Consider the following 57051-nt stretch of genomic DNA (forward strand, 5'->3'; position numbering starts at 1 on the left):
CCCACCACGGTCGTCGTGGACGCGGTCAGGACCGGGGACCTGGTCGTGCCCTTCCTGACCCTGGCCGGCTGGACCGTGGCAGGGCTGGTCGCACTGCGCTGGTTCCGCTGGGAACCCCGCAGGTCATAATCGTGACCGTGGTCTCCTCCTCCTCCGCCCGCAGGCTGGCCAGCGTGCTCATCACGGCCGTCTCGTGCGCGTACACGGCGATCACGCTCGTCTACTTCCTGCAAGGCGCCTTCTACGGCGTGACGGCCGCCCTGTCCATGACGGCCGTGGTCGCCACCCACTACGTCAACATGCGGGCCGGCCTGCGCGGCACGCGCCCGCCCCTCTTCCCCGCGACGCTGGCGCTCCAGGCCGTGGCCACCTACCTGCCCGACTTCCTGCTGCCCGGCGGCATGTCGGCGCTGACGGCGCCGATGCTCGCCGGGTCGCTGCTGGTGCTCCTGCCGCTGCGCTGGGGTGGCCCGCTGGTCGGCCTCATGATGCTGAGCGAGGGCACCCGCCTGTGGTGGGGCCTGGCGGGGGCGCACGTCACGTTCTTCTACGTCGCCACGATCGCCACGACGGGCGCCATGATCTACGCGCTGGTCCGGTTCGTACGGGTGACCGCCGAGCTGGAGCAGGCCAGGGCCGAGCTGGCGGAGGCCGCGGTGCTCAAGGAACGGCTGCGCATCTCCCGCGACCTGCACGACGGCCTCGGCCGCAGCCTCACCGCGATCGCGCTCAAGGGCGACCTGGCCGGCCGGCTCATCGACCGCGACCCCGCCGCCGCCCGCCACGAGGTCGGCGAGCTGACGCAGGTCGCCAGGGAGGCGGCCCAGGACGTCCGGCAGGTCGCCCGGGGGTACCGGGAGATGTCGCTGGCGGGCGAGGTGGACCGGGCCGTGGCGCTCCTGGAGTCGTCCGGGGTGAGCGCGCAGGCGCACCTGGCCGACGTGACGCTGCCGGAACGCTCCGAGGCGGCACTGGCCTGGGCCGTGCGTGAGGGCGTCACCAACGTGCTGCGCCACAGCATGGCCACCACCTGCACGATCACCACCTCGCTGCAGGGCGGCAGGGTGCGGCTGGAGGTCGCCAACGACGGCGCACCCGCCACCCCGGGAGCGGCCAACGGGGGCCTCACGGGGCTGGCCGAACGCGCCGCCCAGGCGGGCGGCTCCTGCACCACCACCCCGACCGGCGAGGGCGGCTTCCTCCTCGCGGTGGAGGTCGCGGCGTGATCAGGGTGTTGCTGGCCGAGGACATGCACATGATCCGCGCTGCCCTCACCGCCCTGCTCCGCCTGGAGCCCGACATCGAGGTGGTGGCGGAGGTCACCCGCGGCGACGAGATCGTCCCCGAGGCGCTGCGGGTGCGGCCCGACGTCGCGGTCGTCGACATCGACCTGCCGGTCATGGACGGCATCACCGCCGCCGCCACGCTCCGGGAACGCCTGCCGTCCTGCCGGATCCTGGTGCTCACGGCGATGGGCCAGCCGGGGCAGGTGCGCAGGGCGCTGGCGGCGGGCATCGAGGCGTTCCTGGTCAAGGACGCCCCGGCGACCGGCTGGCGGACGCGATCAGGCGCACCGCCGCCGGGCTGCGCGTGCTGGACGCCGAGCTGGTCTCCTCGGCCATGGAGTACGGCGAGAGCCCCCTGACGCCCCGGGAGTCGACCGTCCTCAAGGAGGCGGCGAGGGGTTCCTCGGCCGAGGAGATCGCCGCCCGCCTCCACCTCTCCCCCGGCACCGTCCGCAACTACCTCACGGGGGCGATCACGAAGACGGGCGCCCGCAACAAGATCGACGCCATCCGGATCGCCGAGGACGCCGGCTGGCTGTGACGCCCCGCCAACCGGCCACGGCCCGCCCGCGCACACACGCCCGCGCCCGTGCCCGCAGGTCCAGCGACCGCATGCGCACCGAGTACACGTGCGGCGAGCAAACGGGAAGGCGAGCGCACGGGCGGCGGTCAGGGCATGGCGACCGCCCTCGGACGTCTCGTCAGATGTCGGTGATGCGGAGCCCCGCGTGGGCCTTGTAGCGGCGGTTCACCGAGATGATGTTGGCGGTCAGCGCCTCGATCTGGTGAGCGTTGCGCAGCCGCCCGCCATACACCCCTCGCACCCCGGGAATCACCTCGGCCAGCTTCTGCACGGTGTCGGTGGCCTCGCGGTCGTCGCCCAGCACCAGCACGTCGAGATCCACCTTGTCCACGGCGGGATCCATCAGCACCACGGCCGACACGTGGTGGAAGGCGGCCACCACGCGGCTGTCGGGCAGCACGGCGGCGGCCTGCTGGGCGGCGCTGCCCTCCTCGACCGGCAGCGCGTAGGCGCCCTGCTTGTCGAACCCGAGCGGGTTGACGCAGTCGACCACGATCTTGCCGGCCAGCTCGCCCTTCAGCGACTCCAGCAACGCCTTGTGCCCTTCGTACGGCACCGCCACGATCACGATGTCGGCCCGGGCGGCCACGGCGGCGTTGTCGTCACCGCTCGCGCCGGCCCCGATGGAGTCGGCCGCCTCCTGGGCCCGCTGGGCGCTGCGCGAGCCGATCAGCACCTGGAGCCCCGCCAGCGCGAACCGTCGCGCCAGGCCCTTCCCCTGGTCACCGGTGCCGCCGAGGATGGCGATGGAAAGTCCGTTCACGTCTGTCATAACCAGATCATGCCAGGCCCGCCCGGCGAGAGCGCCGGGCGGGCCGCCGTGTCTGTGAACGGTCGCAGCCAGTTGCTGTCCATGAAGGGATTCGCAGCCAGTTGCCGTCTGTGAACGACGCTCAGCAGTTGCTGGTCGCGGGGAGGCCGAGGATGCGCAGGGCCAGCCATTCGATGGCGAGCGGGCCGCCTTCGACGGCGCCGGTGACGTGGTCGGGTGCGGGCAGCGAGGTCCAGCGCACTCTCGCCCCCGCCCGGCAGTACTCGCCGCGCAGCGTGGAGGCGACGGCGATCGGGATGATCTGGTCGCCGCGCGCGTGGTAAAGGAACAGGGGGACGCGCGGCGGGGTGGCGCCGAGCCGGTTCTCGGCGAGGCGGGCCAGCCACTTGGGCTGGTTGAGCAGGTCGATGGGGCTGAGGTCGGCGAAGCTGAGCCCGGCCAGCTTGCTCGTCAGCTCGTCCACGCAGTCGTCGGCGGCGTCGGTGAGCAGGGCGCGGCCGCGGTCGTTGAGGTCGGCCTGGAGGTTCAGCTCGGGGTAGGCGGCGTCGAGCCCGACCCCGGCCGCGGCGGCGAGGCCGAAGTCGGGGCCGCCGTCGAGGTGCTGGGCGACGGCGCGCAGGTCGGCGGGCACCCCGCCGGCGGCGACGCCGCGCAGCCGCAGCTCGGGCGCGTACGAGGGCTGGAGCTGGGCGGCCCACGCGGCGGAGGCGCCGCCCTGGGAGTAGCCCATGATCCCGACGGGCGCCGTGGCGGACAGCCCGGCGCCCGGCACGCGCGCGGCGGCCCTGACCGCGTCGAGCACGGCGTGCCCTTGCGAGATCCCCGCCATGTACGTGTGCGGCCCGGGCGTGCCGAGCCCTTCGTAGTCGGTCATGGCGACCGCGTACCCCTTGAGCAGGAACAGGCTGACCAGCGCCAGCTCGGCCTCCCCGCCCCGGGCGAGGCCGGCGGAGGGGGCGCACTGGTCGCCGAGCCCGTGGGTGCCGAAGGCGTAGCTGATGATCGGGCGGGTGCCGAGCGGGTAGCCGGCCTTGGGCACGAGGAGGGTGCCGGAGACGGTGTTGAGGCCGCCGGTGGCGGAGGTGGAGTTGTAGAGCACGTGCCAGGCGTTGACCGGGACTTCCAGCAGTTTGCCCGGCAGCAGGTAGACCGTGGTGGGCTGGGCGGAGACGACGTCTCCTGGTGCTGCGGCGCGGGCCGGGCCCGCGACGAGCAGCGACATGATCGATAACAGGATCATGGACATGCTGACGCGCACACGTAAGGTCATGTGCCGCCCCTCTCCGTGAGGATCACCACTGGGACGGCGGCGCCGCGAGCCGATCGTTACCCGAGGGTAACTCCATGTCAAGGCCCGAAATGACCGGGAAACACGTCTCGTGTCAACACATCACTCCCGAACCAGTTACCCCGCCCCCTCCCGTGGGGCACCATGAGAACATGGATTCCGGATCGGTGGCCTTCCTGCGCGAGATCCTGGCCGAGACCGGCTGGCTGGAGCGCGCGCGCGAGCTGGGCCTGGCCCTGCGTGCCACGCGCTCGCCCGGCGGCCTCCTGCTGGTGGGCACGCCCGACGACGAGCCCTGGCACCTGACCGCGCATCTCGCCGACGAGGCCCGGCTGTCCGGCCTGGCCCAGCTCACGCCCACGCTGGTCCGGTGGGACCCGCCGCCCGGCGCGCCCGCCCACCTGAGCGTCGGCCTCGACCGGCTGGAGCGGGCGGCCCGCGGCGAGACGCTGTTCGTGCTGTCGGAGGAGCAGGCGCCGGTGCCGCTGCTGGAGCGGGTGGACGACGCCCGGCGCACCGGGGCGACCATCCTCGCGATCGAGGGCGGCGACAGGGAGCTGGCCGGGCTGGCCCACGACGCGATCGCGGTGCCGCGCGACGGGCTCATCACGTTCGACGGGGCGCAGCACCTGGTGAGCGCGGCGGCGGGCGAGCTGGAGCAGCGCCCGCGCCTGCGCGACCGCCTGGCCCGCCTCCTCGACAAGGTCAGCGGCCCCCAGATCGCCGACTGACTCCAGACCCCCAGGTCAGAGGCCGACGCCGGCGCACTCGCTCGCCTGCCAGGTCAGGGACCGGCGCCCGGCACACTTGCTCGCCCACCAGGTCAGGGGCCGGCGCCCGCCACTCGCTCGCCCACCAGGTCAAGGGCCCACCCGGCTCAGGAGCCGGCGGGCGGGTCTCCCTCGCCGAGCCGGCCGCGCAGCGACGCCTCCAGGGCCGCCGTCGCCTCCTCGATGACGCCGATCACCACGGCCTGCACCGGGTCCGGCTCCCCCGAGCGGGCCCGGCCGGCCCGCGTGACCACGTCCATCCTGCGTGCCCCCACCTCGCGGATGTCGCTCACCAGCACCTCGCCCTCCGGCACGTCCAGCAGGGCGAGCGTCGGCACGATCGCCACCCCGTGCCCGGCCGCGACCAGCGCCAGCGCCGGCTCGAACTCGTTGACGAGATGCACCTTGCGCGGCTCGAACCCGTGCAGCCCCGCCAGCCGCTCCAGCGCCTGACCGCACGCGTGCGGCGGCATGCTGGCCACCCACGGGCACCGCATCAGGTCGTCGACCGTGACCGGCGGCTGCGCCCAGCCCGGCGGCACCACGATGCGGTACTCGTCCACGTACAGCAGGCGCGTGCTCAGTGACGGCGGCGGCAGGGCGGGCAGGGCCATGTCCTGCTCGGTGATGAGCACGTCGACCGCGCCGAGGCGTAACTCCTGCAGCGCGGGCGGCCCGTAGATCTCGTGGATCACCGGCGTGATCTTGGGGTGGCGGACGGCCAGCTCCCGCAGGGCGGGCACCAGGATGTGCTTGATCACGGTGGCGAAGGCGGCGATGCGCACCGGCCCCGCCAGCCGCTCGGTGAACCGGGTCAGCTCCCGCTTCGCCTCGACCAGCTCCTCCTCCACCCGCTCGGCGTAGCCGGCCAGCACCCGGCCCGCCGGGGTCAGCGAGACGCTGCGCTGGGAGCGGTCGATGAGGGGCAGCCCGACCTCGCGTTCGAGCTGGGCGAGCTGCTGGGAGACGGCGGAGGAGGTCAGGTGCAGCGCCTCGGCGGCCCGCATGACGCCGCCGCGCCGGGCGACCTCGTACAGGATGCGCAGCCGCCGAGGGTCGATCTCCACGCGGCTCAGCTTACTTGCGGCTCAACTTACGTCGGCGCCGCGATCAGTCTTCGTCCTGGTCCGCCTCGTCCCACGCCTTGTTGCGGTCGGCGGCGCGCTGCAGCGCCCCGGCCGCCTCCTGCTCGGACGCGTACGGACCCATCCGGTCCTTGTTGGGGCAGCCCTCGTCGGGCTCGACCCGCATGTGCTTGAGACAGAACCACCACTGGCCTTCGCTCACGAGGTCAATTCTGCCCCGTAGACTCGTGTTTCATGACGACACTGCTCCAGCCCGGGCGAGTTTCGCCCATGCGAAAGGTCCCCGCCCACATCGAGCGGCCGGAGTACGTCGGCAAGAAGCGCCCCAAGACCGGCGAGTCCGACGTGAAGACCCCCGAGATGATCGAGCGGATGCGGGTGGCGGGCAGGATCGCCGGTCAGGCTCTCGAAGAGGTCGGCAAGCACGTCCGGCCGGGCGTCACCACCGACGAGCTCGACAGGATCGGCCACGAGTTCCTCCTCGACCACAACGCCTACCCCAGCACGCTCGGCTACAAGGGCTATCCGAAGTCGCTGTGCACCTCGATCAACGAGGTCATCTGCCACGGCATCCCCGACGACACGGTGCTGCGCGACGGCGACATCGTCAACGTCGACATCACCGCCTACATCGGCGGCGTGCACGGCGACACCGACGCGACGTTCCTGGTGGGCGAGGTCGACGAGGAGTCGCGGCTGCTGGTGGAGCGCACCCGCGAGGCGATGATGCGCGCCATCAAGGCGGTCGCGCCCGGCCGGCAGCTCAATGTCGTGGGCCGCGTCATCGAGGCGTACGCCAAGCGCTTCGGCTACGGCGTGGTGCGCGACTTCACCGGCCACGGCATCGGCACCACCTTCCACTCCGGGCTCATGGTGCCGCACTACGACGATCCGTCGTTGCGGGTGGAGCTGGTGCCGGGCATGACGTTCACGATCGAGCCGATGCTGACTCTGGGCACGATCGAGTACGAGATCTGGCCCGACCAGTGGACGGCCGTGACCAAAGACCGCAAGCGCACGGCCCAGTTCGAGCACACGATCGTGGTCACCGAGACGGGCAGCGAGATCCTCACTCTCCCCTGACCGTCGCGGCCGCCGTGGCGGCGCCGCCGGCCTGCGCGCCGGGCCGGACGGCCGGCCAGCGTCGCGGCCGGCGGCCGCCGCTCAGCGCCGCCTCGGCACCACTCCCGTGACCGTGGTGCCCTCGCCGTGCACGCTGTTGACCGACAGGGTGCCGCCCATCTCGGCGAACGCGGCCCGCATCCTGGCGATCCCCCGCCCGGCCCGCGCCGTGGGAAATCCCTGGCCGTTGTCGCTGACGGTCATCCGCAGCCCGCTCCTGCCGACCGTCACCGCGATGGACACGGTGCGGGCCCTGCTGTGCAGCTCGACGTTGGCCAACGCCTCCCGCATGGTGGTCATGACGCCGTTCGACACGCGGGACGGCACGTCGGTCGCGGGCAGCGCCCACGTCTCGACCCTGATCCCGGTGCGCTCGGACCATTCGCCCAGATAGCTCTCGAGCGCCTCGGCCAGGCTCTGCCCCCCGCGCATCCGTGTCTCTTCCGACAATTGGTTCTCGCCTTCCTTGGCACCCGGGCACCACGCCGGTCCCCACTCCGGCGCTCCCTGACTCGCGGTGCGCATCCCCCCTCAAGGCGGCGCAACGCTAGCTGACGAGGTTATGCCCATCTCCCCTGGAAGAAAGGCTACCTGCCGGTCCAGAGACATGTAGTCGGAAGGTAGAAGGGCATGTCCGATCGGCTACTCGCCCTTGTCGGCACGGTTGAGACGGGCGAGATAGTCGTTGTAGGAGTCGAGCTCCGGGTCTCCCGCGCCGGTGCGGTCGGCCCTGCGGTCGGCGCGCCGGGCCTGCCTGTCGTCGTCCTTGTACCACTGCACGGCGATGGCCAGCAAGACGATGAGGGTCGGGATCTCGCCGAAGCCCCACGCGATGGCGCCGCCGTCGCGCTGTGTCTGGATGAGCGTGGCGCCCCAGGTGCGGCCGAGCTGTTCGTACCAGCCGGAGGCGATCACGGAGCCCATCATCATCAGCGCGATGCCGAAGAAGGCGTGGAACGGCATAGTGACGAAGAGCATGAGCAGCCGCCCGACGTGCGGGAGCCGGTTGGGCCCGGGGTCGACGCCGATGATCACCCAGAAGAACAGGCACCCGCTGAGCAGGAAGTGCAGGGTCATCCAGATGTGCCCGAGGTGCTCGTTCATCGCCGACTCGAACAGCGGCGTGAAGTAGAGGGCGTACGTCGAGGCGATGAAGATGGCGGTGGCGATCAGGGGATGCGTGACGACCTTGGTGAACCGGCTGTGCAGGATCGTGGTGATCCACTCGCGCGGCCCTCTGTCGCCCCGCTTGGCGGCGGGCTTGAGCGCGCGCAGCGCCAGCGTGACGGGCCCGCCGAGGACGAGGAAGATCGGCACGACCATCGACAGCGTCATGTGCTCGATCATGTGGATGTCGAACATGACCTTGGCGTAGCGGGCCAGGCCGCTCTGGGTGCAGAAGACGAGCAGCGCCACTCCGGCGTACCAGGAGGCGGTGCGGCCCCACGGCCAGCGGTCGCCGCGCCGGCGCAGGCGCAGCACGCCGGCGCCGTAGAGGCCGGCCAGCACGGCCGCCACCACGGCGAAGAACAGGTCGAGCCACCACAGCGAGAAGATGTTGCCGAGGGTGAGCGGGGGCGGCAGGGGGAAGCCGAGCAGCTCGAAGGCCCGGTCGGCGGGGATGCTGTACTCGGGCGGCGGGGTGCGCGACAGCGCCACGGCGACGCCGATGGTGGCGAACATGAGCACCATCTCGCCGCCGGCCAGCCGGGTGAACGCGCGCGGCTTGCGGGCGCGCAGCTCGGCGAGGGTGCGCTGGCGGTGCCAGTAGCCGATGTAGCCGAGCAGCACGAACGCCGCGATCTTGGCCACGGCGAGCAGGCCGTACTCGGACGTCCAGAGGTCGGAGATCGCGCCGAGCCGGGCGACCAGTGCGAAGAGGCCGGACAGGCCCACCCCGGCCCAGCACCACAGCGCCATCCGGGAGAACCGCTGCGCGGCGACGTCGAGCTGCGGCTGCTTGCGCAGCGCGTGCAGGGCCAGCACGCCGAGCCCGCCGGTCCACAGGGCCAGCGAGAGCAGGTGCAGCGACACCGACGAGGTGGCCAGGTCGTGGTTGGGCGAGGAGGAGGTGTGGCCGGTCAGCGGCGCGGGCAGCAGCGTCACCATCGCGAACACCAGCAGCCCGGCCGCGGCGCCCGCGGTGATGGCGCCGCGCGAGAACAGCGCGATGGCCACCCCGAACAGCACCACGAGCGTCAGCGCGACGCCCTGCGTGGTCTGGGTGGCGTAGCTGGTGAGGAAGGCGCGGTCGAGGATCTGCGGCACCGTGCGGCCCATGGACTCGGCGACGCCGAACACGATGGACAGGAACGCGGCCCCGGCCCACACCAGGGCCACCCAGGAGGCGGCCTTGACGTATTCGAGCGCGCTCTTGCCGAGCACGCCCTTGTCGTTGGGCAGCAGCGCGGCGGCCATCACCAGCAGGCCGACCGTGACCACGCCGCAGGCGTCCATGAGCAGCTTGGACAGCGGCAGCCCCCACCGCACGACCGCGCCGCTGTCGGGCAGCCCGGGGATGATCCTGGGGAAGGCGCTGCCTCCGGCCATCATGCCGACGACGAGGGCGGCGACGGCGGCCGCCACGGTCACGAGCGCGAGCCGCGCCGCCCGGCTCATGGCTGCTTCTTCCGCGCGCTCAGCAGGAACCCGATGCCGATGCCGACGAGCGCGCCGATGACGATGATCAGCCACACGGGGAACGTGCCGCCCTGCTCCGCCGCCGCCTGCTCGGTGGCGGACGGCGCCGGGGCGCTGGCGGCCAGAGTCGCCTCAGACGACCCAGAAGACGACCCAGAAGACGCCGCGGAAGACGATGCGGAAACGGACGGGCTGGGGGACGGCGTCTCGGCCCCCTTCACCCGGAACGGGATCTCCCCCTCGATGGGATGCCCGTCGGAGGACACGACCCGGTAGGCGATCGTGTACTTGCCGTCGGGCAGCGGCCCCTTGACGGCCTGCCGCACCACGGCGCCGTCGACCTCGGGCTTGCCGCTCTGGTGCTGGGCCTCTCCGTCGCCCCGCACGATCACGAACGGCATGCGTACCTTGGCGCTGAACTCGAGCTCGACCTCGTCGAGGGACTCGACCACGGCGTTCTTGGCCGGAGAGCTCCTCTTGAGCGCGTCGTGCGCCAGGGCGGGCACGGCGGAGCCGAGCAGCAGCCCGGACGCGAGCAGGGCGGTGGCGAGAGTCGCGGTGAGGGCCGCGAGCGGGGATCTCTTCATGACACCCCCAAGGCTACCGACGCCACCGCCCGGTCCGGACGTCGCAGGGCGAACGCGGCCCTACAATCCCGCGCAGGCCAGCGCCCGCTGGTAGGCGCCGACGGCGCCGTCGGTGTCGCCGAGTTGCTCCATGGTCTCGGCGGTGGCGTACCAGTGGGAGGCCGAGCGGCGGGCGTCGGGCAGCGGCGAGAGCCAGCTCTCGACGGCGGCGGCGTACTCGCGCCCCTCCTCCACGCGGCCGACGGCGCCGTAGATGCGGGCGAGCAGCAGGTTGGCCTCCGCCCCCGCCACGTGGCCGAACGCGGGCAGCATGCTCCGGCTGGTGCTCGCGTGCTCGGCGGCGCTGTCGAGGTCGTGGCTCATGTACTCGGCGCAGGCCAGCTCGAGGTAGAGGGTGGCCTCGTCGATCGTGCTGGTGGAGGTCTGCTCGAACTCGGTGATCGCGGCCCGGAGCGTCTCGCGGGCGCTCACCGGGTCTTGGGCGCCGGTCCTGAGCCGCGTGCGGGTGGCCTGGAGCCGCATGCGGGCGGTGTTGCGCGGCTTGCCGTGCTCCATTTGGACGGCCAGGGCGCGCTCGATGAAGGTGACGGCCTCGTCGGTGTGGCCGGTGACGCGCGCGATGATGGAGGCGTTCCAGTTGGCCGCGACGATGGAGCGCGGGGTGCCGAGCGCGTCGGCCGCGTTGAGCAGCTCGGCGGCGAACTGCCGGGCGCGCAGCATGTCGCCGCGCTCGGAGTAGGCCATGAGGAGCGTGGCGGCCAGCTCGACCAGCAGATCGTTCCAGGGCTGGCGGGCGTTGCCGCCGAGGAACTGCTCGCCCACCTCGACGGCCTCGCTGAGCTGCTCGCTCTCGCGGTAGGCGCGGCACAGCGCCACGGCCACCTCGATGGCGCGCTCGGGCGACAGCTCCTCCTCGCGCAGCTTGAGCAGGATGGAGATCGCCTGCGTGAGATCGCCGGCGGCCTCCGTGGCGAGCGCCAGGCCGAACTCGGCTTCTTGACGAAGCGATGTCAAACCTGCCAAGTTACTGTTTCCCAGGAGCTCCGCGAAGCGGGTGCGGGCCTCGGCGACCTCGCCGTTCTCGAGTGCCAGCCGCGCGTAGCCGAGAGCGAGCTCGATGTCCTCCATCTGCTCGGCGGTGACACCGTTGATCAGGTAGGACAGCGAGCAGTCGAGCTTGTTGGCGAGGAGCTCCAAGACCGCAGGGGTGGGGGTACGCTTACCGCTCTCGATCAGCGAGACGTAACTGTCCGACAGCTCGGGATGTGCCAGCTGTGCCTGCGACAGGCCGCGTTGCCGCCGAACCGTCTTGATACGGAGTCCGACTAGGTCAGATGTGGTCACAGCTGCCGCTCCCTGAGAAGATGAAATCCGAGCAACCCACATAGGCGAGGGAGAACCCCCATGCGCATGCGCATTGCCCTGTCAATCCTGGCTGCCGCGATCGGCACCGCGGTAGCCCTTGCCGGCAATGGTACGGCGGCAAGTGCCTCGACGTCTTCCCTCTCGAGCTCCCTCTCGAGCGCGACGGCGGACATCGGCTGCTGCTGAGCCGGGTGAAATGAGGTGGCTCGACGGGCACGACCGCACACCGTGCTCGTGACAGCGATGGTCTGGCAGGTAAGGGGTCTGTCAGGCCCCTCACCTGTCGTCCAGGCCGGCCTGAGCAGCTGATCAGTCGGGGCGCGCGCGACCGGCCCCGCACCTCGGCCCCACGCGGCACCCAGCCTAGTCGCCGCGTCTACATTCCCCCTATATGACGGCTTCGCTCTCTCTGCGCCGTCGCTGTCGGGACTAAGCTCCCTACGTGGATCCGACTCACGATCATGAGCGTCCTCTGGCAGCCGATCTGACCATCGGTCTTCTGGGCCCGGTCCGCGGCGTGTTCCGTGATGCGGAGATCGATCTGGGTCCGCCTCTCCAGCAGGCCATCGTGGCGATGCTCGCCACGCGTGCCGGCCGCGTGGTCACCCTGGGCCAGCTGATCCAAGGGCTGTGGGGAGAGACCCCTCCCGCCAGTGCCACGCAGAGCGTCTACACCTACATCGCGGGCTTGCGGCGGGCGTTCGAGCCCGGCCGCGGCAGGCGCGAGCCGCCGAGCATGGTGTCCCGCTCGTCGGGCGGCTACTTGTTACGGCTCGACCCCTCACAAGTCGACGCGCACGTGTTCGCCGCGCGGCTCGACGCGGCGGCGCAGGGCGGCAGGTCCGGCGATCTCGACGGCGCGTTACGCGACCTCGGCGAGGCGCTGTCCTTATGGCGCGGCCCGGCGCTGAGCGGGGTGCCGGGGCCCTTCGCCGAGAGCGAGCGGGCCCGCCTCGAACAGCTCCATCTGACGGCTCTGGAGGCCCGCGCCGACACCCTCCTGCGGCTCGGCCGCCCCGAGGAAGCGCTCTCCGAGCTCTACGACCTGGTGCACCGCCATCCCCTGCGGGAGCGCCCGTACGAGCTGCTCATGCTGGCCCTGCACGGCTGCGGGCGCCAGGCCGAGGCGCTGACGGTCTTCGAGCAGGCCCGCTCCACCCTGGCCGAGGAGCTGGGCATCGACCCCGGCGAGGGCCTGCGCCGCGCGCACGGCGTGGTCCTGGCCAGTGACGAACGGCCGGCGGCCCCGTCCCGTACGGTCCCGCGGCAGCTTCCCGGCGACCTCATGGTCTTCGTCGGCCGGACGCGGGAGACGGTCCGGCTGAAGTCCCTGCTCGACCCGTGGGGGGACGAGCCGCCGCACCCGTTCGTGGTGATCTGCGGCCCGCCCGGGGTCGGCAAGTCGGCGCTGGCGGTGCACGTCGCCCACCTGGTGCGGGAGCGCTTCCCCGACGGGCAGCTCTACGTCAACCTGCGCGGGGGCACCCCGAACGTCCCCCGGCTGTCCACCCACGAGATCTTCAGCCGGCTGCTGCGCGGCATCGGCACGCCCGACAGCTCCGTCCCCGAGGACGAGGACGAGGCCGCCGCCCTGTGGCGCAGCAGGCTGCAGGACGGGCGGCTGCTCCTCGTTCTCGACAACGCCGCCGACCTGGCCCAGGTCAAGCCGTTCATCTCGGCGCCCCGGGGCGTCGCGGTGCTGGTGACGAGCAGGGAGTCGCTGGCGGCCGGCGACGACTGCGTGCAGCTGCGCCTGCAGCCGCTCTCCGACGCGGAGGCCACCGCCATGCTGTCCAAGCTGGTGGGCGCCGACCGGGTCGCCGCCGAGCTCGACCAGACCACCCGGCTCATCAGGCTCTGCGACGGTTTCCCGCTGGCGCTGCGCGTGGCCGGGGCGCGGCTGATCGACCGTCCCGACTGGACGGTGGGCGCGCTGACGTCGCGGCTCACCGACGAGCGGCGCCGGCTGCGCGAGCTGGAGTCGGGCGACCTGGCCGTCCGGTCGAGCCTGGCGGCGAGCTGGAACGCGCTCAACGGCAGCGCCCGCGACATCGACGGCGAGGCGGCGCACCTGCTGGCCCTGCTCGGCCTGCTGCACGTACCGGACGTGACCGTGGAGGCGGCCACGGCGCTGTCCGGCGGCGCGCCGTTCGACGTCGAGCGCGCGCTCGAACGACTCTGCGACGCCCACCTGCTCGACCCCGGCGAGCCGGGCCGCTACCACCCGCACGATCTCGTCCGGCTCTTCGCCGCCGACCTGCTGCCGCCGGGCGAGCGGATCGCCCCGCTCAAGCGGACCATCGGCTACTACGCCCAGTCGACGCGGGCCGCGGCCCTCACCAGCGATCCGCACCGGGTGCACTGCCTGTATCCGGAGCTGGACGCCCAGGGGCGCGGCTTCGACAGCGCGGAGGAGGCACGCGCCTGGCTCAGGACGGAGGAGGCGACCCTGCTGGCCGCCGCCCACCAGGCGATGGCGGACCCGGACGACGACATCGCCCGGGCCGGGGCGGGCATCGGCCTGGCCCTGTGGTGGTACCAGCAGGGCGCGTACCGGGTGGCGGGCTTGATCTCGCTGGGCGAGCGGCTGCTCGCCACGGGCGCGCGGCTCGGCGACCAGGTCATCACCATGGAGGCGCACGCCCACCTGGCCACGGGCCTGTACCTCAAGGGCGACTGGGCCAGGTGTTACGAGCAGCACGAGGGGCACCTGCGGCTGGCCCGGCTGCTCGGTGACCGCTTCAACGAGCAGCGCGCGCACGGCAACCTGGCCGGCACGCTGCTGAAGTGGGACCGCAGCGCGGAGGCGCTGGAGCACGCGCTCGCCCAGCGCGTGATCGCCCGCGAGATCGCGTCGGGGCCGGGCGAGCGCTACGCCCTGCTCGTCGCGGCGCGGGCCTGCATCGGCCTGGGGCGGCTGGAGGAGGCCGTGCGCACGCTGGAGGAGGGCGCGGCGATGGCCGACCAGGCGGGCGACACGCTGCGGCAGACCGAGTTCGCGGTGGCGCGCGGGGACGTGCTGCTGGAGCTGGGCCGGCCCGACGAGGCCCTGGCCGTGCTCACCGCCACCCTTGAGCCGGCCCGCGCCATCGGCATGAAGATGACCGAGGTGAGCTGCCTGGTCCGGCTGGCGCGCGCCTGCCGCCTGCTCGGCCGCACCGGTGAGGCCACCCGGTACAGCATCGAGGCGCTCGTGCTGGCCGAGCGGATGGGCAGCGCGTACTGGCTCCAGCGGGCCACCGAGGAACGCGACGCGCTGGCCCAGCGGTCGGTCCACGCGTGATCAGGGGGGCGGGGCGGTGTCCCTGAGCGCCAGGAAGAAGTCGACGCGGTCGGCCATCGTGGACAGGTCCCTGCCGGTCAGCTCCTCGATCCGGCGCACCCGGTAGCGCACGGTGTTGACGTGCACGTGGAGCTGCTCGGCGCAGGCGTTCCACGAGCCGGCGCAGTCGAGGAAGATCCCGAGCGTGCGGACCAGCTCGGACTGGTGCCTGCGGTCGTAGTCGAGCAGCGGCGACAGCAGCCGCGCGGCGAACGAGCGGCGCACGTCGCCGGGCACGGTGGCCAGCAACAGCGCGTGCGTGTAGATCTCGTCGCTGGTGACCACCCCGCCGCCTCTGGCCTCGGCCAGGCGCCGGGCGTGCCCGGCCTCCTCCACGCCGCCCTTGACGGCGGCGGCGCCGCTCAGCGCGCCGCTGACGCCCACGCACAGGCGGGTGTCGGGCAGCGCGGCCAGCACGCTCGCGCCGGCCCGCAACCGCTCGGCCAGCTCGGCGGTGCTGCCCAGGCCCAGCCGGTCGGCCGGCCCACCGGTCGTGCTCTCCCGAGGACGGTCGGCCGGCCCGGTGGTGGTGCCCGCGCGCAGCCGATCGGACGGTTCCGCGCCGGTGCCCGCGCGCAGCCGATCGGACGGTTCCGCGACGGCGCCCGCGCGCAGCGGGACGACGGCGATCGCGGCGTCCGCGCCGGCCGCCGCCACGATCTCGCGGCCGAGCAGCTCCTCGACGATCCGGCCGCCGAGCGTGGCGGGGTCGGGCCCGCGGGTGGCGCCGGGCCTGGGGGCGGTGACGTTCACGATCGCGTACGGCTCCGCCGCGCCCACCCCGCACGTCCGCAGCCTGGCGTCGAGCTCGGCGACCCCGGCCTCGCCCAGGGCGGCCATGACGAGTTGCTCGGCCAGGCGGCGCTCGACCCTGCGGCCCTCCTCCATGCGGCTGCGTTCGAGGCCGACGCAGGCGGCCAGCTCGTAGCCGAGGTCGGCCCGGTCCATGAGGTCGCCGTCGCAGACCAGCGCCCAGCCGGCGGCGCGGTGGCCGCGCCCGACGGGGAAGATCGTGTGCGCGCCGACCCTGACCGGCAGGCGCGGCGCCGTCAGGTACGCCTTGGCCAGGCGCTCCGGGTCGCCGGCCGCGCCGACGATCACCTCGCCGGAGGCGGACACCACGGCCCCGGTGACGCCCAGCTCGGCCGCGGTCAGCTCGAACAGCTCGCGCAGGTCGGCGCCCTCGGCGATGGCGGCGACGAGCCTGCGGTGCCGGCCGAGCGCGTCGCGCACGTCACCGGCCAGGCGGGGCACGACCGTCTCGGCCAGCGTCCTGAACGAGACCTCGACCGGCACCTCCAGCAGCGGCAGCCCGGCGTCGGCGCAGGCGGCCACCAGGTCGTCGGGCACGTGGCCGAGCCACGCCTGCCCGGCGCCGAGCGCGGCCACCCCGGCCTCGGCCAGCGCGGCCACGAAGCGGGCGGAGTCGCCGGGCTCGTGCCACCACATCAGCCCGGTCAGCACCAGCTCGCCGCCGCCCAGGTAGCGGCCGGGCTCGGGCAGGTCGGTGATGTGCACGGTGCTGAACTCGCGGGCCGGGTCGCCGGTGAGCAGCCTCAGGCGCAGATCGTCGATGGCCAGCAGGTCGGAGATGCGCACCTGTAGGAATGTACAAGCCGCAGGTTTCATCCGATGACCGCGATTTGACGTCGCGCGGATAGGCCGGCGGCGGGCGCGGTGCTCTACTCGGAGGATGACGCAGACGTCTGACGCGGTCCTTCACGGTGTCGGGGAGAGCGCGCGGCGGCCCGACGCCACGCTGAAGGTGACCGGCGAGTTCGCCTACGCCTCCGACCTGTGGCTGGACGGCATGGTGTGGGGCGCGACGCTGCGCAGCCCGCACCCGTCGGCGTGGCTGCGCTCGATCGACGTGAGCCCCGCGCTGCGCATCCCCGGCGTGCGGGCGGTGCTGACGCACGAGGACGTGCCGGGCGAGAAGTACTACGGCCTGGAGCACAAGGACCAGCCGGTGCTGGCCATCGACCAGGTGCGTTACCAGGGCGAGCCGGTCGCGCTGGTGGCGGCCGACCATCCGGAGACGGCCCGCAGGGCGGCGGCGGCCATCGTCGTCGAGTACGAGCCCCGCCCCGCCATCACCGACCCCCGCCGGTCGCAGCACTTCGTGCGCCACCAGCCGGTACGCCGCGGCGACACGTTCGAGGCCGAGGTCGTCGTGACCGGCGAGTACGAGGTCGGCATGCAGGACCAGGCGTTCCTCGGCCCCGAGTCCGGCCTGGCGGTGCCCGCCGAGGACGGCGGCGTGGACCTCTACATCGCCACCCAGTGGCTGCACGTGGACCGCGACCAGCTCGCGCCCTGCCTCGGCCTGCCGCCGGACAAGGTGCGCCTGACGCTGGCGGGCGTCGGCGGCGCGTTCGGCGCCCGCGAGGACCTGTCGATGCAGGTGCACGCCTGCATGCTGGCGCTGCGCCTGAACCGGCCCGTCAAGATCGTGTACGGGCGCGAGGAGTCGTTCTTCGGCCACGTGCACCGCCATCCGGCCCTGATGCGGTACGAGCACGGCGCCACCCGCGACGGCAGGCTGGTCTACGTCAAGGCCGACATCCTGCTCGACGGCGGCGCCTACTGCTCCTCCTCCCCCGCCGTGGTGGGCAACGCGGCGTCGCTGGGCGTGGGCCCGTACGAGGTGCCGAACGTGCGCGTGGACGCCACCGGCGTCTACACCAACAACCCGCCGTGCGGCGCGATGCGCGGCTTCGGCGCGGTGCAGGCGTGTTACGCCTACGAGTCGCAGATGGACCGGCTGGCGGAGGCGTGCGGCCTGTCCCCGGTCGAGATCCGGGTGCGCAACGCCGTCTCCCAGGGCTCCCGGCTGATCACCGGGCAGGTGATCGACGCGCCGGCGCCGCTCGCGGAGATGCTGCGCGACCTGGAAGCCATGCCGCTCCCGCCCGAGAGGACCGGCGACGACCTGCGCGGGCTGCCCGGCGGCGTCTCCCAGACCACGCACGGCGAGTCGGTACGGCGCGGCGTCGGCTACGGCGTCGGCATCAAGAACATCTGCTTCTCCGAGGGCTTCGACGACTACTCCACCGCCCGGGTGCGGGCCGAGCTGATCGGCGGCGAGCCGCACGTCACCGTGCACACCGCCGCCGCCGAGGTGGGGCAGGGCCTGGTGACCGTGCAGGCCCAGATCGCCCGCACCGAGCTCGGCATCCGGAACGTCACCGTCGCCACCGCCGACACCTCCGTCGGCTCGGCGGGCTCGTCGTCGGCCTCGCGGCAGTCGTACGTCACGGGCGGCGCGGTCAAGGCCGCCTGCGAGGCGGTGCGCAAGCGGTTCGAGGGGTTGCCGCCGGAGGAGGCGCTGGCCCGGTTCGGGCCGATCGAGGAGACGCGCGAGTACCGGCACCGGCCGACGTACCCCATGGACCCGCTGACCGGGCAGGGCGACTCGCACACGCAGCTCGCGCTGTGCGTGCACCGGGCGGTCGTGGACGTGGACGTGGAGCTCGGGCTGGTGAAGGTGGTGGAGCTGGCGGCGGTGCAGGACGTCGGGCGGGTGCTGAACCCGCAGGCGCTGGAGGGGCAGATCCACGGCGGCTCCGCGCAGGGGCTCGGGCTGGCGCTCATGGAGGAGATCCAGGTCCGGGACGGGCGCGTGCTCAACCCGTCGTTCACCGACTACCTCATCCCCACCATCCTCGACATGCCGCCCATGAACCTCAAGGTTCTGGAGAATCCCGACCCGGCCGCCCCGTACGGGCTCCGGGGCGCCGGCGAGCCCCCGACCCTGTCCTCCACCCCGGCCATCGCCGCCGCCGTCAGAGCGGCTACGGGACTTCGGTTGACTCGCGTTCCGATTAGGCCGGAAGATATCGCCTTGTTCGACAAGGGCCAGGCTCATTCCGCCCCTGCGGCCTCGCAGGTCAGCGACCCACCGGGACAGGGCCTGGTATGACAAGGGCTAGACAAGGGGGCATCCGATGGCAAGCGCGCGCGAGGCGGCGGAGGCGGAGTTCAGGCGCTTCGACACCGACGGCGACGGCCTGCTGACCGCCGACGAGATCAGGCAGGCGAACGAGGCGCTGGGCGGGCAGGGCGCGTCCGAGGCCGAGATCGAGGCGTTCATCCGGTCGGCCGACAGCGACGGCGACGGCACGATCAAGCTGGACGAGTTCGTCGCGCTGGTGGGTCACGGCCGCCACGAGAAGGCGTAACCCCGCCCCCGCGGGGTAGGCAACCCGGCATTCCCCCTGATCACGACGGGGGGAATGGCGGTGCTCGACAGATTCTTCGAGCTGACGGGGCGGGGCACCACCGTCGGCCGTGAGGTGCGTGGCGGGCTCACCACGTTCATGGCCATGGCCTACATCATCCTGCTCAACCCGATCATCCTCGCGGGCGCCAAGGACGTCACGGGCGCCCGGCTGTCGATCGGCGAGCTGACCACCTCCACGGCGCTGGCCGCGGCGATCTCGACGCTGCTGATGGCGTTCGTCGGCAACGCGCCGTTCGGCCTGGCCGCCGGGCTCGGCCTGAACGCGGTCGTCGCCTACCAGGCGGCCCCGCACATGACGTGGGCGCAGGCCATGGGCCTGGTCGTGTTGGAAGGCTTCGTGATCATCGTGCTGGCGGTCACGGGCCTGCGCACCCTGATCATGAACGCGATCCCGCTGGCGCTCAAGCACGCGATCAGCGTGGGGATCGGCCTGTTCATCGCGCTGATCGGCCTGGTGGACGCGGGCTTCGTCGCGTCCGGCTCGGGCACGCCGGTGCAGCTCGGCGCGACCGGGCACCTCACCGGCTGGCCGGTCGCGGTCTTCTGCTTCGGCCTGCTCCTGATGATCCTCCTGTACGTGCGGCGCGTCCCGGCCGCCATCCTCATCAGCATCGCCGTGACCGCGGCCCTGGCCATCCTGGTCAACACCGTCACCACCATCGACCCGGCCTCCTGGGGCGTGGTCGCGCCGCGCGTGCCCGAGTCGCTGGTCGCGGCGCCGGACTTCGGGCTGGTGGGGCACTTCGACCTGTTCGGCGGGTTCGTCCGGGCGGGGGCGCTGACGGCCACGGTGGTGCTGTTCACGCTGGTCCTGTCGGGCTTCTTCGACGCCATGGGGACGATCATCGGCGTCAGCGACGAGGCCGGCCTCGTGGACGCGCAGGGCCGGGTGCCGCGCCTGGGCCGCATCCTGACCGTGGACGGCGTGGCCGGCATGGTGGGCGGCGCGGCCAGCGCCTCGGCCAACACCGTCTTCGTCGAGTCGGCCGCCGGCGTCGGCGAGGGCGCGCGCACCGGCCTGGCCAGCGTGGTGACGGGCGCGCTGCTGGGGCTGACGCTGCTGTTCACGCCGCTGGCGGCGGTGGTGCCGGCCGCCGCGGCCGCGCCGGCGCTGGTGCTGGTCGGGGCGCTGATGATGATGCAGAGCAGGAACGTCCCGTGGGACGACCTGGAGCTGGCCGTGCCGGCGTTCCTGACGATCGCGCTGATGCCGTTCACGTACTCGATCACGAACGGCGTGGGCGCCGGCGTGATCGTCTACACGCTCATCAAGGCGGTCAGGGGGCACTTCTCGGAGATCCCCTGGCTGCTGTGGGTGGTCTCGCTGGTCTTCCTGGCCTACTTCGGCATCGACTGGCTGGAGGAGCTGTTCGCCTAGCGGATGTCGCCGCTGTTGCAGGCCACGCCGTTGTTGTCGACGTCGGTGTACCAGGAGTACTCCTCGTGCGTGCCCTTGTAGTAGGGCCCGTCGCCGGCCGCCACGGCCTCCTTGCAGCTCGCGTACCGCTTGTCGAGCCCGCCCCGCCCGCCGGTGGCGGGTGCCGTGGTGCCGGTCGTGCCGGTGCCGGTCTGCTGCGTGCCCGGCGTGCCGACAGTGCCACCAGTAGGGCCACCAGTGGGGCCACCAGTGGGCCCGCCTGTAGGACCACTGGTCGGGCCGCTGGTCGGGGGTGTGGCGGGCGGGCCGGTCTGCGGGGTCGTGGGCTGGCCGGGGGGCGGCGTGGTGCCGGTGCCGGGGCTCGGCGAGGTGCCCAGCAGGCGGGCCACCAGCGCTTCGGCGTCCTGCTTGGTGAAGCCGGCGATGCTCACGCTGTCGCCGTCCATCGGCTGGGTCACGATGGGCGCGGCGAGCACCGTCTTGGGCTGGTCGGCCTGGGAGGGCGCGAGCACGATCGCGACCGGCTCCTGCGCGGGCGCCAGCTCGTCGATGAGCTGGGCGAGCTTGTCCTTGAACGCCGGCGCGACCGCGATGCGCACGGAGTACAGGCCGTCGTCCTCGCGCAGCGACTCGATGCGCTGCACGGCGCTGATCGTGACGCCGTCCTCCAGCAGGTAGCAGGTGGTCTGCGCCTGGTCGAGCACGGCGGGGTCGCCGGGGCACGGCGCGGGCTTGGTCTCCCTGACGGGAGCGAAGTGGATGGGCACGGACAGGTAGCGCGGGGGCGCGCCGCCTAACAGCGGCGTGTCGGGGCTCCTGGTCATCAGGACGGCGACCGTGCCGAGCACGCCTGCGATGAGCACGACGAGCACCAGCGAGACGATCAGCACGATGGTGGTGAGTCTGCTGGCGGTCGGCTCCCCCGGGTCCGCGGCTGGCGGCTCTTCCGGCTTGTCCATCGATGACGATCCCATTCTGACGTTCGGGCTGCCGGTGAGCCTATCGAGGAGAAGGCGCAGCGGGGTAATCCGCCGGACGATCCGCGCCCGACGGCGAGACCGGAGGAAGAATGGAGGAGGAAACCTCCGTTCGCCGGGAAGAGTGACGGCATGAAAGTCGGTGTGCCCCGAGAGGTCAAGAACAGCGAATACCGAGTGGCGCTGACCCCCGCGGGGGTGCACGAGCTCGTCCGCCACGGCCATCAGGTCCTGGTCGAGCGCGACGCCGGCGCCGGCTCCGCCATTCCCGACGGCGACTTCGCCGCGGCGGGGGCCGTGCTGGTCCCCGACGCCGACGAGCTGTGGGGCGCCGCCGACCTGGTGATGAAGGTCAAGGAGCCGGAGGCGGAGGAGTACCACCGGCTGCGCAAGGGGCTGGTGCTGTTCACGTACCTGCATCTGGCGGCCTCGCCCGCCTGCACGCGGGCGCTGCTGGAGTCGGGCTGCACCGCGGTCGCCTACGAGACGGTGCAGACGCCGAACGGCGCGCTGCCGCTGCTGGCGCCCATGTCGGAGGTGGCGGGGCGGCTGGCGCCGCAGGTGGGCGCCTACCACCTGATGCGCTCGGCGGGCGGCAGGGGCGTGCTCATGGGCGGCGTGTCCGGGGTGCGCGCGGCGCACGTCGTGGTGATCGGGGCCGGGGTCTCCGGCATGAACGCCGCCGCCATCGCCCTCGGCATGCAGGCCGAGGTGGTGCTGCTCGACATGAACATCGACAAGCTGCGCCAGGCCGACGTGATCTACCAGGGCCACTGCCAGACCGTCGCCTCCAACACGCTGGAGATCGAGCGCGCGGTGCTGGAGGCGGACCTGGTCATCGGCGCGGTGCTCGTGCCGGGCGCCAAGGCGCCGAAGCTGGTGAGCAACGACCTGGTCAGCCGGATGAAGCCGGGCTCGGTGCTGGTGGACATCTCGATCGACCAGGGCGGCTGCTTCGCCGACTCGCGGCCGACCACGCACGAGGAGCCGACGTACCGGGTGCACGAGTCGCTCTTCTACTGCGTGGCCAACATGCCGGGGGCGGTGCCGCACACCTCGACGTTCGCGCTGACGAACGTGACGCTCCCCTACGCGCTGGCGATCGCCGACCTGGGCTGGCAGCGCGCGATGCGCGCCGACCCGGCGCTGGCGCTCGGCCTGAACACGCACGAGGGCCGCCTGACGAGCCGGCCGGTCGCCGAGGCGCACGGGCTGGAGTGGACGGCGCCCGCGGACGTGCTCGCCTGACCGGCCGTTTTTGCCGTGCCTCTGGGCATCCCGTGACCCAGGAGTTACGCTAAGTAGCGATCAGCTACTCACCGTAATGGACGGAGTGGTGATGTCCTTGCCGACCTTCCGTGAGAGCGCCGAGCGCAACTTCGACGACCTGGACGCCGACGGCGACGGCTTCCTGACCCGGTACGACTACATGGCGCTGGCCCAGCAGCGGCTGCAGCGGACCGGCGTGCGGCCGGACACGCCCGACGGCGAGGCGGTCATCGACGCGTTCCTCAACGCCTGGGACACCCACGCCCGCGCCCTGGACACCGACCGCGACGGGCGGATCAGCAAGGAGGAGTACGTCCGCTCCTTCGAGATCCTGGTCCGCACCGGCGCGCTGGAGGCGGTGCTGGCGCCCATCTCCAGGGCCACGTTCACCTTGGCCGACCGCGACGGCGACGGTCGGATCAGCTCCGAGGAGTTCCGCTCGCTGTGGAGCCGGCCGGGCACCGACCTCGCCACCGTCTTCGCCGAGGCCGACACCGACGGCGACGGGCGCATCTCGTTCGAGGAGTTCGCCCGTGCCCGCCACGGCCTGCTCATCGGCGGAGCCTGACCTTATGAAGAAACGCGTCAGGGCCCGGCGGGGGCCGGGCCCTGACGCGCTCGTCCGGTTACTGCTGCTGCGACGGGCTGGCCGACGGGGCCAGGGTCTCCATCGGCGTCTGCGGCTGGCCCGTGGGCTCGGGCGGCAGCGGCGCCTGGTCGGCCGTGGTGGTGATCGCGTCGTCACCGCCGCAGGTGGCGCCCGGCTCGGGCGTGTCGGGCCCGTTCTGGTAGCGCTTGATGAACGCCCCGATCTTGGGGTCGGCCGGGTCGGTCAGCTTGAGCTGGTGCCCCCAGGAGGAGATCACGATCGGGGACGGCAGGTTGGGGAACGGGCTCATGAGCATGTAGTCCTGCTGGCCCGTGGAGGAGGCGACCTCCTTCAGCTTGTCGATCTGCGCCTTGGGCAGGTCGGGCCGGTAGGTGATCCAGACCGCGCCGTGCTCCAGCGAGTGCACGGCGTGCTCGTTGTGGATCGGCTTGTCGTAGATCGCGCACTGCTGCCAGTAGTTGTTGTGCTCACCGCCCACCGGCGGCGTCTCCTTGTACGAGACGCTCTTCCACACGTGCTGGCCGGCCTCGTACTTCACGCTGGTCACGGCGTCCAGCGAGGTCTGCCTGGCCTGGTTGACCAGGTAGAAGCCGACCACGCCGACGAGCACCACGATGATGAGCCCGCCCGTGCCCCACATCAGCAGTGCGGCGCGGCGTTGTTTGCGCTTCTGCTCGGCCCGCAACTTCTGCAGGTGCTCGCGCCTCGCCTGCGCCTTCTCCTTCGTCATCGCTCCTCCATCGGCGTACCAACTCCGGGTCACCCTATGCCCTCCGGGCGTATGCGGAGAATAAGAGCGGCATAAGGGTCCGATCACGGCCCCGCTCACCTATGGGCCCGCAGGTGGGTACGCTGGAGCGGCCATGGAAAAGCCGGTGAGGAAACCCGTTCTGATCGTCTGCGGCGTGCTGGTGCTCGCCGTGGCCGCGTTCCTGCTGTTCGGCCGCGACGGCACGCCCGGCGACGCCTCGCCCGAGGCCGGGTTCGCCCGCGACATGGCCGCGCATCACGCGCAGGCCGTCGACATGGCGTTCATCATCAGGGACAAGGGCCCCGCCAGGGAGATCAGGAACCTGGCCTTCGACATCATCAACACCCAGGCCAACCAGCGCGGCATGTTCCTGGGCTGGTTGCAGCAGTGGCAGCTGAGCCAGGCGACCGACCAGCGGCCGATGGCCTGGATGAGCGGCCACGGGCACGGCGCCGCCGCCCCGTCCGCGACGCCCGGCGCTTCGGGGTCCATGCCGGGCATGGCCTCTCCCGACGAGCTGACCAAGCTGAAACAGGCGCAGGGCACGCAGGCCGAGGTGCTGTTCCTGCAGCTCATGATCCGCCACCATGAAGGCGGCGTGCAGATGGCCGAGGGGCTGCTGAAGCTGTCCACGCGCAGCGAGGTGGTCAGCATGGCGCAGAAGATCGTCGACGGGCAGAGCGGGGAGATCAAGCTCATGACGGAGCTGCTCAAGCAGCGCGGGGCGCAGCCCTACCCGTCCATCCTGAAGAGCCAGTGACGGTGGGCGCCGACGCGGTCGTCGTGGGCTCCGGGCCGAACGGCCTGATGGCGGCGGTCCTGCTGGCCCGCGCCGGGCGCGAGGTGCTGCTGCTGGAGGCGGCCGAGCGGTTCGGCGGCGGGCTGCGGTCCGGCGAGGTGACGCTGCCGGGGCAAGTGCACGACCTGGGCGCGACCGTGATGGCGATGGCGCTGGCCTCTCCCGCCTTCCGCGAGCTGGGCCCGCTCAAGGGCGTCGAGTTCGCCCACGCTCCCGTGGCCGCCGCGCATCCGCTCGACGGGCGGCCGGCCGTGCTCGTGCACCGCGACGTGCGGCGCACCGCCGCCGGGCTGGGCCGCGACCGGGGCGCGTGGCTCGGCACGGTGGGGGCGGCGGTGCGGGCCGGGTTGCCGCTGGTCGACCTGCTGCTCAAGCCGCTGGGGCCGTGGCCGGCCCGGCCTCGCGTGTTCGCGCAGGCGGCCAGGTTCGCGGCGGCGGCGGCGCTGCCCGCCACCACGTTCGCCCGCGCCGCCTTCCGCACCGCCGAGGCGCGGGCGCTGCTCGCCGGCATGTCCGCCCACTCCATGCTCGACCTGCGCGCCCCCGTCTCGGCCGGCTACGGGCTGGTGTTGTCGACGCTGGCCCACCTGGTGGGCTGGCCGGTCGTGCGGGGCGGCTCGCAGGTGCTGGCCGACGCGCTCGTGGCCGAGCTCAGGTCGCTGGGCGGCGAGGCGGTGGCCGGGCACCGGGTGCGGCGGCTGGCCGGGCTCGACGCGCCGATCGTCGTGCTCGACGTGACGCCCCGGCAGCTGCTCGCGATGGCCGACCTGCCGGCCGGCTACCGGCGGCGGCTGGAGCGCTACCGCTACGGGCCCGGCGTGTTCAAGATGGACTGGGCGCTCGACGGCCCCGTGCCGTGGCGCGATCCCGCCGTGGCCTCGGCGGGCACCGTGCACCTGGGCGGCACGCTGGAGGAGATCGCGCTCAGCGAGGCCGAGACGACGGCCGGGCGGGTCTCGCCCCGGCCGTACGTGCTGCTCGTCCAGCCGTACGCGGCCGACCCGACGCGCGGCGGGCACACGCTGTACGCCTACTGCCACGTCCCCCACGGCTGTGGCGCCGACCTGACCGACGCCATCGAGACCCAGATCGAGCGGTACGCCCCGGGCTTCCGCGACCGGGTGCTGGCCAGGCACGCCATGGGTCCGGCGGCGCTGGAGGCGGACAACCCCAACCTGGTGGGCGGCGACCTCGGCGGCGGGCTGACCAGCCTGACGCAGTTCCTGCGCCGCCCCGTCTGGTCGCCCGCCCCGTGGCGCACGCCGCTGCCGGGGGTGTTCCTCTGCTCGTCCTCGACGCCGCCGGGGCCGAGCGTGCACGGCATGGGCGGCTGGCAGGCCGCCCGCCTGGCGCTGCGCCACCCCGTCCGTTAGCGGGCGCCCTGCCACCCCGTCCGTTAGCAGGCCGCCCGCCTGACCCTGCGCCCCCTGCCGTCGATCGTCAGCGGCGGGTGTCGGCCATCTCCTCGGCGAGGGCGGCCGCGAACGCGTCCACGTCCTCCTCCGTCGTGTCGAACGCGCACATCCACCGCACCTCCCCGTCCGTCCAGTCGTAGAACCTGAACCGCTTGCGCAGCCGCGCGGCCACGTCCTCGGGCAGCACCGCGAACACGGCGTTGGCCTCGACCGTCCTGGCCACCCGCACGCCCGGGATGCGCCCGACCGCCTCGGCCAGCCGCCGCGCCATCTCGTTGGCCCGGCGGGCGTTGCGCAGCCACAGGTCGCCCGCGAGCAGCGCCTCGAACTGCGCCGAGACGAACCGCATCTTCGACGACAGCTGCATGAACGTCTTGCGCAGGTACTCGACGCCGGTGGCGGCGTCGGGGTTGAGCACGACGACGGCCTCGCCGTACATGAGGCCGATCTTCGTCCCGCCGAAGGAGAGGACGTCCACGCCGGCGTCGGTGGTCAGCGCCCGCATGGGGACGTCGAGCGCGGCGGCGGCGTTGGTCAGCCGGGAGCCGTCGAGGTGCACGAGCAGGCCCAGGTCGTGGGCGTGCGCGCAGATCGCGGCGATCTCCTCGGCGGTGTAGACGGTGCCGAGCTCGGTGGTGTTGGAGATCGAGACCACCTTCGGCTGGGCGCGGTGCACGTCGCCGAAGCCCCACGCCTGCCGGTCGATCAGCTCGGGGGTGAGCTTGCCGTCGGGCGTCGGGACGGTGAGCAGCTTGATGCCGCCCGCCACCTCGGGGGCGCCGCCCTCGTCGGTGTTGATGTGGGCGCTCTCGGCGCAGATGACCGCCTCCCACTGCGCGGTCATGGAGCGCAGGGAGACGACGTTGGCGGCGGTGCCGTTGAACACCGGCCACGCCCGCGCCTGCTCGCCGAAGTGCCGCTGGAAGACCTCCTGCATGGCCTCGGTGTAGACGTCGTCGCCGTAGGCGGTCTGGTGGCCGCCGTTGGCCGAGACGATGGCCTGGAGGATCTCGGGGTGCACCCCGGCGTAGTTGTCGCTGGCGAACGCCTTGAGCCGGGGGTCGTGCCGGGGGTTCAAGAAGTGAGGTCCAATCGTGTGCCGTTGATCTGCTCGGCGGGCCGGTCGTAGAGGCCGCCGATGGCCGCCGCCAGGTCGTTGACGTCGGTGAAGCCGGGGAAGCGGCGGTGCGGCTCGGCGGCCCGCATCGCGTCGTTGACCAGGGCCTTGACGACGAGGATGGTCGCCGCGCTGGAGGTGCCCTTGAGCGCGTCGGCCAGGGAGAGCGTCCACGCCTCCGCCGCCGCCTTGGCCGCCGCGTAGACGGCGCCGCCGGCGCTCGGCTGCTGTGCCGCCTGGGCGGAGACGATCACGAAGCGGCCGTTGTCGCTGCGGCGCAGCAGCGGCTCGAAGGCCAGCGAGACGTGCTGGAGGGTGCGGATCAGCAGGTCGTGCAGGACGTCCCAGTCGTCGAGGCTGGTCTCGGCGAACGAGGCGCCGCCGCGCCAGCCGCCCACCAGGTGCACCACGCCGTCCACGCGGCCGTGCTCGCGCTCGACGCGGTCGGCCAGGTCTTGGACGGCGGCGCGGTCGAGCAGGTCCACGTCCTGCTTGTCCACGCCGATCACCGTGTGACCCAGTTTCCGGAAATATCCGGACACGGCCTCACCGGTAGGCCCGCCGGCCCCGGTCACCAAAATGATCATGCTCGGAGTCCCTTAGTCGATTCGACCACGTCCGTCAGCTTACGGCGCAGTGCCTCGTAGAACATGCTGAGCGGGAACTCGTCCGGCAGCACCGCGTCCACCTTGGCCTTCTGCTCCTCCGGCAGCGCCGCCACGCCCTTGGCCCAGGTCGAGGCCGGGTGCGCGGCCACGTACGCGCTCACCAGCTCGTACGCGGCCAGCCAGTGCGCCAGCTTGGAGCGGTCGATGCTGTCGCGGTACAGCTTCTCGACCTCCCCGCGCAGGTCGGCCACCCCGTCCGCGACCCGCTCCCAGTCGATCGAGAGCCGGTTGTCGGTCCAGCGCACGATGTCGTTGCGGTGCAGGTAGGCGAACAGGAGCTGGCCGCCCAGCCCGTCGTAGTTGCGCACCCGCTCCCCCGTCACGGGGAACCGGAAGAGCCGGTCGAACAGGATCGCGAGCTGGACGTAGCGGGCGTACGGCACCCCGCGCCGCTCCAGCTCGACGGCCTCGCCGAACGCGGTCAGGTCGCAGCGCAGCTCCTCCAGCGCGTACAGCCAGTACGGCATCCGCTGCTTGATCATGAACGGGTCGAACGGCAGGTCGCCGTGGCTGTGCGTGCGGTCGTGCACCAGGTCCCACAGCACGAACGTGTCCTGCGCCAGCCGCTGCGAGGCCAGCAGCCGCTCGGCGTCCGGCGGCAGGTCCAGCCGCAGCGTCTCGACGGCGGCGCCGGCCACCCGCCGGAACCTGGCGGCCTCGCGGTCGGCGAAGATCCCGCCCCAGGTGAACCGCGCCGGCGCCTGCCGCACCGCCACCGTCTCCGGGAAGAGCACGGCCGAGTGGGTGTCGTAGCCGGAGGTGAAGTCCTCGAACGCGATCGGCACGAACATCGGGTTGTCGTAGCCGCCCGCCTCCAGCTCGGCCAGCCAGGCGGGCCAGATGGTGCGGATCCAGACGGCTTCGAGGTTGCGGGACGGGTTGCCGTTCTGGGTGTACATGGGGAACACCACGACGTGCTCCAGGCCGTCGACGCGCTGGGTGTCGGGGTGGAAGAGGTCGAGCGAGTCGAGGAAGTCGGGCACGCCGAGGTCCTGCTCCGCCCACTTGGTCAGGTCCGCCTGGACGGCCTGGAGGTAGGCGGCATCGTGGGGGAAATATGGCGATATTTCGCCCACCCTGTCGGCGATCTCCGCCACCAGCTCCTTGGCCCGGCCCTTCGACTCCGCCGGCACCGAGCCGTCCTTGACCTGGAGCGGCCGCAACTCCTCGACAGCCGCCTTCAGGCGGGCGAACAGCGCCGCCTTGCCGTCACTGTCCACGGCTTCGCGGGCCGCGCCCGTGCGGTCGTCGTCGCCGGGGAGCCTGGCGGCCCAGGTGACGACGTTGCGCCAGAGGGCGCGGTGGTCGTGGTCCTCGATGGAGTCGTCGCCGAACAGGTCGGAGTCGGCGAACACGACGACCCGCCCCCGCCCGTGCCGCAACGCGACGGCCAGCGGCTCGCCGGCCGGGTCGGCGTCGGCAGAGGTGGCGAAGAGCACGTCCGCCCCGTCGGCGACGAGCGTGCCCGCGCGGTAGAAGCAGGCCGTGCGCACCCCGGCCAGCAGCCCGGAGCCGCTGGAACGTTCCCCCAGCACCCAGGTCGCCACGCCCTGGTGCGCGTGACGCGGGTCGCGCACGGTGGTGTGCCGGACGTCCACCCCGAACCGCGCGAGCAGCTCGCGCAGGTTGTTGCCGTACTTGTCCTGCTCCTCCTCGGCCAGCACGACCAGGCCGCCGCCGCCCGCCACGAACGCCTCGACGGCGTCCAGCTCGGCGGCGGTGAAGACGGGGCTGCCCTGCCCGGTGGTGCGCTCCCACCGCTCGTCGGAGGGGTGCGCGATCACGAGGACGTCCTGCTCGGCCAGCGTCTCGGGGCCGAGCGGGCCGGCCGTGTGGGCGGTGACCGTGTGCCCCAGGTGCCGCAGCAGCCCGGCCGCGCGGGCGTAGCTGGTGTCGTCGGGATGGGCGGGGTTGACGGACTCGGCCAGCTCGCGCCGGATGGTCCACGACTCGTTGTGAGCCTCGTCGAACAGGACCCGGGGGAACGATCGCATGAAATTTCTCCTGCATCTGCCGCCTTACGCAGGAAAATATACACACATACCCGGCCTGCCCCGCTAGTCCCTCCCGGCTAGGCCGCCCCAGGGCGGACGACACCCGTCTCGTACGCGAACACGACGGCCTGCGCCCGATCGCGCAGCGACAGCTTCATCAGCACCCGCGCCACGTGCGTCTTGACCGTGGCCTCCCCCACGAACAGGTCCCTGGCGATCTCCGCGTTGGTCAGGCCGCGCGCCAGCAGCCGCAGCACCTCCAGCTCGCGCGGCGTCAGCTCGGCCAGCGCCGGCGACGGCACCGGCTCGGCGCGGCCCGCGAACGTGGCGATCACCCGGCTCGTCACGGCCGGGTCGAGCAGCGCGTCACCGGCGTGCACCACCCTGATCGCCTCCAGCAGCTGCTCCGGCGGCGACACCTTCAGCAGGAACCCGCTGGTGCCGGCGCGCAGCGCGGCGTAGAGGTTCTCGTCGGTGTCGAACGTGGTCAGCGTGATGACCTTCGGCGGCGCCGGGGTGTCGAGCAGCTCCCTGGCCGCGGCCAGCCCGTCGAGCCGGGGCATCGAGATGTCCATGAGGACGATGTCCGGCCGGGCGCGCCTGGCCACGGCGACGGCCTCGCGCCCGTCGGCCGCCTCCCCGACGACTTCCATGCCGGGGTCGCTCTCGACGACCATGCGCAGCCCGGCCCTGACCATCGCCTGATCGTCGGCGATGACTATGCGAATGCCCACACGCGGAGGTTAGACGCCAGGTGGCGCACTTGAACACCGCGCGAACGGCCTCGCCAAGCCGTACGCAAGTGAGTTCCAAGTCAGGACAGGCGCACGCTCTGCCTGATCCTCGTCTGGGTGGCGTCGTCGCAGGTGGTCTTGCCGCAGAAGTACATGATCAGCATGCTCTTGGGCTTGCGGTCGATGACGTAGCTGACGAAGGCGAGCCGGGCGCCGCTCGCCGGGTCGTGCAGGGAGCCGTCGAAGCGGGTGGCGGGGCTGCTGCCCGCCTGGTCCTGCACGGGCTTGTCGAGATCGACCTGGCCGGGGAGCAGGGCCTCCATCTTCGGTTTCATCATCTCCGCCGTGCCGCCGGCGTCGAGAGTGTCGGAGACCTGGACGTACACGCCGGCGACGCCCTCGGGGTCGCTGTTGACGATCTCCTTGACCTTGGACCAGTCGGCGCCGGGGCCGGAGACGAACAGGTCCTCGAACTCGGGGGCGTACGAGGACGCCACGGCGAACAGGTCCTGGTGGGTGCGCACCGTCCAGTCGCCCGGATAGTCGAAGGTGAGCGGGGCGGCGGTGCTGGTCTTGTAGGTCGCCCAGGTGTCGGCGCGGTTGCCGAGCACCACGAACGCCACCAGCGCGAGCGCGGCGACGGCGGCCACCAGCGTGGCGGCGACGATCGGGATCCGGCCGGGCCGCCTCGTCTTGGCGGCGCCGCCCGACTCCCGCGTGGCCTGCCCCGCCACCCCTGGGGCCTGGGTGAACGAGGCCGCGAGCTGCGGCGCACCGCCCGGCACGGCTCCGGGCACGGAGCGCGGGCCCGAGCCCGATCCTGCCCCGGGAAGGGAGTGCGGGCCCGAACCTGGGCCCGGCCCCGGGGCGGCGTGGGCGCCCCGCCGCTGCACGGGATACGGCCCGGAGTGCGGGCTCTGCCCAGGAGGCGGCACGAGGGGCCCCGTGCCGGGACCGGAGCCGAGGCCGCCGAACCGGTCGGCGAACGGGTCGGCGAAGGGATCGTGCTGGTTGTACTGGCGCCCGCTGATCGCATCGCGCAGCGCGGTCACGAACTCGGTGCAGGTCGCGTACCGCTGCTCGGGCGACTTGGCCAGCGCACGCATGATCACGCCGTCCACCTGCGCCGGCAGCTCGGGACGCAGCTGCGACAGCGGCGCCGGCTGCTCGGCCAGGTGCGCCCAGAGCAGCGCGATGTCGTTCTCGCGCTGGAACGGCAGCCGCCCCGACAGCGCCTCGTAGACCACGCAGGCCAGCGCGTACTGGTCGCAGCGGCCGTCGATGTGCTCCTTGTTGATCTGCTCGGGCGACATGTACCGGGGCGTGCCGATGAACTGGTCCGTCTGCGTCAGCCCGGAGATCGACGAGCGGTGCTTGGTGATGCCGAAGTCGGTCAGGTAGACGTGGTCGCCGGCGAGCAGGATGTTGGCCGGTTTGACGTCGCGGTGGATCAGGTCGTGGGCGTGGGCGGCGTCGAGCGCGGCGGCCACCTGCGCGAAGATCTGGTTCGCCTGGCCGATGGGCAGCGGCCCGCGGTCGTAGATGAGGCGGCGCAGGTCGAGGCCGTCCACGTACCGCATGGCGATGTAGAGGACGCCGTCGACGTCGGCGTTCGCCTCGTAGATGGGGATGATGTTGGGGTGCTCGATGCTGGCGACCGTCCTGGACTCCAGGATGAACCGCTGCCTGAACCTGTCGTCGACACTGAGCACCGGGTTGAGGATCTTCAGCGCCACCCGGCGGCTCAACCTCGGGTCGAGAGCCAGGTAGACGACGGCCATGCCGCCCTTGCCGACGATGTCCTCGATGTAGTACCCGGCCACCTCCTGGCCGATGAGCGATCTTTCGTTCAATGGCATCACGTCTCGATGGGGTGGCCGCAGTAGCCGCAGAAGCGGTGCGCCGGTCCGAGCCTCATACCGCACGAGGTGCAGTACTTGATCGCCGGGTCCGGCGCGGTCATCACCTGCTGCTGCTGCGGGACCACTTGGAACGACTGGGACCGCCGCACGACCACGGTCTGGTTGGCACCGTCGTCGAGCGGTGGACCGGCCGCCAGCGGCTGTGGCAGTTCTGTCTGTCTTTCAGGAGTGCGGCGGCGCCACAGCAGATACGCGCCACCCCCGGCGGCGATGAAGAGAATCGCCGCCGCCGCGATGTACGGCCACAGCGGCGTGGACTTCCCCGACTCTCCCGACACCTTCTTGGTGCCCTGGTCCTCCGGGCCGCCCCGCTTGGCCAGCGAGGTCTTCAGCAGCGTCGCGGCCACCACGTTGCCCGGGTAGAGCTCCAGCACGCGCTGGAATCCCGGCGCGGCCTCGGTGTAGTACTGCGTGTGGTAGCGGGTCAGGGCCGCCTCGAAGGCGGTGTCGATCGCGCCCCTGCGCGGCACGACCTTGGCGGCCGCGAGGACGGCGGTGACCTCCTTGACCCCGATCATCCTGCCGTCCTTGCCGCCGCCGACGAGCAGGCCGATGACGTGGCCGTCCTTGTCGCCGATGACCGGCGCGCCGACGAGGCCCTTGTCGGCCAGGCCGCCCAGCTTGACCGGCTCGTCCGTCTTCTTCTCGGGGTCGGCGAACGGCCTGCCCGCGCCGCCCGCCACGCCGCCCTTGCCCAGGTGGGCGATCTCGACGGTCTCCTTCACGTTCGGGCCGGGCCGGCCGAGGAAGCCTGCCACGTTCGTGGGCGCCCCCTCCTGCTCGGGCACCTTGTCGGCCAGCGGCGCGGTCGGCATGCCGACCGCGCCGGTGGCGGGGGTCAGCGGCACCAGCACGGCCGGGCTGTCGGGGTCGGGGCCGGCCTTGATGCACTTGACCTTGTAGCCGTCGGGGCTGGCCGGTGAGACGTTGGGGAAGGCGGTGATCTCGGTGGTGACGCTGACGATGCAGGTCGCGGTGTCGCTGCCGACGTCGTAGCACTCCTGGAGGTGGTGGTCGAGCAGGTCGTCGGAGACGTGGTGCTTGGCGTAGTCGCCGGGGATCTTCACCTTGTGGTGCTCGGCGAAGATCTTGTTGGCGGCGTAGACGGCGACGTTGTTGGGGTTCACCGCCAGGCGCCGCAGTGCCACGATCGTGCCGTCGGGGTTGATGACCGTGCCGGTGCCCACCGCGAACGGCAGGGTGTAGGAACGGTCCACGTGTTTCAGCTCGCCGATGTGATCGAGCAGGGTGATCTTCACGTGGGACACGGCTTCCAGCCGCACCACGGCCGGTGTCACCAGGTCGGTGATCCCGCTCGGATGCTCGTGGGCCGCGACCGGCGTCGCGATGAGCACCAGTGCCACCGCGGCGCCACCGGCAAGAGCTGTGAGGCGCGCCATCTCCGCTCCAAACACTGGAATAGGACCAGGTTCCCAATCACCTGGCGTAAGTCAATAGACCGCCGCATAGACAAGCGCTTGCTCGGGGACATAACGTACCGGGATGGGTTACGCGATCGGCGTCGATGTCGGCGGCACCTTCACCGACGTGGTCCTGAAAGACACGTCCGGCGCGATATCCGTGGCCAAATGTCTGAGCACCCACTACGACCCCATCGCCGGCATACTCACCGGCGTTACACGCGTCCTCGCCGGGCGTGACCCCGCCCAGGTCACGCGGGTGGTGCACGCGACCACTCTGGCCACCAACGCCGTCCTCGAACGCAAGGGCGTCCGCGTCGCCTTCGTCACCACCCAGGGCTTCCGCGCCGCCGTCCCGCTCGGCCGCTACGCCCGCGTCGAGGAAGACCGCTACGACCTGCGCTTCACCCCGCCCCCACCCCCGGTCGCGCCCGGCGACTGCTTCGAAGTGGTCGAGCGCGTCTCCGCCCGCGGCGCCGTCCTCACCCCCCTCGACCCCGATTCCGTACGCCGCGCCGCCGCCGCCATCACCGCCCGCGGGATCGAGTCGGCCGCCGTGTGCCTGCTGCACGCCTACGCGAACCCCGCCCACGAACGCCGCGTCGCCGAGATCCTGCGCGAGACCGTCCCCGCCGTCGTCACCTCCTCCGAGACCTGGCCAGAATTACGCGAGTACGAGCGGGCCACCACCACCATCATGTCCGCCTACATCGGCCCGCTCATGGCCTCCTACCTGTCCCGGCTGCGGGAACGGCTCGCCGGGATCGGGATCCGCGCGCCCGTCCACGTCATGGAGTCCAGCGGCGGGGTCATCTCCGCCGAACTCGCCGCCCGCCGCGCCGTCGCCACCATCGAGTCGGGCCCCGCCGCCGGAGTGCTCGCCGCGGCCGGGGCCGGATTCGCCGACGCGATCTCGTTCGACATGGGCGGGACCACCGCCAAGACGTGCGTCGTGCGCGGCGGGCGGCCCGAGATCACGCACGAGTTCCACGTCGGCGGCAAGGGCAGCTTCGGCGGGCGGCGCGCCGGCACCGGCGTGCCCATCAAGACCCCCGCCATCGACCTCGCCGAAGTCGGGGCCGGCGGCGGCAGCGTGGCCTGGCTCGACCCGCCGGCGCCCTGCGCGTCGGCCCCCGCTCCGCCGGCTCCTCCCCCGGCCCGCCTGCTACGGCCTCGGCGGCTCCGAACCCACCGTCACCGACGCCAACCTCGTCCTCGGCTACCTCTCCTCCGCCTCCATCCCCCTCTCGCCCGCACTCGCGGACAAGGCTCTGGACCGGCTCGCCTCACCGCTCGGCGTCACCCGCGAGCAGGCCGCGTACGCCGTGCACGAGATCGTCAGCGCCTCCATGGCGTCGGCGGTCCACGTCGTCACCGTGCAACGCGGCATCGACCCCCGCGGCTTCGCCCTCGTCGCCTCCGGCGGCGCCGGCCCCATGCACGCCGCCCGCATCGCCGCCCGCTTCGGCATCACCACCGTCGTGGTCCCCGCCCACTGCGGCGTCGCCTCCGCCGCCGGCCTCCTGTCCGGCGACCTGTCCACCGACCGCGTCCAGTCCCACCTCGACGCCCCCGACCCCGCCGCCCTGCTCACCACCCTCGCCGAAGCCGCCGCCACCGACCTCGCCGTCCCCCTCGGAACCCCCGGGGTGCGGGTCCACCGCTCGGTGGACGTCCGCTTCAAAGGCCAGTCCCACGACCTGACCGTGGACTGGTCCGACGACCGGGCCGAACTGGAGTCGCGCTTCTACCGCCGGTACGCGGAGGTGTACGGGATCACGCAACGCGGCGAGATCGAACTGGTCAGCTACCGCGTCCGCGTCTCCGTCCCCGCAGACCCCCTGGCGAACACGCCGGTGGCCGCCGCGTTCGAGCGCACCACGCCCGACACCAGCACCCGCGAGGGCCACGCGCCAGAAAGCACCACGCACAGCGGCAACGCGCCCGGAGGTAACGCGCCTGCCCCCGCCCCCGCGCACCAACCCAGCGCCGGTACGGCGAGCGCCCAAACGGAGGAGCCCGGCGCAACGCGCACGGCGAGCACCAGCAGCGCCCGCGGAGGCAAGGCGCCCACCGGCACCAGCGGCAGCGCACCCACCGGCAGCGCCCGCGTGGGCCACGCGGCGGGAAGTAGCGCGGGCGAGGGCAGCACGCCGGGAAGCAGCGCCAGCGAGGACAGCGCGCCCAGCGGGAGCACGTGCGGGGGCAGCACGCCGGGAGGCAGCGCGCCCGGAGGCAGCGCGCCGGGAGGCAGCGCGCCTGCCCCCGCCCCCGCGCACCAACCCGGCGCCGGTGCGGCGAGCACCCGAACGGAGGAGCCCGGCGCAACGTGCACGGCGGGCACCGGCGCCCGTACGGCGGGCATCGGCACCCCAACGGCGAAACCAGGCATGACCAGCGCCACCCCCACCACCAGCACCACCACCAGGAGGGCGTACTTCCCCGAGTGTGGGGGCTACGCCGACGTGCCGGTCCACACCAGGCGAACCCTGGCCGCAGAGCCCGACGCCACCGTCGAAGGCCCCGCCGTGATCGAGGACCCCGAGTCGACGATCGTCGTCCTGCCCGGCTGGACGGCCACTCTCACGCCCGCCCAAGCCGTCCACCTCGTCAGGAGGAGCCGATGACCGCCGATGCGCTCACCGCCGAGGTGCTGAGGAACGCGCTCGTGGTGGCCGCCGAGGAGGCCAGTATCGTGGTGGTCCGCTCGGCGTATTCGACGTTCATCGTCGAGGGCTCCGACGCCTCGGCGGCGATCCTGGACGCCCGGGGCCGCCTGATCGCCCATTCGATGGCCACGACGCTGATGAACAGCATGGCGCTCAAGGTCGCCCTCCCCGAGCTCCTCAAGGACGTCCCGCCGCGAACGATGCGCCCGGGCGAGGTGTACGTGCTGAACGACGCCTACCGGGGCGGCGTGCACACGAACGACCTGCTCGTCTACCGCCCCGTCTTCGTCGGGGACGATCCGGCGTACTTCACCGCCACCATGATCCACGTCTCGGACCTGGGCGGTCTGTCGGCGGGCGGGATGGCGCCGCTGGCCACGGACATCTTCCTGGAGGGCCTGCAGCTGCCGCCGGTCCGCCTGGTGACGGCCGAGGGTGTCGTGGAGCCGGCGATCGAGGCGATTCTGCGGGCGAACAGCCGCACCCCGGACAAGGTCATGGGTGACGTACGCGCGCTCGTGGCCGGCACGAAGGTGGCCGCCGCCCGCCTGGAGTCCCTGATCTCGGAGTACGGCGAGCACGGCCTGGCCGAGGGTGTCGACGCCTACCTCGACCACACGGAGGCCAGGACCAGGGCGGCGCTGGCGGAGCTGCCGGAGGGCCGGTTCGAGGCGTCGTACCCGATCGACGACGACGGGATCGACCCGGACCGGCGGCACCACGTCCGGGTGGCCGTGACGCTCGGCGGGCGTACGGCGGCGCTGGACTTCGCCGGCACGGACCCGCAGGTGCCGGCGGCGATCAACGCCTCGGCGTCGCAGTCGCTGGCGGCCGCGGTGTTCGCCGTGCGCTGCTTCCTCGATCCCGCGATCCCGATGAACGACGGCTGCCTGCGCGCCATCGAGGTGCACCTGCCGGAGGGTTCGCTGCTCAACGCCCGTTCCCCGCATCCGTGCGGTGGCCGGTTCGTCCCGATCTACGCCGCTATGGAGGCCGTCTTCCAGGCGCTGTCGGACGCGGTGCCGGAGCGGGCCATCGCGGCCAGCGGGATCCTGCAGCCGTTCTCGATCGCGGCGGTGGGGGCGCCGTACTGGATCCACCTGTCGTACGACTTCGGCGGCGTGGGCGCGCGCCGCGGCCTGGACGGCCCGGACGCGACGGGCGTGCACTTCGGGGTGGGACGGAACTCGGTGCCGCAGGTGGAGCCGGTGGAGAGCCGCTGCCCGCTGATCGTGGAGTCGATCGAGACGATCCCCGACTCGGGCGGCCCCGGCCGGTATCGGGGCGGGCTGGGCTCGCGCACGGTGTACCGCTTCCTGGCGGACTGCCACGTGACGACCCGCGGCGACCGCCTCCGCCTGGCCCCTCCGGGCCGCGAGGGCGGGCTGCCGGGCCGGCTGGGCGGCTTCTACCGGCGGCGGGTGGACGGAACGGTGGAGCGGCTGGCGTCCAAGGTGAACAATGTCCGGTTCGCGGCCGGGGAGGCGTTCATCGTGGAGACGACGGGCGGCGGCGGCCTGGGGCCCCCGTCGGAACGGGACCGGGAGGCGATCCTGGCCGACCTCGACGCGGGACGCGTGTCGGCGCGGGGCGCGGCCGAGGACTACGGAGTCAGCCTCGAATCAGTATCGGGAGTCTCGCCCTTGCCTACAGCGTACTTCCCTCACTTCGAGTGACGAGGCCGCCACGCCTCGGCTCCCCGCCGCACGGCCGCGTGCACCGCCCGTGCCACCCGGGCCCCCCATTCCGACCGCGGCCCGCCGAACATCTCTTCCTCGCCCGCGACGGGCGCCGCCACGCACACCGCGTCGGACGCCGTGCCCGTGCCGGCGAAGCCCGTTTCGACGAGGGCCTGGGTCTTGGCCTCGGTGACCGTCATCACGGTGTTGACGAGCGCCGCGTCCGTCATGGCCACGGGCAGCACGACCACGATGTTGATGGTGCCGACCCGGATCGGCGCCAGCTCGGGGTCGGCGTGCCCGTCCGGTGCGGCGGCCCAGGTGGGGACGCGTAAGCCGACGGTGGCGTACGCCTCCACGCCCCCGTCGGCGGCCCGGACGCAGCGGTCCACGGAGGCGGCGGTCATCATCCCGACCCCGGCCCCGCCGGAAGGGCCCAGCGACACCAAATGGTCGACCGGGTCCATCCGCGCGTACCCGGCGACGACCTGGGCGTTCAGCACCCACTCGCGGACGCCGATCCCGCCGCCGAGGATGGCGGAGGAGATCATCCGCCAGCCGGGCCCGAACTCCCAGAGCAACGCCCCGAGCCGGGTTCCGTCCTCCTCGCGGTAGCTGAGCTTCACGGCCCTCCTCGTACCAGGTGCACGACGGGCCGCCCGTCGGGGCCCGGCTCGATCTTGACGTGCGCGTCGAAGTGCCGTCCGACGAGTTCTTCGGTGAGGACGCGGGCGGGCTCGCCGGCGGCGGCGGCCCGGCCGCCGGTCAGGAGCAGGAGGGAGTCGGCGTAGAGGCCGGCGACGGTCAGGTCGTGCAGGGTCGTGACGACGGTGAGGCCGTCGGTGCGGCGCAGCCGGTCCACCAGTTCCAGCACCTGCTGCTGGTGGCCGAGGTCGAGGGCGGTGGTGGGCTCGTCCAGCAGCAGCGCGGGCGCCTCCTGGGCGAGCGCCCGGGCGAGCACGACGCGTTGCCGCTCGCCGCCGGACAGCTCGCCGACGCGGCGGCCGGCCAGCGCGGTCAGGTCGAGCCGCTCCAGGACGGAGCCGGTCACCTCGCGGTCGTGGCGGCTCTCGCGGCCGAGGTAGGGGATGTACGGGGTGCGTCCCAGCAGCGCGTAGTCGAAGACCGTCATGTCGGGCGGCAGGGCGGGCGTCTGCGGCGCGTACGCCAGCAGCCTGGCCCGCTGGCGCGGCTTGAGCTCGCGGGACGGGCGGGAGCCGAGCAGGATCTCGCCCCGGTGGGCGACCAGCCCCATGAGGGCCTTGAGCAGGGTGGACTTGCCGGCCCCGTTGGGTCCGATGACGCCCACCCACTCGCCCTGCCGCACCTCGAAGCTCACGCCGTCGAGGACGTCCCGCTCCCCGAGCCGTACCGACAGACCGTGTGCGCTGATCACGTGCTCACCTGTCCGGTCATGTGCTCGCCCGTCTGGTCATGCGCAGGACGGCGACGAAGAACGGCGCGCCCACGAACATCGTCACGACGCCGATCGGCAGCTCGGCGGGCGCGATCACGGTGCGGGCCACGAGGTCGGCCAGCACGAGGAACGCGGCGCCGCCGATCAGCGACAGCGGCAGCACGATCCGGTACGAGCCGCCGGCGATGCGCCGCACGACGTGCGGGACCACGATCCCGACGAACCCGATGAGGCCGCTCACGGCGACGGCCGCCGCCGTGGCCAGGGACGCGGCCAGCAGCACCATGAGCCGCACCCGGGCGGCGGGCACCCCGAGGCTGGTGGCCTCCTCGTCGCCGACGGACAGCACGTCCAGCATGCGCCCGTGCAGCAGGAGCAGCACGGCGGAGACGGCGGCGTACGGCAGGACGAGCCAGAACTGGTCCCACCCGCCGCCGACGTCGCCGAGGATCCAGGAGTAGATGCGCTGCAGCTCCTCGACCTTGAACTGCTGGACGAACGTCTGGATCGCGGTCAGGAACGAGGTGACCGCGACCCCGGCCAGCACCAGCGTGGCCGTGCCGCCGGCCCGCCCGGCGGTGTTGCCGAGCGTGTACGCGAGGAACACGCCGCCCACGGCCCCGAGGAAGGCCGCCACGGGGATGCTCCCGGCCACGGACGGCAGCAGCACGATGGCCGCGGTCGCCGCGAGCCCGGCCCCGGCGGCGGCGCCCAGCAGGTACGGGTCGGCGAGCGGGTTGCGGAAGACGCCCTGGTACCCGGCGCCGGCCATGGCGAGCAGCCCGCCGACGACGGCGGCGACGAGCACGCGGGGCAGCCGCAGCTCGTACAGCAGCCCCTGCTCGACGGGCGCGAGCCCGGAGTCGACGTGGACGAGCGGCAGCCAGTCCACGACCTGGAGGACGACCTGCCAGGGCGAGATGTCGGCGGCCCCGCCGAGCAGGGCGGCGATCATGGAGACGGCCAGCACGACCAGCGCGCACACCACCCACAGGGGTCTGGCCCTGGACGGGCCGGCCTGGGTCACCACGTCAGCTCGTGCCCGCCTTGGCGACCGCGGTGCCGATGGCCTCGGCCAGGTCGACGACGCGGGGCCCCCACCGGGAGGCGATGTCGTCGTCGAGCTGGATCACGCGGTCGTTCTTGACGGCGGACAGGTCCTTCCATCCCGGCCGCTTGGCCAGGGTGTCCTTGCTCTGCCGGCAGCACTTGACGTCGGCCAGGAAGATCAGGTCGGGGTCGGCCTGGGCGACGAACTCGGCGGACAGCTTGGGGTAGCCGCCGGCCGCGTCGGGCGCCTTGTCGGCGATGTTGGTCAGGCCGAACAGGCCGTAGATCTGGCCGATGAAGGTCTGGGACGTGGCGGCGTAGGGGGTGGTGTCGAGCTCGTGGTAGTAGGTGAGCTGCTTGCCCTTGGGCGCCTGGGCGGCCAGCTTGCCGATGGCGGCCTTCATGCCGGCGACGACCTCGTCGGCCTTGGCCTTGTTGCCGGTGGCGGCGCCGAGCTCGGCGATCTCCTCGTACGCCTCGTCGAGCTTCTTGGCGGACGGCTGGAACAGGACGGGCACGTTGACCTTGCCCAGCTCGGCCACGACCTTGTCGAGGTCGTCGGAGACGATGACGAGGTCGGGCTTCTTGGCGACGATGGCCTCGACGTTCGGCTTGAAGCCGGACAGGTCGGCCTTGGGGGCCTCGGGCGGGTAGTTCGACTGGTCGTCGACGGCGATGACCTGGGGGCCGGCGCCGATGGCGAACAGCGTCTCGGTGTGGGTGGCCGAGAGCGAGACGATCCGCTCGGGTTTCTTGGCGATGGTGACCTTGCCGTTGGCGGCCTCGACGGTGACGGGGAAGTCGCCGGAGGAGGCGGCGGTCGCGGCGGTGGTGGGAGCAGCGGACGGGGGCGCGGACGTGGTGGTGTCGCCGCCCTGGCCGCATCCGGCCAGGAGGAGCGTTCCCAGCAGCGCGCCCGCGAAGGCCGTGCGTACGGGCCTCACGAGAAGTCCTTTCACACTGTTCGGAACCGAGAGACCCGCGTTGAGGGACGGATCACCCTTTTCCACGAGGGTTGATGACGTCAGCGCGGAGGCAGGCGACCTGGCTATGACAGTTGCGGGACAGCGCCGGACTCGCACCGGACTTCGCTGCGCTCTGCGCATCGGACAAACGTTATCAATGCCCCAGATGCCGCCCGCGTCAAGGGGCGAGTTGAGCCCGCGCCTCGGCGATGATCCGCTGCAGCCGCAGGCCGTGGGCGGCGTCGAGGGGGTGGCCGCCGCCCGCGCGCACCGTCGTGGCGAACTCCTCCGCGATCGTCTCCAGCGGGTCGTCGTCGAAGTGCGGCAGGACGGCACTGCCCGCGCGGCCGTACACGGCGATCGTCTGCGGCGGCGGGTCGCCGGCGGCGGTCATGCACAGGGACACCTCGCTGACGCCGCCGCCCTCGTGCTCCAGCAGCAGGCCCACCCAGCCGAGCGGGTCGCCGTGCGCGCGCACGCCGGTGACCCGGCCGAGCGCGGCGTCCAGCACGTCGATCAGGTGCGGGCCGACGTCGAGGAGCGGGCCGTGCGCGCGCCGCCAGGGGGTGGCGAAGGGGTGGTCGCCGAGGAGCATGCCGGAGATGTTCGCGGCGTGGCCGCCGAACGGCTCGATCTCGGCGCAGCGGGCCAGGAACGCGCGGGTCTGCGGCGCGTACCTCAAGGTCAGGACCATCTGGGACGCCACGCCCGCCTCCGCGACGGCGGCGGCCACCCGCTCGGCCTGCTCCAGGGTCTCGGCCAGCGGCTTCTCCAGCAGCAGCGCCTTCCCGGCCCGGGCCGCGCGCACGGCGTACTCGGCCTGCACGGCGGGCGGCACGCAGAACGCCACCGCCTCGCAGTGCTCGAACAGCTCCTCCACCGTCGCGAACACCGGCGCCCCCAGCTCGGCGGCGGCCTCCGGCCTGCGGGCCCACACCCCCGCGAGCCGCGTGTGCGGCCCCTTCGCCAGCATCGGCACGTGCGCCATCCGCGCCCACGGCCCCGCCCCGATCAGTCCCACCGCCACCGGCTTCTGCAGATCGCTCATCGGTGCAACCTACGGCCGCGAGCGCCACCGCTCAACCGCGTGCTGGGGGCGGTGCGCGAGCGTCCCCGAGTCGATCACGAGGGTCTGGCCCGTCAGGCAGCGCGCCTCGTCCGAGCAGAGGAACGCCACCAGGCTCGCGACGTCGTCCACCGAGCAGGCCCACGGCAGCAGCCGCTCGGCCTGCTTGACGGCGAGCTGGTCGGGGGTCAGGGCGCGCTCGGCGGCCGGGGTCAGGACGAGGGCGGGCGCGACCGCGTTGCAGCGGATCCCGCGCGCGCCGTACATCGTCGCCACGTACCGGGTGAAGCCGAGCAGCGCCGCCTTCGACGCCCCGTACGCGGCGTGCACCGTGTCGCCCGCCAGCGCGGACACCGACGACGTGAGCACCATCGCGCCCCCGTCGGGCATGACGGGCACCGTGTGCTTGACCATGAGCATGGCGCCGCGCAGGTTGACCTCCATGGTGCGGTCCCAGACGGCCACGTCGAGGGTTTCCAGCTCGCGGTCCCGCCCGTACACGCCGTGGTCGAGCACGGCCGCGTTCGAGTGCAGGACGTCCACCCGGCCGAACGAGGTGACCAGCGTCGCCACCGCCTCCTCCACCTGCTTGTCGTCGGAGACGTCGCAGGTCAGCGCCATCGCCGTGCCGCCGCGCGCGCGGATCGACGCGGCGGTGGCCCGCGCGCCGGCCGTACGGAGGTCCAGCACGCCGACGCAGGCGCCCTCGGCGGCGAGGCGGGCCGCGCAGGCCGCGCCGATGCCGGACCCGGCGCCCGTCACGAGCGCCACCTTCCCGTCGAACCGCCCGCTCACCACTCCACCAGCAGCGACGTCAGGCCGCGGCCGACGATCGACCTGCGGTAGGTGATGTCCTGGCCGGGCGCGAGCCGCAGCCCCGGCAGCCGCCGCCCCAGCACCTCCAGTGCGGTACGCAGCTGCAGCCGCCCCAGCGCGGCCCCCACGCAGAAGTGGATGCCGTAGCCGAACACCAGGTGCTCGGCGGCGTTCGGCCGGTCGATCACGAACCTTTCGGGGTCGGGGAAGACGCTCTCGTCGTGCCCGGCCGAGTCGGTGGACAGCAGCACGAGGGCCGCGCGCGGGATCGTCACGCCGTGCAGGGTGACGTCCTCGGCCGCGTACCGGAAGGAGCCCAGCGAGGCCCCGTCGATGCGCATGCACTCCTCGACGGCGTTCGCCACCAGCGCGGGCGGCACCGGCCAGACGCCCTCGCGCAGCAGCCGCAGGACCGCGTTGCCGAGCTGGTTGGGCACGGTGTCGTTGCCTCCGAGCAGGATCGTGGAGATCAGCTCGACGACCTCGCGGTGCGTCAGCTCGGCGCCGATGAGCGAGGTCATCAGGGACGTGAAGTCGTCCTGGGGGTCCTTGGCCCGGGCGGCGACCAGGCGGTCCACGTAGTCGAGGTAGGTCAGGAAGCCGTCGGCCAGCTCCAGCTGCCGCTCCGGCGGCTGCGGCGACAGGAAGAGCTGGAACCAGTCCTTGACCCGGGCCTGCACGAACGCCTCGTCCGCCTCCGGCACGCCGATGAAGCGGGCGGTCAGCTTGATCGACGGCTCGTGGCCGAGGTCGGTGACGAAGTCGGCGTGGCCGCGCGGGGCCACCCGGTCGAGCAGGTCCTCGTTGAGCCGCCGGAAGTCCTGCTCCATGGCGGCCACCGCGCGCGGCGTGAACGCCTTCGACACCGACCGGCGCAGGCGCGTGTGGTCGGGCGGGTCCACGTTCGCCACGAAGCTGGACAGGAACGAGCCGTGCTCGCCGAGCTTGTCCCGCGTGGCGCGGGTCAGGCTGCGCGAGATCGTCAGCGAGCCCCTGGAGGAGAAGCGCCGGGGGTCGCCGTACGCGGCCCGCACGTCGGCGTACCGGGTCAGCACGTACGCGCCCAGGTGCTCGCTCTTGAACACCGGCGCCCGCGCCCGCAGCCCGGCCAGGAACGCGTAGGGGGCGGCGACGTGCCAGGCGGCGCCGACGTCGAAGTCCTCGATCATGGTGCCAGGATCCTCCGCGGGTTGACGACGAGCATCTGGTGGATCTGGTCGTCCGTGACGCCTCTCCGGCGCAGCGCGGGCAGCACGTCGCGGGAGATGTGCAGCAGGTGGTAGTGCGGGTGCCGCTGCCGGACGACGTCGGCGTCGAAACGGTCGTTGAAGCAGTACGAGTCGTGACTTAAGACCATTTTTCCGGCGTGCCCCCGCGCGCAGAGCTCCGCCACGATCGCCACCCGGTCCTCGAACGGGCTGATCGTCTCGATGCCGAACCGGTCCATGCCCAGGTACGACCCGTTCGCGATCAGCTCCTCCAGGTACGCCACGTCCGTCGAGTCGCCCGCGTGCCCGATCACCACCCGCTCCAGGTCCACGCCCAGCGAGGCGAGCAGCTTCTGCTGGTCGAGCCCGCCCCTGGAGGCGCTGTGGGAGTGCGTCGTGATCGGCGCCCCGGTCTCCAGGTGCGCCTGCGCGACCGCCCTGAACACCCGCTCGCACCCCTTCGTCATCCCGAGGTGGTCGGAGGCGCACTTCAGCACGGCCGCCTTGACGCCGGTGCGGCCGATGCCCTCCGTGAGGTCCCGTACGAAGAACTCGGCCAGCCGGTCCGGCCCGCCGAACAACGACCCCGGGCCCCGGTTGCCGAAGTACGGCGGCAGCGCGTCGTAGGTGTAGAGGCCGGTCGCGGCCACGATGTTCACGGAGGTCAGCTCGGCCACCCGCTGCACGGCCGGGACGTACCTGCCCAGGCCCACCACCGTGAGGTCCACGATGGTGTCGATGCCGGCGGCCTTGAGCGCGTCCAGCTTGCCCGCCGCCTCGCGCGCCCGCGCCTCCAGGTCCCAGCCTTCCGGGATGTCCGGCCAGTTCCACAGGATCTCGGGGCTCAGGCCGAAGACGTGCTCGTGCATGAGCGTCGCCCCGAGGTCGGCGACCGGCCCGCTCACGGTTTCAGGCACGGGAACCTCTCGTGCTCGAACGGCCGGTTCACCCGCAGCCCGAGCCCGTCGGTCTGCTTGTACGGCAGGCCCGTGTAGAGGGCGTCGGCGTCGAAGTAGGTGACGGTGAAGGACAGGCGCGGGGTGTCGCGGCGGTTGGCGGGGGCGCCGTGCACGGTCAGGGCGTGGTGCACGGTCGCGTCGCCCGCCTTGAGGTCGAGCGGCGGCGACAGCTCCAGCTCCTTCAGCCAGGGATGCTGGGTGAGCTGGTCGTCACCGGGACGGGTGAAGCTCCGGCCCAGCAGGCCCAGGCGGTGCGAGCCCTCGTAGAAGCGCAGCGACCCCATCTCGGCGGGCACGTCCGACAGGGCCAGCCAGACGGTCAGCATGGCCGAGCGGTCCATCGGCATCCACGGGAAGTCCTGGTGGAACTCGGTGGCGCCGTGCTCGCCCGGCTCCTTGACGAGCAGGTTGGTCACCTGCACGCGCACCGCCCGCACGCCGCGCAGCAGCCGGACGGCGGTGCGGCCCATGGCGGGGCTCATCGTCAGCGCGGCGAACGCCTCGTCACTCGCCGCGATGTCCCTCGACTGCCCGAACGCCTGGTCGACCAGGCTCTCGTGCCGCTTGGAACGCGCGTCGAGATACCCCGCGGCCCGCTCACGCAGCTCCTCAGCGGCTTCGGGCGGGACCATCCGGGCGAGCCGCACCCACCCGTGCTCGTGGAAGAACGCCGCCTCGTCGTCGCTCGCCTGACGCACCGGGATCTCCATGCCCCCAGTCTGGCACCTAAAGCAAGCGCTTGGTAAGCCCCGAACCGCTCCCGCCTCTCAGCGGACCTGCTCCGCCAGCCACGACGCCAGCCGCGCCACCCCGACGTCACCGCGGCGCACTCCTTCCAGGACCTCGACGGCCGTGGCAGGGTCCACCTTCGGCAGCGCGCCCCCGTTCAGGGCGAGAAAGCGCAGGGCCACCAGCCAGGCGAACGGACGGTTACGCTCGCTGAGAGCCTCGACGCGCAGGAGGCTGTGCAGAAGCGCGGCCGCCTTGCCCGCGAGCGACGGGTAGACATCGTCACCGATCACCGTGGCGGCATGCCTGGCCTGCGCCGCCACGAGCGCGCCGTAGTCGAGCACGCCCGGGTCGCCGGGCATCTCCTCGGCGAGGATCAGCATGGCGCGCACATCCATGGGGGTCACAGCCGCTCCCAGCGCTCGAGCCACTCGCCGTCCCGCTCGAGCACCTCCCCGATGAACTGGCGGGCCGCGGCGCGCTCGGCGTCGATATCGCGGCTGATCAGTGACGTGATGTAGTCCTGCACCGTTTGGCTGCGGTCAGCGGCTCGAGCCTTGATCTCCTCGAGCATCTGATCCGGCACTCGGATGTTCAACTGCTTCACCCTTTCATGCTAGCTCCTGCTAGCAACATCAAGAAGAACACGAGGTGCAGCCGCTCCACTCCGAATCGTCGCGGTTTCTGGAGAGCCGCTATGCTCCAAGCAAGCACTTGGTAGAAGCGGAGGCGGGTGTGCGGCGGTTCAGGTTCGGGGCGGTGGTGCGGGAGGCCGGGTCGGGGAAGGAGTGGGCGGAGAAGGCCAGGAGACTGGAAGGGGCCGGGTTCGACGTGCTGCTCGTGCCCGACCACCTCGTCGGGCCCAGGTTCGCGCCCGTCGCGGCGCTCACCGCGGCCGCCTGCGCCACCACCCGGCTGCGGGTCGGCACGCTCGTGTTCGCCAACGACTTCCGGCACCCGGCCGTGCTGGCCAAGGAGGCGGCCACGCTCGACCTGCTGTCCGACGGGCGGCTGGAGGTGGGCGTCGGGACCGGGTGGCTGGCCGGCGACTACGCGGGCGCCGGGCTGGCGCTGGAGCCGCCCGGGGTGCGGGTGGAGCGGCTGCGGGAGGCCCTGGCCGTGCTCAAGGGGCTCTGGGGCGAGGGGCCGTTCCACTACGAGGGGCGGCACTACCGGATCGCGGGGCTGGACCAGCGGCCGAAGCCGCTGCAGAAACCCCGGCCGCCGCTGGTGATCGGGGCGGGCGGGGCCAGGATGCTGCGGCTGGCGGCCGAGGAGGCCGACGTCGTGAACATCGGGACGCGGGTGCGGCCCGACGGCAGCGGCCCCGATCCGCGCGACGCCGGGCCGGAGGCGCTGCTCGGCAAGCTCGCCGCCGTGCGGGAGGCCGCCGGGGAGCGGTACGCGCGGCTCGAACTCGGCACGAGCGTGCTGCAGGTGGGCGAGCGGAAGGCGGAGGAGGCGTGGAGCGCGGCCGACAGCAGCCGACTGGACGCGACGCCGCAGGTGCTCCTCGGTACGCGGCACGACATCGCCGACAAGCTCCGCTACTGGCGGGATGAGCATGATATTTCGTATTTCGTGGTGCACCACGAGCGGGATCTCGCCGCCTTCGAGTCCGTCGTGGAAGACCTGGCCTCAGGGTGAAATCGGGCGTGCCCGATGATGGGACACATGAACGACATGCTGCTTCTCCGGCACGGTGAGACCGAATGGAGCAAGGCGGGCAGACACACCGGCCGTACCGACCTGCCTTTGACGGAGCACGGCGAGGAGCAGGCCAGGGCCCTGGCACCCGTGATCAAGGAGACGTACGAGCTGGTGCTGGTCTCCCCCGCGCAGCGCGCCCGCCGCACGGCGGAGCTGGCCGGACTGACCGGCTACGAGGTGGACGCCGACCTGTGGGAGTGGGACTACGGCGGCTACGAGGGCATCACGACGCCGCAGATCAGGGAGACCAGGCCGGGATGGTACCTGTGGCGTGACGGCGTGATCCCGGGCGACGCCGAGCATCCGGGCGAGAGCGCGGCGCAGGTGGGCGCGCGGGCCGACCGGGTGATCGAGCGGGCCATGGCGGTGGAGGGCCGGGTGGCGCTGGTGGCGCACGGGCACTTCCTGCGCGTGCTGGCCGCCCGCTGGCTGCGCCTGGCGCCCGAGGACGGCAGGCTGCTGAAGCTGGACACGGGCACCTACTCGCGGCTCGGGTTCGAGCACGCCGAGCCGGTGCTGCTCAACTGGAACGCGCCCGTGTGCTAGCGACTCAGACCTTCGTGCGCAGGGCCGACTCGTGCAGGGCCCTGCTCACCAGCCAGCCCCGTAACGAGCCCAGGCTGGGGTCGTAGGACAGCGGCTGCTCCCAGAGCGCGCTGAACACGTGCTGAGTGACCTCCTCCGCGTACGCCTGGCTGCCGGTGACCTTGACGGCGACGCCGTACACGTACGGGCCGTGCTGGTCGTAGGCGTCGGCGAGCGCGTCGAGGTCGCCGGCCGTGAGGCGGGCGCACAGGTCCATGTCGCTCATCAGTCGCATCCCAGCGTCGCGGCGGCACGGACGAGGTCGCGGGCGAGCGCGGGGTCGCCCTCGGCGGCGTACGGGAAGCAGCCGGGCAGCCACCGGTTGGCCAGCAGCCGGCAGAAGTCGACGGCGTCGGCGGAGAGGAGCACGCCGACGTGGTCGGAGGCCGGTGAGAGCGGGATCGTCCAGGAGCCGCCGCCGGGGCCGGTCAGCACGATGGTGACGGAGACGTCGCGGCGCGGCCCTTTCGCGTTCATGGCGCGCGGCAGCAGCGCCAGGCCGAACTCGGCGATCATGCGCACGTGCTCGGGCCGGGGCGCGGCTCTGGAGCGGTCGGTGGCGGCCCTGATGTCGTCGGCGTGTGTCCACGTCTCGAACGTGCGCTGCACCAGGGCCTGGCGCAGCGGCGCGCGGACGGGGACGGGGCTCGGGCCGGCCAGCGTCACCTCCACGTCGAGCAGCACCGCGCTGCCGGCGGAGACGCGTTGCAGCAGGGATCCGGCCTGCTCGCGCCAGCGCCGGTGGACCGGCGCGGCGGGCGCGGCCACCTCCGTGCGGGGCACGCCCATGAACGTGGCCACGGTGGCGTCGTTGGCGGCCAGGTGCTCGACCAGGCCCCTGACCGTGCCGTGCCTGGCGATGGGAGCCTCCCAGTCGGGCGGGCTCAGCTCGCTCAGCAGGTCGTCCATGAGCGCGACCTGCTCGGCGTAGGGGGCGGCGACGGTGGCGACGGGCGTGACGGCCGGGCTGCGGCGCCGCCGCGCCATGGACAGCACGGCCTCGCGCAGCGGCGCGGGCGGCCTGACGGCCGTCTCCGGCTCGTCGAGCAGCGCGATGGCGGCGCTGCAGTCGGGGCACGAGGAGACGTGGTCGTCTGGGCTCTGCCCGTTGTAGAGGTAGGAGTCCGTCATGGCCACCTCCGCAGCCGACGCTAACCCGGCGGGCTCCCTGGCGCCAGGCGGCAGCCGGGGAAGGGTGCCAGAAGCGTCTCACGCCAGCGGCCCTCAAGGTAGTCGCGGGCGCGTTTTCCCCAGTCGAGCAGCCGGGGGTCGGGCTCGACCTCGTCGTCGAGGCCGAGCGCCGCGTCGCGGGCGCGCTGGGTGGCGAGGTGGTCGTCGAGGGAGACGGCCCAGACGGTGACCGCCTCGGTGTCGCAGAAGAGCACTTCGTACAGGCCGACGAGGGTGTGGCCGTGCTCGGCGAGCAGCGGGGCCCGTTCGGTGCGTACGGCGTGCAGGTAGTCGAGGGCGGCGCCGGGGCGGACGCGGGCGTTCTCGAACAGGTAGAGCTCGGCGGCGGGCGCCTGCCCGAGCGGCGGGCAGCCGGGGGCGGCGCCGAGCGGCCGGGAGTACGCCGAGAAGCGCAGGTCGTCGATGTCGGACAGGAACAGGCGCTCGTCGACGCCCTGGTAGATCTCCATCATCTGCCGCCAGCCGCCGTCCCAGCCGCCGTGGCAGTCCCACAGGGTGACGGCCTTGAACTGGGGGTGCCCGGTGATGCCGACGGCGTAGAAGGCGCCGACGAGGTCGATCTCGCGCGAGCGGATGGACATGCCGGAGGTGAGCTCCGGGGCGGCGCGCTCCTCGTCCTCGCGTTTGTAGCGGGTCAGCCAGGTGAGGTACTCCAGCGGGCGCCTGGAGTTCATGGGCCGGAAGTCGACCTCCTCGATCAGGTGGATCGCGCGCCGCACCACGCCTCCTCCGCCCCGAAAAGCGTCACCAAGCGATTGCTTGGGACAAGAGGATAGGCGATCAGGCCAGCGCTTGGGAAGGCTGGGGCCCCCGCCCCGTCAGCCACTCCAGGACCCGGCGGTGCCCGGACGCGGCGTCCTCGAAGTGACCCCAGTGCCAGTAACGCGGCTGGTCCCTGATGCCGGTCACCCAGGTGCGGTAGGAGACGGAGGCGCCCGTGGTGGCGGGCGCCACGCCGTATGTGCGGATCACGACCTTGCCGCCCGGCGCGAACAGCACGTCGTCGGCGATCGGATACAGAGTCATCTGGTCGAGCATGACCCCGATCCTGGCCAAGGGACGAGGCCGGGCGGTTACGCCACCGGCGCGCCCTCGTTACGCGAGGCGCGCCGGTGTGAACATGCTGTTACACGAGGAGGCCGTCGAACTCTCCGTCCTTCACCCCGAGCACCAGGGCCCGGATCTCGTCGCGGGTATAGATGAGGGCAGGGCCGTCGGGGAAGCGCGAGTTGCGCACCGCGATGCCCCCGTCGGGGAGCGCGGCGAGCTCGACGCAGTTGCCCTGCGAGTTGCTGTAGCGGCTCTTGCGCCAGGCGACCTGGGTGAGGTCTGCCGCCGGCATGCCGTTGTAGGTCTGGTTCATCTACATCTTTCTGAGAAGACCGCCGATGAGCTCGACGGTGCCCCCTGGCGTGGTGCTCTCCACGCACAACTGCTCCATGGCCGTGAGGTACGGATCGATGTCCTCACGTTTGTCCAGGTACAGGGCACCCCAGAGCTGCTCGACGTAGACAACGTCCGACAGATCGGACTCGGGAAACCGCAAGATGCTGAACGCGCCCCCTTCAGCGGCGTGCTTGCCGAACCTGAAGGGCATCACCTGGATGGTGATGTTGGGAAGGGCAGCGACTTCCAGCAGATGCTGGAGCTGCTCGGACATGACCTCCCGCCCGCCGATGGTCCGCTTGAGCGCCGCCTCGTCGATGACGGCCCACAGCCGGGGTCCGTCTTTCTGGGTGAAGCGCTCCTGGCGCTGCATGCGCATGTGCACGCGCCGTTCGATTCTCTCGGGACTCGCATCGGGGTTGCCAAGCTGGAAGACCGAACGCGCATACGAGGCCGTCTGCAGCAGGCCGGGCACGAACTGCACCTCGTAGGTGCGGATCACGCTGGCGGCCTCCTCCAGGCCGATGTACGTGGTGAACCACGACGGCAGCTCGGCCGAGTACTTGTGCCACCACCCGGGGGTGTTGGCCTCGCGAACCATCTCCAACAGGGCACGGCGTTCGGCATCGTCGACGACGCCGTACAAGGTGAGCAGGTCTTCCACGTCACGTGTCTTGAAGCCCACGCGGCCGAGCTCCATGCGGCTGATCTTGGACTCGGACGCCCGGATGTGGAATCCGGCCTGTGCCCGGTCCAGCCCGCTGGCCTCGCGGAGACGCCTGAGACTCGCCCCCAGCATGATGCGCCGGACGGTTGAACCGGTCCCGGGCGGATCAATCGACACGTGCTGCTCCTTGGTCCTATCCCTGAGGGTCGTTTCCTTGCAACACGGCAGGACCGCACCGTTCTCGGCGGCGCCCACCGCACGTAGCGAACTGCACCCGCGATTGCCCCTTTTGTACGGGCGACCGCAGGGTAGCGGAGTATGCACCTACAGTCTGTCACTTCACGGCCGAAAGATCATGGGCCGCGGACAAGATCCCCTTTCCCCCATATTGACCATTTGAGGGCAACCGTAGCGCGTGCACGAGTTGTCTGCACGTGCATTCGCTCTTGCACCTGCACGAGAGTTTGAAGCAGAATGATCACGTGCAACCCACCACGGCACACGGCCAGTGGACCACGTTCGATTGGTGGCCCCCTGTCGGCTGGTGGCCGGAGGCCGCCCGCGATCTGCTGGTCCCCGGCCCGTCCATGAGTGCCACGTTCGTGCTCCCGCCCACCGCCGCCTCGGTCCATTCCGCCCGCAGCTTCACCGTGGGCGCGCTGACCGGCTGGGGTCTCGGCGAGCTGGCCGACAACATGGAGCTGGTGGTCTCCGAGCTCGCCACCAACGCGCTGCGGCACGGCCTGTGCCTCGACGACCCGTGCCGTCAGCGCTCGGTCCACATGTCCCTCGTCCGCCGGGGGCCGCTGGTGACCAGCGCCTTCACCGATCCCGGCTCCTCGGTGCCGGTGCTGCGATACCCTGGCCCCCTTGACACCGGCGGCCTCGGACTCCACATCGTCGAATCGCTCAGCCTCCGCTGGGGCTGGTCCGCACTCGCGCCTCACGGAAAGATCGTCTGGGCAGTCCTCTCCTGACCGGGGGTGATCTGCATTACCGTGGATGGTCATGGCTCACGGTGAGTCCCGCGCGCGACCCCATGAGAGTGCTGACAGATGGAAGATCACCTGCTCGGCTGGCTGCGAACACTGGACGAGGACAGGCTCGGCCGCATCCTGGCCAACAGGCCTGACGCCATCGCCGCGCCCTGGCCCAGGCGGCTCGACACCCTGGCCCAGCGGCTCGGCAACGCCGTCGCCGTGATCGAGACCCTGCGCCGCCTGCCGTTGCCCTGCCTCCAGGTGGCCGAGACCGCCCTGGCCATGACCCGCCCCACCCCCGAGTCGCTGGCGCGCTTCCTCAGCAGCCCGCCCGAGGAGGTGACGCCCTGGCTGGAGCACCTCTACGACCACGCCCTGGCCTGGCCCGACGACGAAGGCGTCATCCGGCTCGCCGAGGGCGTCTCCCGCTGGTGGACCGCTCCGCTCAGCCTCGGCGAGCCCCTCAGCCACTACCTCAACGCCTGGTCGATCAGCAACGACGCGCTGCACACGCTCGCCCGCAACCTCGGCCTGCCCGTGCAGGGCAACAAGCGCCGCATGATCACCCGTGTCATCGAGGCGCTCAGCGACACCGACCGCGTCAGGGCGCTGATGCGCCACGCCCCCGAGGGCACCGTGCCGCTGCTCGACCGCTTCGCCTGGGACGGCCCCGCCCTCGCCGTCGACGGCGCCAGGTTCGTCAGCCCCGGCACGCCCGAGCGGTGGTGCGCCGACCACGGCCTGCTCTTCCGGCCGAGCTGGCACAAGGCCGAGATCCCCCGCGAGGTGGCGATCTGCCTGCGCGGCTCCGGCTACCACCCGGCCTTCCTGCCCGACGCGCCCGAGGTGGCCACCATCCCGGTCGACCCCGAGGAGGTCGACCACCTGATGACGCTGGCCGCGCCGCACGTGGTCGAGCGCTGCGCGGCCCTGCTCGACAACGCCTCCAAGACGCCGCTGCCGCTGCTCAAGACCGGCGGCGTGGGCGTGCGCGAGATCCGCAGGGTGGCCAAGGAGACCGGCTGCGACGAGGACGAGACCCGCCTGCTGCTCGAAGTGTGCGCGGTGGCCCGGCTGCTGGCCTGGGACGAGCCGTCCGGCGGCATGATCCCCACCGAGCGCTTCGACCGGTGGCGCCTCGACGAGGGCTCGGCCCGGCTGCGGGTGCTGCTGGCCGCGTGGTGGCGGATGGAGCGGTCCTCGCTGCGCAAGACCGACGGCAAGTACGGCACCCTGCTCGGCGACGACCCGGCCGGCCCCGTGCTCGCCCAGGTGCGCCGGGCCGTGCTGGCGGTGCTCGCCCAACTGCCCGCGGGCACGGCGTTCGCCGACCGCGACAGCCTGATCAGCAGCGTCCACTGGCACGCCCCGCTGATCGACCGCGACCTGCTGCGCGAGTGCGCGCCCGCCGTGCTCGACGAGGCCAGGCTGCTCGGCCTGCTGGCCAACAACACGCTGACCGACCTCGGCCGCGCCCTCGCGGGCCTGACGGCCGGGCCCGGAGACGAGAACGACGACGCCGTCCCCATGGTCGAGCACGACCCGATGCTGGCCGAGGCGGCCACGAGGGCGCTGGCCAGCGTGCGCAGGAGCGCGTTGTTCGGGCCCGACCTGACCGCGGTCGTCACGGGCCCGCCGTCGGCGGAGCTGGCGGCGCTGCTCGACCGCTGCGCCGACCGCGAGTCGCGGGGCGCCGCCTCCGTGTGGCGCTTCACCACGCCGAGCGTGCGGCGCGCGCTCGACCAGGGCTACGACGCCGACGAGCTGCTCGACGAGCTGGCCGGGGTGGGCACCATCCCGCAGCCGCTCGAATACCTGGTCCGCGACACCGCCCGCCGGCACGGCGAGGTGACGGTGTCCACGGTCGGATGCGTGGTGCAGGCCACCGACACGGGGCTGCTGGCCGAGATCGCCGCCAACCGGCGGCTGATCCGGCTGGGCCTGCGGCTGCTGGCGCCCACCGTGCTGGTCAGCGCGGCGCCCGCCGACCGCACGCTGGCGGCGCTGCGCGAGGCCGGCTACTCCCCCGTGCCCGTCTCCGACACCGGCGAGATCACCATCCACCGGGTCAGGGCCGAGGAGAGCGCCCCCGGCAAGCTCATCCTGCTGCCCGGCGGCCAGGTGGCGGAGCTGTCGGAGTTCCCCGGGCTGGCCGAGTACGGGGCGCTGCCCCACATGCTGGCCGAGCCGCCGCCCGACCCGTACGAGCACGCCCGCCGCCTCGTCGCCGCCGGCCGCGCCGACGACGAGAAGAACGGCCGCACCTGGGCGATCATCGGCAGGATGGCGACCAGGCTGCCGACGGCGCAGCAGTCGCTGCTCGGGTTCGTGGTCGACCGGGGCGTGCGCGCCGGCATCACGCTGGCCGACGGGCTGACCGCGACGATCAGCCACGGCGAGCTCAAGGGCGGCGCGCTCGACGCCTGGTGCGAGGAGGCCGGCGACTACCTCGAATTCCCCCTCGCCGAGATCGTCGAGGTGCGCGGGGCTTACTGAAGGGGCCTACTTGAGCGGCTTCGCCTTCTTCAGGTTCGCCACCAGCTCCTCCAGGAACGTCGCGTACCCCTGGTAGCTGAACGGGGCCTCGGCCGACCACGGGTAGAGCTGGCCCGCCTTGACCGCCGGGAGCTTGGCGAAGGTCGGCTTCTTCATCATCTCCTCAGGCTTGAGCGCCTGCGTACGCGTGTCGTAGAGGATCACGTCGGCGTCGTACTCGTCGGCGTTCTCCCAGCTCAGCGTCTGGAAGAAGCCGCCCTCGTCCACCTTGGCCGGGGTGACGACGTTCAGCCCCGCGTTGACCATGTGCACGATGTCGGGGTACTCGGGCGGATTGACCACCCAGAACGCGTCGGCGCCGCCGGACACGAGCAGGATCTTGAGGTTCCTGAACTGGCCGAGCTCCTTGGTGGCCGCCTCCATGCGGGCCTTGGCCTCGGGCACGCCCTCCATGCTGGCACCGAGTGACTTGGCGAGCTCCTCGTACCTGCCGATGACCTCGGTGGCGCTCTTGCCGGTGAGCATGATGCCGGCGGTCGGGGCGACCTGCTCGATGGTGTCCTTGGACTTCTCGGGCACGTACCAGAGGGTGCCGTTGATGTACATGCTGCTGACGAGCAGGTCGGGCTGCAACGCGATGTACTGCTCGACGTTGAACTCGTCCCACACGTTGCCCAGGCCCGTGACCTTGGTGATGTCGACGTTGCCTGCCTGCGGGTCCTTGCTGCCGTCCTTCAGCTTGTGCGGGCCGAACACGCCGATCGGGCGCACGCCGAAGTCCCACAGGGCGGCCGCGGCGCCCACCTGGGCGACGATCCGGGTGGGGACCTTGGGCTGCTCCAGCTTCTTGCCGCGGTCGTCGGTGAACGTCCACGCCCGGGCGGGGGCGGCGGAGGAGGCCGCGGCCCCGGGGCTCGCCTGCGTGGCCGACCCGCCGTCACCGCATGCCGCGAGTGTCAGGGCCGCCGCGAGTCCTGCCGCGCCCGCCAGGAAGCCCCTGCGAGCCAGTACCGGTCCCGACATGTACATCTCCAATGGTTAGGCTTGCCTTCTTGTACGGGCATTAGATTAGCCTTGCCTAAGTTTGACTCGCTACGAGAGGGGGTCGGGTGCGCCCGGCTGAGATAACGGTCACGGCCGGAGCGGAACAGCGGGACGACGGGCGCAGGGCCAAGGGGCGGCCCTCGATGCTCGTCGCCGGGCTGATCGTCACGGCCGGCGTGCTGGCGCTGGTGGCCATGGCGAGCGTGGCGCTGGGCGCCCGCTCCGTGTCGTTCTCCACCGTGATCGACGCGTTCGTGGCGCCGGACGGCTCCAGCGACCACACCGTCATCCGCGAGCTGCGCGTCCCGCGCATGCT

General features: G+C 72.3%; 53 protein-coding genes and 3 pseudogenes (2 of these 56 only partly in view). 21 read left to right on the top strand and 35 right to left on the bottom strand.

Features of this window, described 5'->3' with window-relative positions; translation table 11 throughout:
- The 3 genes and pseudogenes from KIS93_RS44100 to KIS93_RS44110 all read left to right on the top strand — a co-directional run.
- A protein-coding gene (locus KIS93_RS44100; protein ID WP_080041276.1) for an ABC transporter permease crosses the window boundary here: on the top strand, positions 1–129 show its 3' portion. It extends 588 nt beyond the left edge of the window; the window shows 129 of its 717 coding nt (coding positions 589–717); its start codon lies off the left edge, out of view; its stop codon occupies positions 127–129.
- Between the two features lie 2 nt (positions 130–131).
- The gene (locus tag KIS93_RS44105) at positions 132–1226 is read left to right on the top strand and encodes a sensor histidine kinase (protein ID WP_080041277.1); all 1095 of its coding nucleotides are present in this window, start codon (positions 132–134) and stop codon (positions 1224–1226) included.
- Positions 1223–1827, top strand: a pseudogene (locus KIS93_RS44110) (response regulator transcription factor). The gene KIS93_RS44105 and the pseudogene KIS93_RS44110 overlap by 4 nt, the downstream one beginning before the upstream one ends.
- Before the next feature lie 160 nt (positions 1828–1987).
- Here the strand turns inward: KIS93_RS44110 and npdG are convergent.
- Together npdG and KIS93_RS44120 are read right to left on the bottom strand one after the other, a co-directional pair.
- Entirely contained in the window at positions 1988–2641 is a 654-nt protein-coding gene (gene npdG, locus KIS93_RS44115) for an NADPH-dependent F420 reductase (protein ID WP_080041279.1), read from the bottom strand.
- A gap of 121 nt (positions 2642–2762) precedes the next feature.
- Complete coding sequence (locus KIS93_RS44120; RefSeq protein ID WP_080041280.1) at positions 2763–3911, bottom strand: lipase family protein; 1149 nt, start codon at positions 3909–3911, stop codon at positions 2763–2765.
- A gap of 170 nt (positions 3912–4081) precedes the next feature.
- On the opposite strand from KIS93_RS44120, the gene KIS93_RS44125 reads away from it, so the two are divergent.
- A complete protein-coding gene (locus KIS93_RS44125) occupies positions 4082–4660 on the top strand; it encodes a hypothetical protein (RefSeq protein ID WP_080041281.1) in 579 nt (192 codons plus the stop codon).
- A 146-nt stretch (positions 4661–4806) separates the two neighbouring features.
- On the opposite strand, the gene KIS93_RS44130 is transcribed toward KIS93_RS44125, so the two are convergent.
- Entirely contained in the window at positions 4807–5766 is a 960-nt protein-coding gene (locus tag KIS93_RS44130) for a LysR family transcriptional regulator (protein WP_080041282.1), read from the bottom strand.
- A 43-nt stretch (positions 5767–5809) separates the two neighbouring features.
- Positions 5810–5986: a hypothetical protein gene (locus tag KIS93_RS44135; RefSeq protein ID WP_155128185.1), complete on the bottom strand. Its 177-nt coding sequence runs from the start codon at positions 5984–5986 to the stop codon at positions 5810–5812.
- Positions 5987–6018: 32 nt separating this feature from the next.
- Between KIS93_RS44135 and map the strand changes: the two genes are divergently transcribed.
- Entirely contained in the window at positions 6019–6867 is an 849-nt protein-coding gene (gene map, locus KIS93_RS44140) for a type I methionyl aminopeptidase (RefSeq protein ID WP_080041283.1), read from the top strand.
- Between the two features lie 81 nt (positions 6868–6948).
- On the opposite strand, the gene KIS93_RS44145 is transcribed toward map, so the two are convergent.
- From KIS93_RS44145 to KIS93_RS67840, 4 genes are all read right to left on the bottom strand, one after another.
- Positions 6949–7338, bottom strand: a complete 390-nt coding sequence (locus KIS93_RS44145; protein ID WP_080041284.1) for a sensor histidine kinase — start codon at positions 7336–7338, stop codon at positions 6949–6951.
- Positions 7339–7548: 210 nt separating this feature from the next.
- Positions 7549–9525 carry a bifunctional copper resistance protein CopD/cytochrome c oxidase assembly protein gene (locus KIS93_RS44150; protein WP_080041285.1) on the bottom strand — a complete coding sequence of 659 codons (1977 nt, stop codon included), beginning with the start codon at positions 9523–9525 and terminating at the stop codon, positions 7549–7551.
- Positions 9522–10133: a copper resistance CopC family protein gene (locus tag KIS93_RS44155; RefSeq protein ID WP_080041286.1), complete on the bottom strand. Its 612-nt coding sequence runs from the start codon at positions 10131–10133 to the stop codon at positions 9522–9524. Before KIS93_RS44155 ends, KIS93_RS44150 begins: the two co-directional genes overlap by 4 nt.
- Positions 10134–10193: 60 nt before the next feature.
- Positions 10194–11477, bottom strand: a complete 1284-nt coding sequence (locus KIS93_RS67840) for a helix-turn-helix domain-containing protein (protein WP_080041287.1) — start codon at positions 11475–11477, stop codon at positions 10194–10196.
- A 538-nt stretch (positions 11478–12015) separates the two neighbouring features.
- Between KIS93_RS67840 and KIS93_RS44165 the strand changes: the two genes are divergently transcribed.
- The gene (locus tag KIS93_RS44165) at positions 12016–14781 is read left to right on the top strand and encodes an AfsR/SARP family transcriptional regulator (protein ID WP_080041289.1); all 2766 of its coding nucleotides are present in this window, start codon (positions 12016–12018) and stop codon (positions 14779–14781) included.
- On the opposite strand, the gene KIS93_RS44170 is transcribed toward KIS93_RS44165, so the two are convergent.
- Positions 14782–16419, bottom strand: coding sequence for a helix-turn-helix domain-containing protein (locus tag KIS93_RS44170; RefSeq protein WP_080041290.1), 1638 nt, complete (start codon positions 16417–16419; stop codon positions 14782–14784).
- 94 nt (positions 16420–16513) lie between these two features.
- Here KIS93_RS44170 and KIS93_RS44175 point away from each other — a divergent pair, with 94 nt between their 5' ends.
- From KIS93_RS44175 to KIS93_RS44185, 3 genes are read left to right on the top strand one after another with little or no spacing between them, the layout of a single operon-like run.
- The gene (locus KIS93_RS44175; protein ID WP_230465426.1) at positions 16514–18742 is read left to right on the top strand and encodes a molybdopterin cofactor-binding domain-containing protein; all 2229 of its coding nucleotides are present in this window, start codon (positions 16514–16516) and stop codon (positions 18740–18742) included.
- 25 nt (positions 18743–18767) lie between these two features.
- Positions 18768–19001 carry an EF-hand domain-containing protein gene (locus KIS93_RS44180; protein WP_080041291.1) on the top strand — a complete coding sequence of 78 codons (234 nt, stop codon included), beginning with the start codon at positions 18768–18770 and terminating at the stop codon, positions 18999–19001.
- Positions 19002–19055: 54 nt separating this feature from the next.
- Positions 19056–20441, top strand: coding sequence for an NCS2 family permease (locus KIS93_RS44185; RefSeq protein ID WP_080041292.1), 1386 nt, complete (start codon positions 19056–19058; stop codon positions 20439–20441).
- Here the strand turns inward: KIS93_RS44185 and KIS93_RS44190 are convergent.
- Entirely contained in the window at positions 20438–21400 is a 963-nt protein-coding gene (locus tag KIS93_RS44190; protein WP_080041293.1) for an excalibur calcium-binding domain-containing protein, read from the bottom strand. The genes KIS93_RS44185 and KIS93_RS44190 overlap by 4 nt on opposite strands.
- A 150-nt stretch (positions 21401–21550) precedes the next feature.
- Between KIS93_RS44190 and ald the strand changes: the two genes are divergently transcribed.
- Together ald and KIS93_RS68485 are read left to right on the top strand one after the other, a co-directional pair.
- Positions 21551–22666 (top strand): alanine dehydrogenase, encoded by a 1116-nt coding sequence (gene ald / locus KIS93_RS44195; protein WP_080041294.1) that lies wholly within the window; start codon positions 21551–21553, stop codon positions 22664–22666.
- 91 nt (positions 22667–22757) lie between these two features.
- Positions 22758–23255 (top strand): EF-hand domain-containing protein, encoded by a 498-nt coding sequence (locus tag KIS93_RS68485; RefSeq protein ID WP_186404784.1) that lies wholly within the window; start codon positions 22758–22760, stop codon positions 23253–23255.
- Between the two features lie 58 nt (positions 23256–23313).
- Here the strand turns inward: KIS93_RS68485 and KIS93_RS44205 are convergent, their stop codons facing one another.
- Positions 23314–24027, bottom strand: a complete 714-nt coding sequence (locus KIS93_RS44205; RefSeq protein ID WP_080041296.1) for a DUF3105 domain-containing protein — start codon at positions 24025–24027, stop codon at positions 23314–23316.
- Between the two features lie 145 nt (positions 24028–24172).
- On the opposite strand from KIS93_RS44205, the gene KIS93_RS44210 reads away from it, so the two are divergent.
- Positions 24173–24808 carry a DUF305 domain-containing protein gene (locus tag KIS93_RS44210; protein WP_230465427.1) on the top strand — a complete coding sequence of 212 codons (636 nt, stop codon included), beginning with the start codon at positions 24173–24175 and terminating at the stop codon, positions 24806–24808.
- The gene (locus KIS93_RS44215; RefSeq protein ID WP_281261998.1) at positions 24805–26220 is read left to right on the top strand and encodes a phytoene desaturase family protein; all 1416 of its coding nucleotides are present in this window, start codon (positions 24805–24807) and stop codon (positions 26218–26220) included. The genes KIS93_RS44210 and KIS93_RS44215 overlap by 4 nt, the downstream gene beginning before the upstream one ends.
- A 67-nt stretch (positions 26221–26287) precedes the next feature.
- Here the strand turns inward: KIS93_RS44215 and KIS93_RS44220 are convergent, their stop codons facing one another.
- From KIS93_RS44220 to KIS93_RS44245, 6 genes are all read right to left on the bottom strand, one after another.
- Entirely contained in the window at positions 26288–27340 is a 1053-nt protein-coding gene (locus tag KIS93_RS44220) for a threonine aldolase family protein (RefSeq protein WP_080041298.1), read from the bottom strand.
- Positions 27337–27966 carry an SDR family NAD(P)-dependent oxidoreductase gene (locus tag KIS93_RS44225; RefSeq protein WP_080041299.1) on the bottom strand — a complete coding sequence of 210 codons (630 nt, stop codon included), beginning with the start codon at positions 27964–27966 and terminating at the stop codon, positions 27337–27339. The genes KIS93_RS44220 and KIS93_RS44225 overlap by 4 nt, the downstream gene beginning before the upstream one ends.
- The gene (locus tag KIS93_RS44230; protein ID WP_080041300.1) at positions 27963–30041 is read right to left on the bottom strand and encodes a DUF6421 family protein; all 2079 of its coding nucleotides are present in this window, start codon (positions 30039–30041) and stop codon (positions 27963–27965) included. Before KIS93_RS44230 ends, KIS93_RS44225 begins: the two co-directional genes overlap by 4 nt.
- Before the next feature lie 77 nt (positions 30042–30118).
- Entirely contained in the window at positions 30119–30775 is a 657-nt protein-coding gene (locus KIS93_RS44235; protein WP_080041301.1) for a response regulator, read from the bottom strand.
- Positions 30776–30855: 80 nt separating this feature from the next.
- Entirely contained in the window at positions 30856–32634 is a 1779-nt protein-coding gene (locus KIS93_RS44240; protein WP_080041302.1) for a serine/threonine protein kinase, read from the bottom strand.
- Positions 32634–34097: a zinc ribbon domain-containing protein gene (locus KIS93_RS44245; protein WP_080041303.1), complete on the bottom strand. Its 1464-nt coding sequence runs from the start codon at positions 34095–34097 to the stop codon at positions 32634–32636. The genes KIS93_RS44240 and KIS93_RS44245 overlap by 1 nt, the downstream gene beginning before the upstream one ends.
- Before the next feature lie 103 nt (positions 34098–34200).
- Between KIS93_RS44245 and KIS93_RS67850 the strand changes: the two are divergent.
- The 3 genes and pseudogenes from KIS93_RS67850 to KIS93_RS44255 all read left to right on the top strand — a co-directional run.
- Positions 34201–35166 (top strand): annotated as a pseudogene (locus tag KIS93_RS67850) (hydantoinase/oxoprolinase N-terminal domain-containing protein); the annotation flags it as partial.
- A gap of 157 nt (positions 35167–35323) precedes the next feature.
- A pseudogene (locus KIS93_RS67855) lies at positions 35324–36745 on the top strand (hydantoinase/oxoprolinase family protein); the annotation flags it as partial.
- Positions 36742–38463 carry a hydantoinase B/oxoprolinase family protein gene (locus KIS93_RS44255; protein WP_155128188.1) on the top strand — a complete coding sequence of 574 codons (1722 nt, stop codon included), beginning with the start codon at positions 36742–36744 and terminating at the stop codon, positions 38461–38463. The pseudogene KIS93_RS67855 and the gene KIS93_RS44255, both read left to right, overlap by 4 nt.
- On the opposite strand, the gene KIS93_RS44260 is transcribed toward KIS93_RS44255, so the two are convergent.
- The 11 genes from KIS93_RS44260 to KIS93_RS44310 form a co-directional block, all read right to left on the bottom strand.
- A complete protein-coding gene (locus KIS93_RS44260) occupies positions 38451–39092 on the bottom strand; it encodes an adenosylcobinamide amidohydrolase (RefSeq protein WP_080041304.1) in 642 nt (213 codons plus the stop codon). The genes KIS93_RS44255 and KIS93_RS44260 overlap by 13 nt on opposite strands.
- Positions 39089–39862, bottom strand: coding sequence for an ABC transporter ATP-binding protein (locus tag KIS93_RS44265; protein ID WP_080041305.1), 774 nt, complete (start codon positions 39860–39862; stop codon positions 39089–39091). Before KIS93_RS44265 ends, KIS93_RS44260 begins: the two co-directional genes overlap by 4 nt.
- A 16-nt stretch (positions 39863–39878) precedes the next feature.
- On the bottom strand, positions 39879–40913 hold the full coding sequence (locus tag KIS93_RS44270) for a FecCD family ABC transporter permease (RefSeq protein ID WP_155128191.1): 1035 nt from the start codon (positions 40911–40913) through the stop codon (positions 39879–39881).
- A gap of 1 nt (position 40914) precedes the next feature.
- Positions 40915–41877, bottom strand: a complete 963-nt coding sequence (locus KIS93_RS44275; protein ID WP_080041306.1) for an ABC transporter substrate-binding protein — start codon at positions 41875–41877, stop codon at positions 40915–40917.
- Between the two features lie 199 nt (positions 41878–42076).
- On the bottom strand, positions 42077–42946 hold the full coding sequence (locus KIS93_RS44280) for a Gfo/Idh/MocA family protein (RefSeq protein ID WP_080041307.1): 870 nt from the start codon (positions 42944–42946) through the stop codon (positions 42077–42079).
- A gap of 9 nt (positions 42947–42955) precedes the next feature.
- Positions 42956–43759 (bottom strand): SDR family NAD(P)-dependent oxidoreductase, encoded by an 804-nt coding sequence (locus tag KIS93_RS44285; RefSeq protein ID WP_186404785.1) that lies wholly within the window; start codon positions 43757–43759, stop codon positions 42956–42958.
- Positions 43756–44949, bottom strand: a complete 1194-nt coding sequence (locus KIS93_RS44290) for a cytochrome P450 (protein WP_080041309.1) — start codon at positions 44947–44949, stop codon at positions 43756–43758. The genes KIS93_RS44285 and KIS93_RS44290 overlap by 4 nt, the downstream gene beginning before the upstream one ends.
- Entirely contained in the window at positions 44946–45905 is a 960-nt protein-coding gene (locus KIS93_RS44295; RefSeq protein WP_080041310.1) for a phosphotriesterase family protein, read from the bottom strand. The genes KIS93_RS44290 and KIS93_RS44295 overlap by 4 nt, the downstream gene beginning before the upstream one ends.
- Positions 45890–46657, bottom strand: coding sequence for a phytanoyl-CoA dioxygenase family protein (locus KIS93_RS44300; protein ID WP_080041311.1), 768 nt, complete (start codon positions 46655–46657; stop codon positions 45890–45892). Before KIS93_RS44300 ends, KIS93_RS44295 begins: the two co-directional genes overlap by 16 nt.
- Before the next feature lie 57 nt (positions 46658–46714).
- Positions 46715–47083: a fic family toxin-antitoxin system, toxin component gene (locus KIS93_RS44305; RefSeq protein ID WP_155128194.1), complete on the bottom strand. Its 369-nt coding sequence runs from the start codon at positions 47081–47083 to the stop codon at positions 46715–46717.
- On the bottom strand, positions 47080–47283 hold the full coding sequence (locus KIS93_RS44310) for a hypothetical protein (RefSeq protein ID WP_080041313.1): 204 nt from the start codon (positions 47281–47283) through the stop codon (positions 47080–47082). The genes KIS93_RS44305 and KIS93_RS44310 overlap by 4 nt, the downstream gene beginning before the upstream one ends.
- 128 nt (positions 47284–47411) lie before the next feature.
- Here KIS93_RS44310 and KIS93_RS44315 point away from each other — a divergent pair, with 128 nt between their 5' ends.
- Both KIS93_RS44315 and KIS93_RS44320 read left to right on the top strand, forming a co-directional pair.
- Positions 47412–48323: a TIGR03621 family F420-dependent LLM class oxidoreductase gene (locus KIS93_RS44315; RefSeq protein ID WP_080041314.1), complete on the top strand. Its 912-nt coding sequence runs from the start codon at positions 47412–47414 to the stop codon at positions 48321–48323.
- Between the two features lie 27 nt (positions 48324–48350).
- Positions 48351–48932, top strand: a complete 582-nt coding sequence (locus KIS93_RS44320; protein ID WP_080041315.1) for a histidine phosphatase family protein — start codon at positions 48351–48353, stop codon at positions 48930–48932.
- 4 nt (positions 48933–48936) lie between these two features.
- Here KIS93_RS44320 and KIS93_RS44325 read toward each other — a convergent pair whose 3' ends face one another.
- The 6 genes from KIS93_RS44325 to KIS93_RS44350 all read right to left on the bottom strand — a co-directional run bounded on the left by KIS93_RS44325 (position 48937) and on the right by KIS93_RS44350 (position 52347).
- A complete protein-coding gene (locus tag KIS93_RS44325) occupies positions 48937–49197 on the bottom strand; it encodes a sigma factor (RefSeq protein WP_168010325.1) in 261 nt (86 codons plus the stop codon).
- On the bottom strand, positions 49197–50102 hold the full coding sequence (locus tag KIS93_RS44330) for a maleylpyruvate isomerase family mycothiol-dependent enzyme (RefSeq protein WP_080041317.1): 906 nt from the start codon (positions 50100–50102) through the stop codon (positions 49197–49199). Before KIS93_RS44330 ends, KIS93_RS44325 begins: the two co-directional genes overlap by 1 nt.
- Positions 50103–50122: 20 nt before the next feature.
- The gene (locus tag KIS93_RS44335) at positions 50123–50881 is read right to left on the bottom strand and encodes a hypothetical protein (protein WP_186404786.1); all 759 of its coding nucleotides are present in this window, start codon (positions 50879–50881) and stop codon (positions 50123–50125) included.
- Between the two features lie 61 nt (positions 50882–50942).
- Positions 50943–51188, bottom strand: coding sequence for a 3'-5' exonuclease family protein (locus KIS93_RS44340; RefSeq protein ID WP_230465429.1), 246 nt, complete (start codon positions 51186–51188; stop codon positions 50943–50945).
- Between the two features lie 100 nt (positions 51189–51288).
- Positions 51289–51525, bottom strand: coding sequence for a DUF397 domain-containing protein (locus KIS93_RS44345; protein WP_080041320.1), 237 nt, complete (start codon positions 51523–51525; stop codon positions 51289–51291).
- Positions 51526–52347 carry a helix-turn-helix domain-containing protein gene (locus KIS93_RS44350; RefSeq protein ID WP_168010388.1) on the bottom strand — a complete coding sequence of 274 codons (822 nt, stop codon included), beginning with the start codon at positions 52345–52347 and terminating at the stop codon, positions 51526–51528.
- Between the two features lie 350 nt (positions 52348–52697).
- Between KIS93_RS44350 and KIS93_RS44355 the strand changes: the two genes are divergently transcribed.
- Both KIS93_RS44355 and KIS93_RS44360 read left to right on the top strand, forming a co-directional pair.
- On the top strand, positions 52698–53192 hold the full coding sequence (locus KIS93_RS44355; RefSeq protein WP_080041321.1) for an ATP-binding protein: 495 nt from the start codon (positions 52698–52700) through the stop codon (positions 53190–53192).
- A 78-nt stretch (positions 53193–53270) separates the two neighbouring features.
- Positions 53271–55691, top strand: coding sequence for a helicase-associated domain-containing protein (locus tag KIS93_RS44360; RefSeq protein WP_080041322.1), 2421 nt, complete (start codon positions 53271–53273; stop codon positions 55689–55691).
- 6 nt (positions 55692–55697) lie between these two features.
- Here KIS93_RS44360 and KIS93_RS44365 read toward each other — a convergent pair whose 3' ends face one another.
- The gene (locus tag KIS93_RS44365; RefSeq protein WP_080041323.1) at positions 55698–56714 is read right to left on the bottom strand and encodes an ABC transporter substrate-binding protein; all 1017 of its coding nucleotides are present in this window, start codon (positions 56712–56714) and stop codon (positions 55698–55700) included.
- Positions 56715–56800: 86 nt separating this feature from the next.
- Between KIS93_RS44365 and KIS93_RS44370 the strand changes: the two genes are divergently transcribed.
- A protein-coding gene (locus tag KIS93_RS44370; RefSeq protein WP_230465430.1) for a FecCD family ABC transporter permease crosses the window boundary here: on the top strand, positions 56801–57051 show its beginning. The gene runs 814 nt beyond the window's last position; only the first 251 of its 1065 coding nucleotides appear in the window; it begins with the start codon at positions 56801–56803; its stop codon lies off the right edge, out of view.

Source organism: [Actinomadura] parvosata subsp. kistnae (assembly GCF_900323885.1).
GTDB lineage: Bacteria > Actinomycetota > Actinomycetes > Streptosporangiales > Streptosporangiaceae > Nonomuraea > Nonomuraea composti.

Bases quoted from the DNA above. Each gene is read 5' to 3' on its own strand.
- KIS93_RS44345 (WP_080041320.1), bottom strand. From the start codon at position 51,525: ATGAACCAGACCTACAACGGCATGCCGGCGGCAGACCTCACCCAGGTC.
- map (WP_080041283.1), top strand. From the start codon at position 6,019: ATGACGACACTGCTCCAGCCCGGGCGAGTTTCGCCCATGCGAAAGGTC.
- KIS93_RS44280 (WP_080041307.1), bottom strand. From the start codon at position 42,946: ATGAGCGATCTGCAGAAGCCGGTGGCGGTGGGACTGATCGGGGCGGGG.
- KIS93_RS44330 (WP_080041317.1), bottom strand. From the start codon at position 50,102: ATGACGGACTCCTACCTCTACAACGGGCAGAGCCCAGACGACCACGTC.
- KIS93_RS44230 (WP_080041300.1), bottom strand. From the start codon at position 30,041: ATGCGATCGTTCCCCCGGGTCCTGTTCGACGAGGCTCACAACGAGTCG.
- KIS93_RS68485 (WP_186404784.1), top strand. From the start codon at position 22,758: ATGTCCTTGCCGACCTTCCGTGAGAGCGCCGAGCGCAACTTCGACGAC.
- KIS93_RS44190 (WP_080041293.1), bottom strand. From the start codon at position 21,400: ATGGACAAGCCGGAAGAGCCGCCAGCCGCGGACCCGGGGGAGCCGACC.
- KIS93_RS44150 (WP_080041285.1), bottom strand. From the start codon at position 9,525: ATGAGCCGGGCGGCGCGGCTCGCGCTCGTGACCGTGGCGGCCGCCGTC.
- KIS93_RS44120 (WP_080041280.1), bottom strand. From the start codon at position 3,911: ATGACCTTACGTGTGCGCGTCAGCATGTCCATGATCCTGTTATCGATC.
- KIS93_RS44290 (WP_080041309.1), bottom strand. From the start codon at position 44,949: ATGATCGAGGACTTCGACGTCGGCGCCGCCTGGCACGTCGCCGCCCCC.
- KIS93_RS44350 (WP_168010388.1), bottom strand. From the start codon at position 52,347: ATGCTGGGGGCGAGTCTCAGGCGTCTCCGCGAGGCCAGCGGGCTGGAC.
- KIS93_RS44180 (WP_080041291.1), top strand. From the start codon at position 18,768: ATGGCAAGCGCGCGCGAGGCGGCGGAGGCGGAGTTCAGGCGCTTCGAC.
- KIS93_RS44175 (WP_230465426.1), top strand. From the start codon at position 16,514: ATGACGCAGACGTCTGACGCGGTCCTTCACGGTGTCGGGGAGAGCGCG.
- KIS93_RS44360 (WP_080041322.1), top strand. From the start codon at position 53,271: ATGGAAGATCACCTGCTCGGCTGGCTGCGAACACTGGACGAGGACAGG.
- KIS93_RS44300 (WP_080041311.1), bottom strand. From the start codon at position 46,657: ATGGAGATCCCGGTGCGTCAGGCGAGCGACGACGAGGCGGCGTTCTTC.
- KIS93_RS44185 (WP_080041292.1), top strand. From the start codon at position 19,056: ATGGCGGTGCTCGACAGATTCTTCGAGCTGACGGGGCGGGGCACCACC.
- KIS93_RS44125 (WP_080041281.1), top strand. From the start codon at position 4,082: ATGGATTCCGGATCGGTGGCCTTCCTGCGCGAGATCCTGGCCGAGACC.
- KIS93_RS44340 (WP_230465429.1), bottom strand. From the start codon at position 51,188: ATGACTCTGTATCCGATCGCCGACGACGTGCTGTTCGCGCCGGGCGGC.
- KIS93_RS44320 (WP_080041315.1), top strand. From the start codon at position 48,351: ATGAACGACATGCTGCTTCTCCGGCACGGTGAGACCGAATGGAGCAAG.
- KIS93_RS44365 (WP_080041323.1), bottom strand. From the start codon at position 56,714: ATGTCGGGACCGGTACTGGCTCGCAGGGGCTTCCTGGCGGGCGCGGCA.
- KIS93_RS44225 (WP_080041299.1), bottom strand. From the start codon at position 27,966: ATGATCATTTTGGTGACCGGGGCCGGCGGGCCTACCGGTGAGGCCGTG.
- KIS93_RS44145 (WP_080041284.1), bottom strand. From the start codon at position 7,338: ATGCGCGGGGGGCAGAGCCTGGCCGAGGCGCTCGAGAGCTATCTGGGC.
- KIS93_RS44155 (WP_080041286.1), bottom strand. From the start codon at position 10,133: ATGAAGAGATCCCCGCTCGCGGCCCTCACCGCGACTCTCGCCACCGCC.
- KIS93_RS44205 (WP_080041296.1), bottom strand. From the start codon at position 24,027: ATGACGAAGGAGAAGGCGCAGGCGAGGCGCGAGCACCTGCAGAAGTTG.
- npdG (WP_080041279.1), bottom strand. From the start codon at position 2,641: ATGACAGACGTGAACGGACTTTCCATCGCCATCCTCGGCGGCACCGGT.
- ald (WP_080041294.1), top strand. From the start codon at position 21,551: ATGAAAGTCGGTGTGCCCCGAGAGGTCAAGAACAGCGAATACCGAGTG.
- KIS93_RS44240 (WP_080041302.1), bottom strand. From the start codon at position 32,634: ATGCCATTGAACGAAAGATCGCTCATCGGCCAGGAGGTGGCCGGGTAC.
- KIS93_RS44325 (WP_168010325.1), bottom strand. From the start codon at position 49,197: ATGAGCGACATGGACCTGTGCGCCCGCCTCACGGCCGGCGACCTCGAC.
- KIS93_RS44255 (WP_155128188.1), top strand. From the start codon at position 36,742: ATGACCGCCGATGCGCTCACCGCCGAGGTGCTGAGGAACGCGCTCGTG.
- KIS93_RS44245 (WP_080041303.1), bottom strand. From the start codon at position 34,097: ATGGCGCGCCTCACAGCTCTTGCCGGTGGCGCCGCGGTGGCACTGGTG.